The organism is Paenibacillus plantarum, from assembly GCF_013141695.1.
GTDB classification, from domain to species: domain Bacteria; phylum Bacillota; class Bacilli; order Paenibacillales; family NBRC-103111; genus Paenibacillus_E; species Paenibacillus_E plantarum.
Genome location: NZ_WHNY01000015.1, coordinates 1 through 57,671, shown reverse-complemented (window position 1 = coordinate 57,671; position 57,671 = coordinate 1). Strand labels below are relative to the sequence as shown.

Annotated in this window: 39 protein-coding genes (1 of these 39 running past the window's edge); 25 read left to right on the top strand and 14 right to left on the bottom strand. The window is 45.3% G+C overall.

Features of this window, described 5'->3' with window-relative positions:
• Positions 1 to 877 carry the 5' portion of a carbohydrate-binding protein gene (locus GC096_RS04780; RefSeq protein WP_171629147.1) on the bottom strand. Its footprint begins 371 nt before the window's first position, so 877 of the gene's 1,248 nt are visible here — the first part of the coding sequence; the start codon lies at positions 875 to 877; its stop codon lies beyond the left edge, outside the window.
• A gap of 378 nt (positions 878 to 1,255) precedes the next feature.
• Between GC096_RS04780 and GC096_RS04775 the strand changes: the two genes are divergently transcribed.
• Positions 1,256 to 2,482 (top strand): GNAT family N-acetyltransferase, encoded by a 1,227-nt coding sequence (locus GC096_RS04775; RefSeq protein WP_171629146.1) that lies wholly within the window; start codon positions 1,256 to 1,258, stop codon positions 2,480 to 2,482.
• A gap of 802 nt (positions 2,483 to 3,284) precedes the next feature.
• On the opposite strand, the gene GC096_RS04770 is transcribed toward GC096_RS04775, so the two are convergent.
• Genes GC096_RS04770 through GC096_RS04760 form a run of 3 tightly spaced genes read right to left on the bottom strand, consistent with a single transcriptional unit; the run spans position 3,285 to position 6,593 of the window.
• Entirely contained in the window at positions 3,285 to 4,148 is an 864-nt protein-coding gene (locus tag GC096_RS04770; protein ID WP_171629145.1) for a transglutaminase family protein, read from the bottom strand.
• The gene (locus GC096_RS04765) at positions 4,145 to 5,104 is read right to left on the bottom strand and encodes an alpha-E domain-containing protein (RefSeq protein WP_246302579.1); all 960 of its coding nucleotides are present in this window, start codon (positions 5,102 to 5,104) and stop codon (positions 4,145 to 4,147) included. Before GC096_RS04765 ends, GC096_RS04770 begins: the two co-directional genes overlap by 4 nt.
• Before the next feature lie 34 nt (positions 5,105 to 5,138).
• Complete coding sequence (locus GC096_RS04760; protein WP_171629144.1) at positions 5,139 to 6,593, bottom strand: circularly permuted type 2 ATP-grasp protein; 1,455 nt, start codon at positions 6,591 to 6,593, stop codon at positions 5,139 to 5,141.
• A 355-nt stretch (positions 6,594 to 6,948) separates the two neighbouring features.
• On the opposite strand from GC096_RS04760, the gene GC096_RS04755 reads away from it, so the two are divergent.
• Positions 6,949 to 9,156 carry a methyl-accepting chemotaxis protein gene (locus tag GC096_RS04755; RefSeq protein ID WP_171629143.1) on the top strand — a complete coding sequence of 736 codons (2,208 nt, stop codon included), beginning with the start codon at positions 6,949 to 6,951 and terminating at the stop codon, positions 9,154 to 9,156.
• Positions 9,157 to 9,368: 212 nt separating this feature from the next.
• Positions 9,369 to 9,911 (top strand): hemerythrin domain-containing protein, encoded by a 543-nt coding sequence (locus GC096_RS04750; RefSeq protein WP_171629142.1) that lies wholly within the window; start codon positions 9,369 to 9,371, stop codon positions 9,909 to 9,911.
• Positions 9,912 to 10,561: 650 nt separating this feature from the next.
• Here GC096_RS04750 and trhO read toward each other — a convergent pair.
• Together trhO and GC096_RS04740 are read right to left on the bottom strand one after the other, a co-directional pair.
• Positions 10,562 to 11,467, bottom strand: coding sequence for an oxygen-dependent tRNA uridine(34) hydroxylase TrhO (gene trhO / locus GC096_RS04745; protein ID WP_056624425.1), 906 nt, complete (start codon positions 11,465 to 11,467; stop codon positions 10,562 to 10,564).
• Between the two features lie 83 nt (positions 11,468 to 11,550).
• Positions 11,551 to 15,345: a response regulator gene (locus GC096_RS04740; protein WP_171629141.1), complete on the bottom strand. Its 3,795-nt coding sequence runs from the start codon at positions 15,343 to 15,345 to the stop codon at positions 11,551 to 11,553.
• 160 nt (positions 15,346 to 15,505) lie between these two features.
• On the opposite strand from GC096_RS04740, the gene GC096_RS04735 reads away from it, so the two are divergent.
• From GC096_RS04735 to GC096_RS04710, 6 genes are all read left to right on the top strand, one after another.
• Positions 15,506 to 17,212 (top strand): methyl-accepting chemotaxis protein, encoded by a 1,707-nt coding sequence (locus GC096_RS04735; protein WP_171629140.1) that lies wholly within the window; start codon positions 15,506 to 15,508, stop codon positions 17,210 to 17,212.
• A 118-nt stretch (positions 17,213 to 17,330) separates the two neighbouring features.
• The gene (locus tag GC096_RS04730) at positions 17,331 to 18,446 is read left to right on the top strand and encodes a stalk domain-containing protein (RefSeq protein WP_171629139.1); all 1,116 of its coding nucleotides are present in this window, start codon (positions 17,331 to 17,333) and stop codon (positions 18,444 to 18,446) included.
• A gap of 127 nt (positions 18,447 to 18,573) precedes the next feature.
• On the top strand, positions 18,574 to 18,894 hold the full coding sequence (locus GC096_RS04725; RefSeq protein ID WP_057315292.1) for an SPW repeat domain-containing protein: 321 nt from the start codon (positions 18,574 to 18,576) through the stop codon (positions 18,892 to 18,894).
• Between the two features lie 183 nt (positions 18,895 to 19,077).
• Entirely contained in the window at positions 19,078 to 19,626 is a 549-nt protein-coding gene (locus GC096_RS04720; RefSeq protein ID WP_171629138.1) for a cysteine hydrolase family protein, read from the top strand.
• Positions 19,627 to 19,670: 44 nt separating this feature from the next.
• The gene (locus tag GC096_RS04715; RefSeq protein WP_376769473.1) at positions 19,671 to 21,140 is read left to right on the top strand and encodes a nicotinate phosphoribosyltransferase; all 1,470 of its coding nucleotides are present in this window, start codon (positions 19,671 to 19,673) and stop codon (positions 21,138 to 21,140) included.
• Positions 21,141 to 21,270: 130 nt separating this feature from the next.
• Positions 21,271 to 22,110 (top strand): aldo/keto reductase, encoded by an 840-nt coding sequence (locus GC096_RS04710; protein ID WP_171629137.1) that lies wholly within the window; start codon positions 21,271 to 21,273, stop codon positions 22,108 to 22,110.
• A gap of 455 nt (positions 22,111 to 22,565) precedes the next feature.
• Here GC096_RS04710 and GC096_RS04705 read toward each other — a convergent pair whose 3' ends face one another.
• Entirely contained in the window at positions 22,566 to 23,357 is a 792-nt protein-coding gene (locus tag GC096_RS04705) for a hypothetical protein (RefSeq protein WP_171629136.1), read from the bottom strand.
• A 155-nt stretch (positions 23,358 to 23,512) separates the two neighbouring features.
• Complete coding sequence (locus GC096_RS04700; RefSeq protein WP_157257133.1) at positions 23,513 to 23,725, bottom strand: hypothetical protein; 213 nt, start codon at positions 23,723 to 23,725, stop codon at positions 23,513 to 23,515.
• 201 nt (positions 23,726 to 23,926) lie between these two features.
• On the opposite strand from GC096_RS04700, the gene GC096_RS04695 reads away from it, so the two are divergent.
• From GC096_RS04695 to GC096_RS04675, 5 genes are all read left to right on the top strand, one after another.
• A complete protein-coding gene (locus tag GC096_RS04695) occupies positions 23,927 to 24,874 on the top strand; it encodes an ABC transporter ATP-binding protein (RefSeq protein ID WP_171629135.1) in 948 nt (315 codons plus the stop codon).
• On the top strand, positions 24,871 to 25,974 hold the full coding sequence (locus GC096_RS04690) for an ABC transporter permease (RefSeq protein WP_171629134.1): 1,104 nt from the start codon (positions 24,871 to 24,873) through the stop codon (positions 25,972 to 25,974). Before GC096_RS04695 ends, GC096_RS04690 begins: the two co-directional genes overlap by 4 nt.
• 448 nt (positions 25,975 to 26,422) lie before the next feature.
• Positions 26,423 to 27,013, top strand: a complete 591-nt coding sequence (locus tag GC096_RS04685; protein ID WP_171629133.1) for a DUF1989 domain-containing protein — start codon at positions 26,423 to 26,425, stop codon at positions 27,011 to 27,013.
• A 70-nt stretch (positions 27,014 to 27,083) separates the two neighbouring features.
• Positions 27,084 to 27,713 carry a LysE family translocator gene (locus GC096_RS04680; protein ID WP_171629132.1) on the top strand — a complete coding sequence of 210 codons (630 nt, stop codon included), beginning with the start codon at positions 27,084 to 27,086 and terminating at the stop codon, positions 27,711 to 27,713.
• A 106-nt stretch (positions 27,714 to 27,819) separates the two neighbouring features.
• Positions 27,820 to 28,593 (top strand): YqcI/YcgG family protein, encoded by a 774-nt coding sequence (locus GC096_RS04675; protein WP_171629131.1) that lies wholly within the window; start codon positions 27,820 to 27,822, stop codon positions 28,591 to 28,593.
• Between the two features lie 7 nt (positions 28,594 to 28,600).
• Here GC096_RS04675 and GC096_RS04670 read toward each other — a convergent pair whose 3' ends face one another.
• The 5 genes from GC096_RS04670 to yhbH all read right to left on the bottom strand — a co-directional run bounded on the left by GC096_RS04670 (position 28,601) and on the right by yhbH (position 34,049).
• A complete protein-coding gene (locus GC096_RS04670) occupies positions 28,601 to 29,935 on the bottom strand; it encodes an amino acid permease (protein WP_171629130.1) in 1,335 nt (444 codons plus the stop codon).
• Positions 29,936 to 30,023: 88 nt separating this feature from the next.
• Positions 30,024 to 30,662 carry a spore coat protein gene (locus tag GC096_RS04665; RefSeq protein WP_171629129.1) on the bottom strand — a complete coding sequence of 213 codons (639 nt, stop codon included), beginning with the start codon at positions 30,660 to 30,662 and terminating at the stop codon, positions 30,024 to 30,026.
• A 505-nt stretch (positions 30,663 to 31,167) separates the two neighbouring features.
• Positions 31,168 to 31,344 (bottom strand): YjfB family protein, encoded by a 177-nt coding sequence (locus GC096_RS04660; RefSeq protein ID WP_171629128.1) that lies wholly within the window; start codon positions 31,342 to 31,344, stop codon positions 31,168 to 31,170.
• Between the two features lie 117 nt (positions 31,345 to 31,461).
• Positions 31,462 to 32,895: a SpoVR family protein gene (locus GC096_RS04655; RefSeq protein ID WP_171629127.1), complete on the bottom strand. Its 1,434-nt coding sequence runs from the start codon at positions 32,893 to 32,895 to the stop codon at positions 31,462 to 31,464.
• The gene (yhbH, locus tag GC096_RS04650; protein ID WP_171629126.1) at positions 32,892 to 34,049 is read right to left on the bottom strand and encodes a sporulation protein YhbH; all 1,158 of its coding nucleotides are present in this window, start codon (positions 34,047 to 34,049) and stop codon (positions 32,892 to 32,894) included. The genes GC096_RS04655 and yhbH overlap by 4 nt, the downstream gene beginning before the upstream one ends.
• 187 nt (positions 34,050 to 34,236) lie before the next feature.
• Here yhbH and GC096_RS04645 point away from each other — a divergent pair, with 187 nt between their 5' ends.
• Together GC096_RS04645 and GC096_RS04640 are read left to right on the top strand one after the other, a co-directional pair.
• Positions 34,237 to 34,812, top strand: coding sequence for a Uma2 family endonuclease (locus GC096_RS04645; protein WP_171629125.1), 576 nt, complete (start codon positions 34,237 to 34,239; stop codon positions 34,810 to 34,812).
• A gap of 80 nt (positions 34,813 to 34,892) precedes the next feature.
• Positions 34,893 to 35,942, top strand: coding sequence for a DUF7309 domain-containing protein (locus GC096_RS04640; RefSeq protein ID WP_171629124.1), 1,050 nt, complete (start codon positions 34,893 to 34,895; stop codon positions 35,940 to 35,942).
• A gap of 113 nt (positions 35,943 to 36,055) precedes the next feature.
• On the opposite strand, the gene GC096_RS04635 is transcribed toward GC096_RS04640, so the two are convergent.
• The gene (locus GC096_RS04635) at positions 36,056 to 37,324 is read right to left on the bottom strand and encodes a HupE/UreJ family protein (protein WP_246302578.1); all 1,269 of its coding nucleotides are present in this window, start codon (positions 37,322 to 37,324) and stop codon (positions 36,056 to 36,058) included.
• Positions 37,325 to 37,643: 319 nt separating this feature from the next.
• Here GC096_RS04635 and GC096_RS04630 point away from each other — a divergent pair, with 319 nt between their 5' ends.
• The 9 genes from GC096_RS04630 (at position 37,644) to GC096_RS04590 (ending at position 57,304) form a co-directional block, all read left to right on the top strand.
• Positions 37,644 to 44,468, top strand: coding sequence for an S-layer homology domain-containing protein (locus tag GC096_RS04630; RefSeq protein ID WP_171629123.1), 6,825 nt, complete (start codon positions 37,644 to 37,646; stop codon positions 44,466 to 44,468).
• Between the two features lie 220 nt (positions 44,469 to 44,688).
• Positions 44,689 to 46,215, top strand: coding sequence for a replicative DNA helicase (locus GC096_RS04625; protein ID WP_171629122.1), 1,527 nt, complete (start codon positions 44,689 to 44,691; stop codon positions 46,213 to 46,215).
• The gene (locus GC096_RS04620) at positions 46,199 to 46,960 is read left to right on the top strand and encodes a DUF6063 family protein (RefSeq protein WP_246302577.1); all 762 of its coding nucleotides are present in this window, start codon (positions 46,199 to 46,201) and stop codon (positions 46,958 to 46,960) included. Before GC096_RS04625 ends, GC096_RS04620 begins: the two co-directional genes overlap by 17 nt.
• The gene (locus tag GC096_RS04615; protein WP_171629121.1) at positions 46,944 to 51,374 is read left to right on the top strand and encodes a coiled-coil domain-containing protein; all 4,431 of its coding nucleotides are present in this window, start codon (positions 46,944 to 46,946) and stop codon (positions 51,372 to 51,374) included. Before GC096_RS04620 ends, GC096_RS04615 begins: the two co-directional genes overlap by 17 nt.
• A gap of 477 nt (positions 51,375 to 51,851) precedes the next feature.
• Positions 51,852 to 52,685, top strand: coding sequence for a (2Fe-2S)-binding protein (locus tag GC096_RS04610; protein WP_171629120.1), 834 nt, complete (start codon positions 51,852 to 51,854; stop codon positions 52,683 to 52,685).
• 276 nt (positions 52,686 to 52,961) lie between these two features.
• Positions 52,962 to 54,824, top strand: coding sequence for an FAD-dependent oxidoreductase (locus GC096_RS04605; protein WP_171629119.1), 1,863 nt, complete (start codon positions 52,962 to 52,964; stop codon positions 54,822 to 54,824).
• Between the two features lie 87 nt (positions 54,825 to 54,911).
• Entirely contained in the window at positions 54,912 to 55,637 is a 726-nt protein-coding gene (locus tag GC096_RS04600) for a Fic family protein (RefSeq protein WP_171629118.1), read from the top strand.
• Positions 55,638 to 55,764: 127 nt separating this feature from the next.
• A complete protein-coding gene (locus GC096_RS04595) occupies positions 55,765 to 56,208 on the top strand; it encodes a hypothetical protein (protein ID WP_171629117.1) in 444 nt (147 codons plus the stop codon).
• 139 nt (positions 56,209 to 56,347) lie between these two features.
• Positions 56,348 to 57,304: a 3'-5' exoribonuclease YhaM family protein gene (locus GC096_RS04590; RefSeq protein WP_171629116.1), complete on the top strand. Its 957-nt coding sequence runs from the start codon at positions 56,348 to 56,350 to the stop codon at positions 57,302 to 57,304.
• Positions 57,305 to 57,671 lie beyond the last annotated feature (367 nt).

Sequence of the window (57,671 nt, the reverse complement as noted above, 5' to 3'; positions counted from 1 at the left end):
GGAACGTGCGGTTATAACAGCCGCCAACGGCGAGTTCGCAGATTTCTGCTTTATTGGTGGAAACCTTAAGGTCGTCGTACCAGATATAGGAGTCATTCTGAGGTGCGAATGCGGAGGTAGCTCCGCCGAAGAACGAAGAGAAGTACGCTTTATCCACCTTATCAGTGTTGCGAACGAAGCGTAATCCTGTAATGTTGGCTGCCGAAGTGCCGTTATACCAAATTTGAATCTCACCATCTGGATTGGCATTTCCGTTCGTGACCGTGTTGACCTTGAGGCGCTGAACGATGTTCACCCATGATCCTTTCGGATAATAGATATCGGCACCGTTGTTTTTCAAAACAGCATAGTCCCCATATTGCCCAGCATTGCCCATATGATAGTAATAAATAGCGGCTTGCCCGCCTGAACGCCATATCATCCGAGAGCTAAAACCATTGTAGCCCGTACATTCCTGCCCGCCTGAACAAGCGGCACCGCCGGCTAATCCAAGCCCTAGTTTGCCTGCATTTTCGGTCGATCCCCAACTGAAATCGCTGCTGAATCGAACCCAATACGATAAATAGTATTCTTGCCCAGGTGTAACGGTGAAGGGTGCTTGAGCACCAGAGTTTTGCGGGTCAATTTGGCCTTGTGGATAGAACACGCGAAGTGACTGACCGCCAGAGTGGTTAAAATTGTAGCCATCGATCCATGTGCGTGTGCTCATGCCAAGGTCCCAAGGAGCACTCCAACCGTCGACACCCCATTGGGCTAAACTGTAAGCGCTTCCTCGAACGGGCCGCTCAAACGTATTCACTTTAGGTGCGGCGTATGCTACAACTGATCCCATCATCATGAAGAAAACAAGCACGAGCAGTAACACTTTCTTTTTCATAAAAAACCTCCTGTTAAAATAATAAACGCCTTGTTTCGGAATGAATGATAAGCTGCTGTGAAATTCATGCTGATCGTTGGCCGTTCGTACCTTGCTACGTTAAACCATCACCTTCTTCCTTCGTCTGGGGCATTCTCTCGACTACGCAGAATTACGAACTCTTGCTGACTCTAAGACTCGATATTTGCCTGCGCTTCTTTATTGTAGTAGCGAAAGGCTAGGTGAACTATCGTCTGATTTTCGGAAAATAGCCCTAAATACGTCTTTGAGGGTGCAACGGGTTATCACTTTTTAAGAAAATTGACCAAAATGGGTGTGTGTGGATTATGTTGAATTCTACATGTTAGAATAGAGGTAAATGGACAACTAGGAGGCACTATGGATCAGATCAGATTGTTGAAAAAGGATGATTTTCAAGACAGTCTTGCCTTGTCGGAGTTTGCTTTTCAATACAAGGTTTTGCCTGAAGAGCGGGACGAAAAACTAGCTGCAATGGCGTCCCAACAGGCCATAGGGTATTTTGTTGAAGATCAGTTAGCAGCCAAATTAACGATTCTGGAGCTGGAAACATGGGTAAACGGCAAAACATTTGAGATGGGCGGCATTGCTAGCGTAGCGACTTGGCCAGAATATCGTCGGCAAGGAATGGTCGGTCAATTGTTATCACGCGCACTGCAATCGATGAAAGAATCTGGGCAGACCCTGTCTTTCCTGGCGCCATTCGCTTTTGCTTTTTATCGCAAATACGGTTGGGAGGCATACATCGAATACATGCGATATGAAATTGCAACCCATCAGCTGCCAAAGCCGGAAGTTGCAGCAGGCAGCACGCTTCGGCGGATCGAAGCGGACTCGGCGGTGCTGAATCCGATCTACGAGGCGTACGCCAAACGTTTTAATGGCATGCTCGTTCGGACGGGGGATTGGTGGCGCAAGAGTGTGTTCAATAGGAAGAAAGGGATCGTAACCCTGTATTTGAATCCTGCTGGAGAGCCGGAAGGGTACATCATTTATCAAGTGAAGGAAAAAGTACTCACTGTGCATGAGTTGATTGCCCTAACGGAGGATGCGAATCGTGGGCTATGGCGATTGATCTCCAATCATGACTCGATGATTGAGAGAGTGGTATGCCAGGCGCCGTTTGGCGACCCGTTGCCATTTGTATTGGCGGATCCTCGGATCAAGCAAGAGGTTGTTCCCTATTTTATGGCACGCATCGTCGATGCAGAGGCGTTTCTTAAAGCATATCCTTTCAACGCGGTTGTGGAAGGCGCGAGCGAGGACAAGCCATTCTACCTACAACTTCGAGACGGACATGCCGAGTGGAATAACGGGATATTCCGAATTCAGCCAGGACATGGTGAAGAGAATGACGTCGTTAAACTGAGTGAGGAACGTTCGTTCGATGGTGATGTTGGAGCTGAAAAAGTGGCAGGACAGCATGTCATCTCGTGTGACATCCAGACCTTGTCCGCGCTGTTGATGGGTTACAAACGAGCGTCGTTGTTGCATCGCATTGGCCGTCTGCACGGTGACGCAGGTGAGATCTCCAGATTGGAACGATTCATTCCGGAACGTACAACGTATCTGACAGATTTCTTTTAAATGAGGAGGGCACGGATCTCGGATCCGTGCCTTTTCTCGAAATAATAGAAAGTATAAAATTCAAAGAGCAGGATTCCCTTCTAAGTGTGGTGATCTTGCAGACTGTGCGCCAATCGCACGCTAGCGCACAAATATTGTGCGTAAGTAGATCCAGCCCGGCTGCCGCCGCACGCTAGCGCACAAAAAATGTGCGCAAGAAGATGCAGCCCGGCAACCACGGCACGCTAGCGCACAAAAAATGTGCGTAAGAAGGTGAAGCCCGGCAGCCACGGCACGCTAGCGCACAAAAAATGTGCGCAAGAAGGTGAAGCCCGGCAGCCACGGCACGAAGCGCACAAAAAATGTGCGCAATTGTAATTGTAGAAGTAAAAGTAGAAGTAGAAGCAGGTTTAGAAACAGGTTTGAAGTGCTGAGTCAGAATGGTGTGTTGGTCGGATGGAATTCTCTTAATTCTCCTGTGCGTCAGGCGAATAAATGGATTTTATACAGTTAAATTCTTGGAAATTCCGATCAAACACAGAATAGATGGAGAACCTACAGTTAAATTTAACCATTTTTACCCGTTTGAACAAAAGAAGAAGTTTTAACTACATAATTTACATTAAAATCGAGTTTAAGAGGAAAATTCGCATAATTAGCTGTACTTTTTACAGTTAGTGCAAATAGGAAGAGCATAAACACTTCCAGATCTATAAACTCCACCAATTTCGTCCGAGGACTTAGACACACCAGCAAAAAACCAGTTAGCATCCGCACCATCGGATGCTAACTGGTTTATTAATGCCACTTGTAGCAGGCAAGTCTATTCCACTAACTTAACATCCACAATTACTTCCAAGTCCTGTGTGCCTGAGCCGCGATAGACGCCTTTGACGGGTACGATATCATTATAGTCTCGTCCATGCCCCAGCTTGATATAGCGCCAGTTCACTTCGCAATTGTTCGTTGGGTCATACCCGAACCAGCCAGAGCCGGGGATGAGACATTCCACCCACGCGTGGGAGGCTTGCGTGAAATCCGCACTGCCTCCTTGCAAATCACCGACGAAGTGGTAGCCGCTCACGTATCGGGTTGGAATGCCTTTTTCGCGGCAAATGGTAATCATGAAATGAGAGTAGTCCTGACAAACACCACGCCGCAGCTTCAACATCTCGCCTACTGTGGTTTGCACGGAGGTTGCCGAAACATCATAAGTGAAATCGCGGTTGATGGTGGTGTAGATGGTTTGGAGTAGATCATATAAAGGTACCCCATCATCGATAATCGCGTCAGAGTAGGCTTGCAACTCAGGCGTCAGTCCGGTATAGCTGGTTGGTAATAAATACTCAGCATATTCATTCTGAAAGTCATCTCCGAATCTCGAAGATTTAGCTTCATAGAGCGAAGGGACAGATACAGGATTGTTATCATTTTCGTGCGTAACGACGGTGGAGACCATCTTAATCGTGAGCTCGCGATGGAGCTTGTTGACTGTAAAGGCGTGTACCCGGTTGTGGAAATAGTCCGAATAGGTGAAGAAAGCCGATACAGGCTCGGTTGTGATCGCATGGTGATAACAGGATTGACGATTGTCCGTTAACGGAGTTAGCCGAATTTCATTGACACTGTCCTGCGCGGAATCGGTGTAGGAATAACGAGTAATGTGTGTGATCTCCAGCTTCTTCATGCGATAACCTCCTCCCGAGAGGGGAAAAAGACTTTGGACATCCGTACCCCCATCCCATTACAGGAGTCGAGCAGTGTTTGCAATGTCGCTTCTAATTTGCCTGATCTCAAATCCTCTTCGTCGATGCAAGCCAAATTCGCTTTCACTTTCCCTGCTAGTTTAGCCAGTTTATGCACAGCGTTGGTGAGTTCAGGATCATCCAATTGAATGCCCTTGAACGAGCGCTCCAAAGACTGCATGGAGAAGGCAACGGATCGAGGGAACGTTTCATTTAAAAGCAGGAATTTGATGATGCTATTCAAATTGACCGTATCTGCATACTCTTTGCGATACGATTCGTATCCGCTGACGGATTTCAAAACCGCAAGCATGAGCGGATAGGAAGAAAAGTCTTCTTTGGCATATTCCGAACAAAGCGATTGAATTAAACGCAGCACATTCTCAGCTCGTTCTAGATAGCGCCCAGCTTCAACGAAATGCCATTCGTTCTGACGAGGCATGACGGAAGTCGCCGCACCTTGAAACATAGATAGCGTATCCCGGATAAAGCGATAGAACAAATGAGGCGAATCATTCGTGATATCGCGGACTTCTTTTTCTTTGAGCCATAAATAGAGTCCATTCAAAATATCCCATAGCTCGGAAGGCATCTTCTCCCGAATATTTCGCAGGTTAGCACGTGCGTGGTTCGTACAGGCGAGTAGGGAGTTCGCATTATTTTTATCAAGCGTAATGTATTGAAGGACATGTTGTTCGGTGAAGCTGCCGTACTGCTCAGTGAAAGCAGCACGGTCCCCAATTGTATCGATGAGCCGGCTCCAGGATTGCTTACTGCTGCCTTCCATATCCTCACGGATATGATAATACACATCGATCAGTCTAGCGTGATTCTCAGTTCTTTCCGAATATCTACCGATCCAGAATAAAGCTTCCGCTGTTCGTCCCATCATCACCATATCCCTTGGCCTCCAATCGAATTGTAGATCGCGATTAGCGAACAACCCACGTATCTTTACATCCCCCGCCTTGCGAGGAATTCACAACGAGGGAGCCTTCTTTCAAAGCAACACGCGTAAGTCCGCCAGGAATCACTTGAATGTCTTCACCCGCAATGACAAAAGCTCGCAAATCTATGTGCCTTGCTGCCATTTGACCATCGATCATGACAGGTGCTCTGGATAGTTGAATCGTAGGTTGCGCGATATAGCGATCGGGGTTGGCTAGGATTTTGAGCCGGAAATCAGCAATTTCACTCTCAGAAGCCGTTGGCCCAATTAGCATGCCGTAGCCGCCAGAGAGAGAAGTTTCCTTCACAACCATTTCGTGCAAATGCTCCAGGACATGCGCTCGCTCATCAGGCCGCGAAAGAATATATGTCGGTACGTTGTTTAAAATAGGTTCTTCATTCAAGTAATATCGAATCATATCGGGCACGTAGGCATAAATGGCTTTGTCATCGGCTACACCTGTACCTGGTGCGTTCACAATGTTGATATTGCCCGCGCGATAGGCGTTCATTATGCCAGCAACACCAAGCATCGAGTTCGGATCGAAAGCGAGTGGATCTAAGAAATCGTCATCTATCCTGCGGTAGAGAACATCGATTTGGCGAAGCCCTTTGATGCCGCGAATGTACACTTTGTGATCAATGACGACGAGATCGTGTCCTTCTACTAACTCTAATCCCATTTGCTGAGCGAGGAATGTGTGCTCGAAATACGCGGAGTTATAGCAGCCTGGTGTTAAAAGTCCAATGACAGGATCTGATTTGCCGGAAGGACTCAGCTTACGTAGTGCGGTTAGAAATACATTTAAGCTATGCTCAATATCTTGAATGGAATGACTGAACACGAGTTCAGGGAATAAGTGCGTCATAATCGATCTGCTTTTATATAAGTAAGAGAAGCCAGAAGGGGAACGGAGATTATCCTCGAGAACGAAATATTCACCCTGCTCATCTCGAATTAAATCAATCCCAGAGGCCGTCACATACACATCGTTTGGAATCGAAAGCCGCATCATCTCAGGTCGGAAGTAACAATTGGACAGCACCATTTTTCTAGGAATAATCCCATCCTTCAGAATGGACTGCTCATGATAAATATCTTTGAGAAACATATTGAGGGCCTTAACACGCTGTTTGAGTCCTCGTTCGAGCTTAATCCACTCTTCTTGCGGAATAATCCTAGGGATAGGATCGAAGGGGAGTGTGCGCTCTAGCGCCTCCGTCTGATCGGGACTATAGAGGGTGAAGGTAATCCCTTCTTCCATCATCCGTTTCATCGTAGCGGTCTGGCGCTTGTTTAAGTTACCAGTCTTCATCGACATGAATTGAAGAAAGGTACTTTGATAATGAGGGCGAACCGAGTAGGCGTTCATAAACATCTCATCAAAAAAAGGACGAGGATCATAAGGGGTAGTGACCAGATTCTCAGGTTTAGACATCGCAGCTCCCTGGTTTCATCATTATGCGTTCGGAAGCTGTAAGAAGCAAACGGCCCGAAGCAGAAACCAGGCCTCCTTTCTGATCTAAGTTCTTTATTTGTTAGATATAGTAACATGATTTATGCAGCTGGTACGATGTGGTTTTTCTTATATTGTAAATTTTTCAGAAAATTATGTCAATATAACTAACATAGAAAAATACCGACATTCCTCATGTTTTTTTTGTTAATGTTCGGATTATTCATGAAAAATTCAGTTATTTGTCTTGCTTTGCGATGAAAATCACTATAAAATTGTCGAATATAAGGAATGTTAAACAAAGTCACATTAAATGTGATAAAAGGGGTGTTGTGGTATGTTTGATTGGCTGGGGTTTAGAAAAGGTCTGCCTTTGTGGTGGTCTTACCGCCTGAATCGTCATATCAAGGAAGATGTTGAGCATATTTTCGAAGGAATTGCGCATACAAGAACGGAAATTTTACGTAGTTGGGCCCTCGCCTACTGGTCCAATTTGGATCGATTGCTTGAACAGTTAACGGAGACTGAAGTGTTGAGGGAGTCTGCATCGAAGGATGCATCAGTACTTGGAAGGTTCTTGACAGCAACAATGAAGAGTGGAGCTGATTTTTCCGAAGTATTTATTTTGGATGAAAAGGCTACTGTCGTATACTCCACACACAATACTCATGTGGGAAGATCCTATGCCGCTGGAGGCGTGCTGGGGAAAGGGTTGGAAGAAACACGCAAAGGCGTGAAATGCTTATTCGGACCCTTCTCGGACCCGCTTACGCTCCAAATCGGTCCAAGTACTTCGCCATTTCATGATGCGATGACGATCGCTTTCATTTCACCTATTATGGTAGGTGGTCAATGGAAAGGAGCCGTTTGTGGACGCGTGCCGAACGATGTGCTCGGAGATCTGATTCAGCGCGAGTCGGGACATGTGTATCCCGATTCTGGTGATAACTATTTATTTATGGCAAAGCCTGGGTTAAATAAACAAATCGTTCCTGGAACAGCGTTATCGCGAAGCCGATTCGAAGATTTGACCTTTACCCATGGCGATAATTTGAAAGACGGCGTTCGCACCGATTATGGGATCGTTGGCGTCAAGGAGCATACGGAGTTGGAGCTTGTTTTCACGGATCCTGCGACGGGGCAGCTGCATCCAGGCGTAGCGGGAACCATTGCTAAGGGAAATAATGTATTCGTTGAATACCCAGGATATTCCGATTATCGGCATATTTCAGTAATAGGCAAAGGTGTGACCTTCCAGTTGCCACATTGTCCGGACGTGTGGGGAATGATGTGTGAAGGGGATTTGGAAGAGGTCTATCGTACTCGTTCGATTGATTGGAAGATGTTCAGTCTGCAAATGCGGTTTATTGCGCTCATGCTGCTTGTTACCGCGGGTAGCTTTTGGCTGCTAAATGGACATGTTTCGAATGGTGTCGGTGCGGCAATCATGGTAGGTGTCAATCTGCTCTTCGGTGGAATTGGTGCCAATTTAATTAGACGCCAAGGAAGTAAACCGATTGCTAGACAGCTTGCTCAAATTAATAAATTTATCCGGATTAATGCAGAAGGTAAAGGGGATTTGACGCAGCGCCTGAAGGTTGATGAGTTCGCTGGCGATGAGACGCGGGATTTGGCCAAATGGATCAATAATATGATCGATTCCTTGGAAGGTATCATGCTGCAAGTGAAACAAGCGGCTGCTGAGGTGCAAGTGAGCCAAGAACGGATGAATGACTCAACAGGGTCGACAGAGCAATCTACAGGTCGGATGAGTACCAAAATCCATGACATGATTCGCTCGCTGCGTGGACAGCTGAAGGATATTGATGTCGCGAAGGATGTTACGCAAAATATGAGCGGAACTTTGCGCGAACTGGAACAGAAAGCTTCAGGACAGATTGCTGTTGCGCAGGATGAGGTTGAACGCATTGGTCAGAAGATGACGGATATTTCGGCGAAAGTAGAGGAAACGAACCAAACCATCCAAACCTTCCTGCATACGACGCAAGAAATTCCGAAGCTGCTTAAAGTAATTGAAGAAATCTCGGCGCAGACGAATCTATTGTCGTTGAATGCCTCTATTGAGGCGGCGCGAGTAGGTGAGCATGGCAAAGGATTTGCCGTCGTTGCTGGGGAGATCCGCAAGTTGGCGGATTTGACCAAGAAATCAACCATGGAAATCAATGAAACGATCGAGCACATTGAACGACATGCGAATGAAGCCTTCATCTCCATGGAAGAAGGGACGAAGGTCGTTCTGGAAGGGACGCAGATTGTTGCTGCGGCGTCTGAGATTCTTAGCACGGCGAATGCTCACGATACCATGAAAACACAGGTGGTAGAGGAAGTCGTTGCTCTTATGGAGAAGATTGCAGCGGTGAGCAAAGAGAACCGTCAGATCTCCGCGGAGGTTGAGCTTACTGTGAAAGAGCTCCTGCAAGACATGCATCATGTGCGTCAAACGACGGGAGATGTAGGAGCAATAACACACTCTATGTTGCTGCTTGTGAATCAGTTTCATTTGACGGAGAGCCGTATTCGATAAAAGGTTATTATTAGACATTCTTTCGCATGTTAACAACCCCATGCCGCATACAATGATAATGCGGTATGGGGTTTTTCTGTTTCCACATAAGCAAGGATAAGTTTTCGGTTCACGAAAACAATGTGAATACTTACGTGGCAAGTTTCTAAAGAAACTTTAAGCTGATGCTTACGAAGAAATGTTTCTTACGAAAACTCGGAGGAGGATGTCGAATGAGTGACCGTTTGAGCATTCAAACGAATCGGGCAAATAATGTGAATCCTAGTGAATTTAGAATGCTAGCCCAGCGTTTGAAGGAGGAGCATGTGCAAATGCGTGAGCAGCTCTCCGATATTCGAACGCTAGCTGCAGCTTTGTACACCCTTGATGATTGCTCAATTGGGATGTGTCGTCTGATCGAACTTCAGGACGGCATTCTATCCTTGGTGGAGGAGTTGGAGCAGCATTCGGAATGGGAAGAACAAGTGTTATTCCCGAGTCTGCAAACTTATTTACATCCGACGATGGCCATCTCAGTTTCGCGGTCCATGCATGTGTTGGAGCAGGATCATGATCTGGCCAAAAGAGTCGTACAGTCATACGTCAACGGTGTCAATGCCATGAGCGTGCCAGTCGACATGGACTTCGTCCATGTGATGGCCTCCGAACTATTGACGGCCTGCCTCATTCTGCTCAAGCACTTCACGTTGGAGGAGGAGCTAGTCTACCCATTAATTGATCGGATTATGGACCAGATCGAGGATCAGATTAGTTAGGTAAAGTGGTGAAAGAAGCAGGGATCGTTGGAGTGGCAGGATTTGCTAGAGTGACTGGAGAGAGTGAAAAAGAGTAGCTAGTGTGGAAGAGTGGTAGAGTAGCTAGTATGGAAGTAGTGTGGTGAAAGAAACAGGAGTAGCAAAGTAGCAGGAGTTTAAAGTAGCTAAAATGTGCCTGTAGCAAAGAGGCCCCTCCCAAGTCAATCGACTTGAGAGGGGTCTCTTCTAGTGAGAGTGTTAAGTTACATGGTGGGAAGCGATGCTCCCGACAGTCTATCTTCTTTTAGGCTCTACAGGCCATTACAAACGCCGCGCCGCAGCAATAACTGGAAAACCTACATCTAAATCAGGCTAATTGGCCTGATTTCAGAGAATAACTGTAAAAACTCCAGCTATTTTCAACCCTTTGCTCGCTATTCGCGAAAATGGTGAAATTTAACTGGAGTTTTTACATCTAAATGGAAGAATCAGCCGAATCGAGCGAAATTAGATGTAGTTTTTCCATCTAATCGCGGTAGGGGCTGCGATAGGAGGGGGAATCGATCTGCAGAGAGTGGCGAGGCGCCGACATCTCTGCGAAAGAGGTAAAATCGATCCCCAAAAGAGTTGACAGTTCGAATTTTCCGCGAAAGAAGGGGCAAGCCCCCCTCCTATGCCTCCAACGCGCTCAACGTTTTCTCTTCGCATTCCTTGGAACAGAAGCTGTCATGCTCCTCTTCACAAGCCTCACAGCAAATGTGCTTCAAGTGGCACAGATCGTTCGCACAGTTAATATAGCGATCCTCTGCGGTTCCGCAGTGGTAGCATTTGCCTACAACGATATCTTCATCAGTGCGGTTAATCGGTACGGAGATGCGCTCATCGAATACATAGCATTTTCCATCGAATAAACGACCTTGCACCTCTTCGTCTTTGCCGTAGGTGACGATTCCACCGTCCAGCTGATACACGTCGGTAAAGCCTTCGTTGATCAAGAAACCGGATAATTTCTCACAACGAATGCCACCCGTGCAGTAAGTGAGAATTGGTTTGTTTTTAAACTCTTGCAGATTATTGCGAATCCACTCGGGGAATTCCTTGGTCGTCTCGACCTCAGGACGAATGGCGCCTCGGAAATGCCCGATATCATACTCATAATGATTACGGCCATCGAGCACGATGACATCTTCATTTTTGAGCTTCTCATAAAATTCTTTCGGCTTCAAATGCGTTCCCGTAAGCTCATTCGGATTCACGTCTTCTTCAAGACGGAAGGTGACGAGCTCTTTTTTCGGACGGACAAACAGTTTCTTGAAGGCATGTCCTTCATGTTCATCAATCTTGTAAACCATATCTTTAAACAATGGCATGAGATTCATCATCGCCATGTAGGCTTCCGTTTGCTCTACGGTCCCAGAAAGGGTGCCGTTAATGCCCTCAGGAGCAATCAGGATGCGTCCTTTTACACCGAGCTTTTTGCAATAAGCCAAATGTTCTCGCGCTAATGCTTCGTGATCAGCAACAGCGACGAATTTATAATACAACAAGATGCGGTATGGAGCGCCATGTTCAGTCATAACAATAACCACCTATACGTATAAAATGACACACTCCATCAAGATGGAGTATACGCATATAGTGACATAAATTCGTGTATTTTTCAATCAAGCAGCAATTTTTGGATGGTTTGATAAACGAACTGCAATTCAAACTCTACATGTTGAAGCAAATGGAACACGTCAGAGAGATCGCGATCTGCTGTTTGCAGCTTCTTTTGCTCCTTCACGGAATCCTCCAACTCGCTTGCCGCGGCAAACACACGATTAGCCGAAAGGTTGCTGGAAGAACCGCGTATGCCATGAAGCAAACGAAGAGCCTCCTCAAAGTTACCTGCGTCGAGGTTACCTTTCAATAGCGCCATCAGAGGGTCGGTTTGGTCTTGGAATTTACGGAGCATCTCACGATAAATGTCCGTTTTTCCGCCCATGCGTTGGAGTGCCTCCGCAATATCCAGTCCAGCAATTCGATGATTCTCCACTTGCAGATGAAGTGTGGATGCAATAGCAGCGCTTAGCCGTTCGGGAATGATGGGCTTGGAGATCATGTCACTCATCCCCGCCTCTATACAGGCCAGCCGATTGTCGAGCGTTGAGTCCGCAGTTAAGGCAATAATCGGAATGTGTGCCCATTTCGGCTCATGACGAATGCGCTTGGTCGTTTCGATCCCATCGAGCTCAGGCAAATGGATATCCATGAGGATCAAATCATACGTGTGATTCGCCAAATCATGCAGGGCCTGAAATCCGTTACCAGCCACTTGAATGCGACAGTTCATCATACTTTCCAGAAGAGAGCGAGCCACCGTTTGGTTAATTTCATTGTCTTCCACAATTAGAATGCGCAGTGGAGCCTTGCTCAAGCTGTGTAAAGGGAAGAGCGCAAAGTCCTTCTCCCTATCGTTCGCCAAGTTATCTCTCAAATGGGTATGAACGATCTCGCTTTCAGCCTGCAGCGAAGCCAGCGTCCTGTACAAGAGACTTCGAGAGATCGGTTTGACCAGGACGGCATCGGGCGAGGCTTCGGTCGGAAGCTGTTCGAGTGCATCTCTTCCTGATAACGACGTGTAAATAATCGTTCTAATCCCCTGCTGTTGGCAAGCAGCAAGCATGCTCAGCCACACATCTTCTCCATACATATCATCAGCCTCCATATCGAGCAGAAGGAAGTCGAGCGGGATGTGATCTATGACCTGGAGGGCTTCCTTCCACGAATACACACCCGCAGCATCGTTGCAGATGGACTGCAGGCTTTGGACGAGCACCCTATTAAGCGTAGGATGATCTTCCACGACGAGCATAGCGAGCGGCAAGGGAGGGAATACCTTGTTGCTAGGGATGTAGAGCGTGAAGGTGAGAAGGACCAGAAATTCACTCCCTGTCCCTTGCGTGCTGGAGACCGAGATCGAGCCGCCCATATTTTCGATAATATTTTTGGAAATAACAAGCCCCAGTCCTGTCCCTCCATATTTGCGGCTCGTTACCTCGTCACCTTGGATAAAGGGTTGGAATAAATTGGCCAACTGTTTCTCATCCATGCCAATTCCCGTATCCGTGACGCTGAACCGGAGAGTAACCTCATTCTCATGCATCTGATCGACGCCAACACGAAGTGTGACGGTTCCTTGCTCCGTGAATTTAATCGCATTACTGGAGAGATTCAGAAGTACCTGATAGAGTCGCAATGAATCGCCAATCAATCCACCAGGCACTTGGTCAGGTATATCGCAAATGAAATCCACAGGCTTATGACCGAGCAGCACACTCAGTGTTTCACACACGCGATCGATGGTTTCATCTAGCTGAAAAGGGTGATGTTCAATCACGAGCTTATCTACTTCCAGTTTAGAGAAGTCCAGAATATCGTTGATGATATGTGAAAGAGACTGGGAAGAGCGAGAGATTTTACGTATATAATCCATTTGTAGTTCGGTCATGGCTGTTCTCTCAAGCAGGTGGGAAAGTCCAACAATCCCATTCAGAGGCGTACGTATTTCATGGCTCATGCGAGCAAGGAAAACACCTTTGGCTAAATTAGCATCATCCGCCTCCTGTTTAGCTAGGATAAGCTGCTCCTTGGCATGGACTTGATCTGTGATATCTCTTGTAATCGCCGAGAAATACAGCTCACCATTATCAAGAGGGAAGTGTGGGACGATGACAAGCGATACGATGATGCGTTGTTGATTCTTGGTCATGACTTCCGCTTCAAATTCCCAGAAGCCATCTCGGATCGCAGTTTGGAGTCCTTCCTCAAAATTAATATCATTCAAGATTTCAACAAACTCGTGAAAATGTGTTCGTTCATAAACGGTTCCAGCTAATCCAATCCTCTGGATGCCCGCTGGATTAATATAGAAGATATATCCGTCTTGATCAAAGGTGAGAATAGCATCCCGCGCGCTCTCAACAATCGTGAACAACCGTTCTTTTGTTTCATTACTTGCTTTAATATCACTGATATCGCGTGCAATTAAGACGTATCCTTTGAACTCACCATTCGGATGCGTGATGCAGCTAACACTTGCTTGCACATAGATTCGGGTGCCGTCTTTGTGATACCAAGTCCACTCTAAATCCTCTTTCAGATGACGTAAGGAACGAATAACAAGAGTTGTACAGTCTGCAGGGATCGTCTCGCCTAGTTCAGCAGAATACTGTGCAGCTCTTTCATTCAGCTGTTTTTGATCTAACCAGATTAAGGGTGTAGCAATTTTATGTACATCTGCAAAAGAATACCCTAGCATCTGCGTAGCTCTGCCGTTGAGATGGTTAATCATAAAGTTCGGATCCATTACGATCATGGCGTATTGATTATGACGAATAAAAGCTTCGAACGGCTCGAAAAGTTCGCGGATATTTTCCATCATGCCATTGACAGATAACGCGAGGGCACCTAATTCATCTTTACTTTTGAACACGATGGGCTTCGTGTGGAAATCACCAGCAGCAACCGCCTCGGTTACTTGGAGGATTTGTTTAATTCTTTTGATAATCAGATGGTTCGTTGTGAGGTAGATTAGGATGAAAATGATTAACGCTGCCATGACAATTAATCCTACGGTCGACCATAGGAGTGGACTTGTTGGGGCTTCAATGGCAGTGATTGGCATGGAATAAGCGAGATACCAATTTAATTGAGGGATGCGTGCATAGAACCAACGTGTCTTCGTTCCAGAGATAAAGGACTCGTCGATATAACCTTTTCCAGTTCGTAACGCTTGTTGAAAAGCGGGTCTGAGTTCAGGATATTCCGTGAAAATGTTTACCTTAAGAATGGTAGAGGGATCTGAATCATATAAGGTGAGACCCTCCCGATTCACAATTAATTGGTCTCCATTATTGGGAGGAGCTAGTAAATGTTCTTGAAAAACAGGTGCAGCCTCCATAGAAACATCGATGATACTTACGACCTTATGTTGATCATCAAAGATGGGCGCCGTAATCGAGATGACATAAATGCCCTTCATTTTGCTTAGATGAGGGTCCGAAATAAAGGTTTTCCCTTGCAGGGCTTGCTGGAAGCGAAGCTCATCCGAGATGGAGAAAGTCAAACCGGAGGTAAATTGCAGGTTTCCTGCCAAATCAGCAATAGCCATGGCGTGATAGCGATTTCCATCCGTTTGCAATTCATGAGTCAGAAATTTTAGACGATCATCTTGCGTACCATTTTTCATAATGCTGACCCGGCTTATAAGCTCAACTTCTGCCAAACGAATCGACAAGAAATCATATAAGTTTCGAGCGGAATTCGATACAGAGGTTATGGATTGCTCGTTCATTTGCTGCAGTAACTTATTTCTCGAAAGTTTATAATTGGTAATTCCAACGACGGTAAGGGAGATGGATGTAATCAGAACAAGCCAGGAGACGAGTTTAAAACGCAAGGACGATGACATTTTTTTCCTCCAAAAGCCGTGTAATTGTTAGGAAATCTCATAGTTTCATCATGATTAGAACAGAACAAATTTAATGATTTCAATTTATGATATATCCAACAGATCAATCACGTATACATACTTGTTCAAAATTGGGTCAATTAAATAGGGGGATTTACGTATGCAGATGACAGTACGGACGAAATTTATTGCGGTATTTGCGATCATCTTTTTGATGGTTGTTGGAATGAGCTATACAGCTATGAGTCGTATGGGCGCGTTAAAGGACATGAATACGAACCTGGCAAACAACTGGATGATGGGGATTCAAGATATTGAGGAAGTTCATTATTTCTCTGAGCATTTACTAACACTGTACTATCAGAAGAAATTAGAGCCAGATGTGAAAAAACATGAACCTATAGACAAAGGTATCCAAGCAACGATTACAGAAATCGACAATTTGTTAGGAAAATATAAGGATTCTGTGTCAAGTGAAGAAGAAGGGGCACGTTTGCAAGAGCTTACCCAGAACTGGGAGGGATTTAAAACATCCTACGTGGCTAACAAACAGCTATCAAGTGATCCAAGTAAAGTGAAGGAAGCGGCAGAGAGCCTTACAGTGATGTCAGCAGCCTTCAGTAAAGCACAGAAATCGATGGCGGACATGGTTGCCTACAACCAAGATGGCGGTCAGCAAGGGGTAGTAGCAAGCACGGAGGAATACAAGAAAAGCGTCCAAATTTCTTTTATTGCATTGGCTGTTATGCTTGTCTTTATGATTGCGACTTGTTATTTCCTTGTAAGTAACATTTCAAATCCTGTTCGAAAAGCATCGCAAGCTCTGAATCGTATCTCCAAAGGTGACCTAACCGTTGAACCAATTGTTGTGAAAAATAAAGATGAAATTGGCCAGCTCATCGGGGCCGTTAACCAAATGGTGAACCATCTACGCCATTCCGTAGAGCAAATGCTGCATGCTTCGACAAGTGTGGCGGCTTCCTCTCAGCAGCTGTTTGCCAGCTCGGAGCAGAATAGCTCAGCTTCACAGCATGTTGCAGTGTCGGTGCAGGATTTCGCTAATGGCGCGGATGCGCAAGCTCAAAGCTCTGTAGAGTGTGGGCGAGCCATGGAAGAAATGGCAGCGGGTATTTCCCGTATCGCCGAAACCACAGCTGATGTATCAGAACTATCTATGACGGCTACGAACATTGCGGAGCAAGGCACACATGCCATGGAACGCGTCGTGAATAAAATACAGGCCGTCAGCACCTCTGTTGACGCAGCGAATCAAGTGATTCAGGAGCTTGAGAAGCATTCCCAAAGCATTGGTCAGATTACCACGCTCATCGGGAATATTGCATCGCAAACGAACCTGCTTGCGCTGAATGCAGCCATTGAAGCTGCGCGTGCCGGCGAAAGCGGAAAGGGCTTTGCCGTAGTAGCTGGTGAAGTGCGTAAGCTATCTTCTCAAACAGATGATTCCGTTCGAGAGATCTCGGAACTTATTACGTCCATTCAGCGGGATTCCGCTCGGGCTGTTGGGGTCATGAACAATGGAAGAACAGAAGTGCAGGAAGGTCTATATGAGGTAAGCATTGCCGAGAAAGCATTCGGTCAAATCGTAACAGCTTCGCAAGAAGTAGCTAGCAAAATTCAAGAAACAGCGGCAGCTGCAGAGCAGATGGCAGCGAGCTCGGAAGAAGTAGCAGCAACCGTCGCTCAAGTTGGCTTGGTTGCCCAGCAAACCTCAGGCACTGCGCAATCCGTCGCTGCAGTTACCCAAGAACAGCTGGCATCAGCCGAAGAAATTACGGCATCAGCCAAAAACCTTGCCGGAATTGCCACGGATTTGAATCATGTGGTCGGCACGTTCCGACTTTCATAAATTTATTTTTGAAAAAAATGGTCTAGGATCAGACTTTTCCTTAAGTTGGTGCGTCTAGTTATCGTGAAGGTTAAACAAGCGACAAAAAACACGATAACTCAGAAGGAGTGAATAGGAAATGAAAAAGAATCCTTGGAACATAATGAAAATGGGTGTTGTTAGTTGTGCGGTCCTCGTAGGTGTAAGTGCTTCGGTACTGCCAATTGCAAGCATTGCTTCAGCGGATACCGCAGTTGCCATTTCAGCAACCACATCATCAGTACCAGTTGTCATTAAAGAAGTGGTGCTTACATCCAAAAGTACAAACCTAACGACGAATATCAAAGTACCGCAGTTGAGCGGTATGTTGGATACGAAATACCAAGACGAACTCAATGACATTATTCTCTCACATGCGAACAAAGATCTAGCGAACTGGGAAAAAGATGCTGCGGAGGCTGCTGCAGCAGCCAAAGATAAGGGATATACGTACCGTCCTTACGGGCTTACAATTGTCTACACATTGAAATCGGATGGCACAGGAAATCCTTCAGGTGTTGTTTCCCTTAGCGTTACTACGTACGGAGAAACGGGTGGCACAGGCATGCCGAGAGTGGATACGTATAATGTGCTGAATGCGGCAACAGCTCAGCGTGTAACGCTGCAGGATCTGCTTGGTGCAGGCTACAAGGCCACGATCGATGCAGGTGTTATTGCCAAAATGGACGAGGAACCGCAATACTTCTTTAAAGATCAATTTAAAGGCATTAGCTCGGAGCAAGGATTTTTTGTAGAAAAAGGGGCAGTGGTTGTTGTGTTCCCGAAATATTCGATTGCAGCTGGTGTTGCTGGAAGTCCAGAATTCCGCTTCATCTTGCCTAAGGATGTGACCATTAAACCGAATCCTACTCCGCTGCCTGGTACCGATAAAGTGAAAGTGGAGTTGGCACCCGTTGATGTCGAACAGAATGAGGATGGCGTTACACTTGTTCCTTTCCGTAAAGTAGCAGAAGGTTTGGGCTACACCGTGAAATGGAATCAAGATACTTATGCTGCTGAACTATCGAAAGGTGCGCAGTGGACGAGTGTGAGTGTGGGAAAAGATAGCTATTTCTTTGCCAAAATGGCGCCGGTAGCGCTAGGAGCGGCACCGGTTATTCTGAACGATACTCTTTATGTGCCTGCTAAATTTGTGTCAGACATTCTAAAGGCCGATGTGACAATTGATTCAAAAGGCATTCATATCGCACAATAATGGCTAGAAAAAAATAAAAATAAGCCTTCAGTTGCCGATTCAGGTGATCTGAAGGCTTTTTTCCTAACACTTTGCTGTAAGCGTTTGCATATACTAGAACATCCCGCATGTAGGAGGTGTGATCGGTATGTATCTCAAAAATAGTTTGTCAGCACTCATGGGGCTTTGGTTTCTGATGACTCCTTGGGTGTTTGGATTTGGAGATGTAACCAATGCGCTTTTCACCTGTGCACTGTTCGGAAGTCTTCAATTCGTAAGTTCTATGTTAGCTTTAGGTAAAACGGGGAAGCATATGTGGCAGAACTGGGTTTGTGTCGGCTGTGGCGTCGTTTTTATCGTATTCCCAAATGTATATCACCTATCTTTCATGGCGTTTTTCTCTTTCGTAGCACTTGGGTTTATGACGATTCTGATTAATTACGCCAATTTATACCCGGATTCACAATAAATAACTTCAAGTACCTATTGAAATGCGGATTTAATTATGTCATAATGAATTTATCGAAATGACAATATGGATCATGTAAAGATCAAGTGCCTTTAGCTGTCGTTCTACAGTTAGGCTTCTCTTTTTGCTAATTGATAAAGTCGTTATAATAATATTAAAGTTACAATATAAGGAGTGGTAAATATGAAAGCCTTTATTCTGATTGATTATACAGTTGATTTCGTAGTAGGCAAGCTGCCTTGCGGGGACCCCGCTATTGCGATAGAAGCTCGTTTGTGTGAGCTAACAAAGAGCTTTGTTGCAGAGATGGACTATGTCGTGATGGCTGTTGATTTACATGAAGAAGGGGATCCTTTCCATCCAGAGACGGCCTTGTTTCCACCCCATAATATACGTGATACGGATGGCAGGGAGCTCTACGGTTGCCTAAAAGAAGTGCATGAAGCTCACAGAGCTGCGATCTATTGGATGGACAAAACGAGATACAGCGCATTCTGCGGGACGGATCTTGAACTGCAGCTTAGAGCTAGAGGTATTCAGGAGCTTCATCTGGCTGGTGTGTGTACGGATATTTGTGTCTTACATACAGCGATGGATGCGTATAATAAAGGTTTCTCCCTCGTCATTCATGAGGATGCGGTTGCCAGCTTTGATGCGGATGGCCATGCGTGGGCATTGCGGCATTTTGAAAATACGTTAGGGGCTAAAGTTGTTCGTGGTTGGAAAAATTAAGTAAAATGATAGTGTGTAAGATAAGAGAATGAGGGATGGGGAGGATGAAAGCGATGAATTGGAAAACCATGGATGCGATGAATAACTTAACGCTGCATACCGATAAATATCAAATTAACATGATGTACGCCCATTGGTTACAGGGAACTCATACGGAGAAAGCTGTGTTCGAGGTGTATTTCCGCAAGCTGCCTTTTGATGGGGGTTATGCGGTCTTCGCTGGGCTGGAGCGGGTGATTCATTATGTGCAGAATCTGCATTTCGGCGAGGAAGAAATCGCTTATTTGCGTGAGCAAGAGGAGAACTATAAGGAAGAGTTCCTTGATGCGCTTCGTGCTTTTACGTTTAATGGCGATATACAAGCCGTTCCGGAGGGAACGCTCGTCTTCCCGAATGTGCCGCTTGTTCGTGTCATCGGCAGTATCTTTGAGGCACAGCTTGTTGAGACAGCGATTCTCAACTTCGTGAACTTCCAGACGCTCATCGCGACGAAAGCCTCGCGCATGAAAGGCGTTGCTCCCCACGATGTGCTGCTGGAGTTCGGCACACGCCGCGCCCAGGAGGCTGACGCCGCCATCTGGGGCGCAAGAGCCGCTTATATCGCGGGGTTCCACGCGACATCGAACCTAAGAGCCGGGATGCTCTTCGGCATCCCGACCAAAGGCACGCACGCGCACGCGTGGGTGCAGGCCCACGACACGGAAGCGGACGCCTTCCGTGCGTATGCCGAGGCCCTGCCCGAGCAGGTCACGCTGCTCGTAGACACCTACGACACGCTGCGCAGCGGCGTGCCGAATGCTATTGCGACGGCGCGGCAGCTCGCGAGCCGCGGCAAGCGCTTGAACGCCATTCGCCTCGACAGCGGCGATTTGGCGTATCTGTCCCAGCAGGCGCGGCGCATGCTGGATGAGGCGGGCTTTCCGGAGGTGAAGATTGTGGCATCCAATGACTTGGATGAGCACATCATCGCCGGGCTGAAAGCCCAAGGGGCTAAGATCGACAGCTGGGGCATCGGCACCCAGCTGATTACAGCGGCCGACCAGCCCGCGCTGGGCGGGGTGTATAAGCTTGTTGCCCGTGAGAAGGACGGCACGCTCGTGCCGGTCATTAAGATCTCGGGCAACCCGGAGAAGGTGACGAATCCTGGCTTCAAGGAAGCCTACCGGATTATGAATAAGGCGACGGGCAAAGCGGAAGCCGATTATTTGGCTTTGCAGGATGAGGTGGATATTCGGGAAGGGCAGCGGATTAAGCTATTCGACCCCATCCATCCGTATCTGTTCAAATATATCGACAATTATGAGGCGGTTCCGCTGTTGAAGCCGATCTTCCAGGCGGGTGAGTTAGTCTATGAATTGCCAACCTTGGAAAGCATTCGCGACTACCATGCTGAGCAAATGCAGACCGTTTGGCCGCAATATTTGCGGATGCTGAATCCTGAGGTGTATCGCGTTAATTTGAGTGCTGCCTTATGGCAGCTGAAAATGGATTTGATTCATGCGCATCAAGACTAGCTAGTTTTGATTCGTCTTGATGCCAGCGAACGCAGAATTTTGGAATATCCGACTTCGGTGGTATGATTAATGGGAGCTACACGGTAAAGATGCGCTCATATTAATCTTATTCCGATGGAGGTTATGACGAATGTCTACGAAAGCGAATCAAGCATTTACAGCAGGAGTTACGCTCAACAATGGTGTACATATGCCTTGGCTGGGTCTCGGCGTTTACAAAAGCAAAGAAGGTCAAGAGGTCATCGGAGCGGTGCAAACCGCTTTGCAATTAGGCTATAGAAGCATTGATACGGCTGCGGTTTATCGCAACGAAGAAGGTGTTGGTCAAGGTCTGCGCCAAAGCGGTGTGCCGCGTGAGGAGATTTTCGTAACCACGAAAGTGTGGAATGCGGATCAAGGTTACGAGTCTACGCTGCAAGCTTTTGAAGCAAGCCGCAAACGGCTTGGTTTGGAGACGATTGATCTGTACTTGGTGCACTGGGCCGTCTCCGCAACGTACCGAGAAACGTGGAAAGCGCTGGTCCACCTTTACAAAGAAGGGCATGTTCGTGCGATTGGCGTGAGCAATTTCCAAATCTCTCATTTGGCGCATGTCATCGAAGATACCGGTGTAGTGCCTGCGGTTAATCAAGTGGAATATCATCCGGAACTGTCGCAAAAGGAGCTGCTCACCTATACCCGTGAACACGGTATCCAATTGGAGGCGTGGAGCCCGCTTATGCAGGGAAGGCTGAATCAGCCTGAATTGGCGCAGCTTGCCGCTAAATACGGTAAATCAGCAGCACAAATTGTGCTGCGTTGGGATATCCAGCATGGTGTTGTAACGATTCCGAAGTCTGTGACGGAGCATCGTATTCGTGAGAATGCGGACATTTTCGATTTTGAGCTGAGCGCTGAGGATATGGCTTTGGTGGATGCTTTGAATGTCAACAAGCGTATTGGGCCGGATCCGGATCATGTGACGTTCTAGTTGTTTGTTCATAAAATGAAATGCCAAAAGAGGAAAATACCGTTTATGGCGGGTTTTCCTCTTTTTTATTGCGACTGAGTCTGGGCTAGCTAGCCTACTTCCCAATGCTGACTAATGAGTTTTGGTGGACCAAATAGCGGGAAAACATACAGCTAAATTTGCCCATATGACCTTGAATTTCCTAATAACTGTAAAAAATACAGTTAATTACGAGCTGAAACGCTGAAAACGGTGAATAGCTGCGAAATAGATGTATTTTTTCCATCTAATCAATCAATTTGTTATAAATTCACGAAAATAGATGGATCTTTTCCAGTTAATAGGCGGGGTGACTCGTCTAGGGGTGTCGGCGGTTAGTGGTTAGCAGTTAGCGGTTCGTGGTTGTGGTTTAGTGGTTAATGATAGCGGTCATCTCTGCTGCCCACCAGGCTCCGACTACGCCGACCTCCCTCCGCTCATTTCAACAAAGCTATCATCTGATACACCTCGCGGTGGTCACCGGGCAGTAAGAAATTCGCGACTTTCAGCTGAGAGGAACCATCGCCGTCAAGGAAAAGCCCATCGACCAGCTGTTTCTCCCCTACTTGCTCCTGTACGGCTGTTCGGAACTCTTCGCCTGTACAAGGGGTAGGCGCAACGACCAGATACACGTTGTTCATTCGATCATACACAATACCAGATCGCATGCGCTTCTCGTTAATGACAGGCATTTCTTCCGAGATGGCTTGCTCAGCCCACCCCAATGGATCCGTAAGCCCCATGCTTACGCCTCCCTGCGCCCAATATCGGGTGCGATCCAGCACCTGTAACTCACTTGCATTTTCGACAACTTGGACGGTAAAGGTTTGCGCCTTCGCATCCCACACAAGCGTTCCGCGTTTCCGATCTGTATTATACCAGCCCGAACCGTAGTCGCCAGGCTGCCCCTTCACAGGCTGATCATTGGTCACTGCGATGCTTAGCAAATACCCCTGCCAGAAAAATCCGCCATTAATCCCATTGTCCTGTCGATCGGTTACATTTGCTGTAATGGCTTTGAGCCCTATGTTTTCAGGAGTAGTTTGAATGACGTGCAGAAGGACACCGTTCGTCGCAGGCTTAATGCTATACTCGGCACTTGCTTGTGGAGGCAGTTGTGAGGTAGTGTGAAGGCCCCAAATTAGAGTCCATACGAAACTGATAATCACGATAAGTAGATAGATTAGTAGGTGAGCAGCATGCGCTTTGAAAAGGCGAATAAGGTGCATAGATTTCTCCATCCCAGCTGTAGTAGCTTCCTTCATTTCTATTAGTCTATGAAAAGAATAGGAGAGTTATGCCTATTTATCTACGAAAAAAACGCTTACGAAGGAATCTACCATTCGTAGGCGTTTTTTCTGAAACATCTATGTAGCGACAAGAATTAGAAAATAGGTATGCGCGCCTTATTCCCATCTGTAGCATATAAAATGGCTTCTGAACTAAATAAATCTACACGCTCTAACGAGTTAACTAAATTCATGGTGGTGAATTTGTTATGGCGAAGTGCGTTGATCAAAGAGGGAATTAACTTATGGTCCGTGCCGACGAAATTAACGGAAATCGGCTTTTTATTAAATAAAATATTCATTCTCACTTCAACACATCTCCTTCTGATTTTGTTTGCTAAGTAGATATTAAGATTATCATAACTTTCTCAATAAGTTCGTCGATTGGCGTTGTCGGAATTCCACTAGTTCTGTCAGTAGATATTTCATAGTGGTGTTGGACGGCGTATCTGTTTATTTTGTATGATAGGGGAAGTTACGTAAAATTTGGAAGCGGAGGGGCTAGCTTTATGGAGTCTTCACACATTGTTATTGAAGCGGATGGCTTAATTAAAAATTATGGGTCCTTCCAAGCTGTGCGAGGCGTTAATTTTCAGGTCTATCAAGGCGAGGTATTTGGTTTGCTTGGTCCTAATGGTGCCGGGAAAACGACAACGATGGAAATGATCGAAGGGCTGCGGAAGCCTGACGGCGGACGTGCTATTGTGGCTGGATTTGATACACAGAAGGATTTGGGTAAGGTCAAGGAAGTCATTGGTGTCCAATTGCAATCAACTTCGTTATTCGAGTTGTTGACGGTAGAGGAAATTATGAGGATGTATGCGAGCTTCTATCCGAAGTCAGTTCCGATTGGCCCGTTATTAGAAGATATGACGTTGGTTGATAAAAGAAACGGCCGTGTCAAGCATCTATCCGGTGGGCAAAAGCAGCGGCTTGCCATTGGTCTTGCGCTTTTGAATGATCCCAAGGTTATCTTCTTGGATGAGCCCACGACAGGGTTAGATCCGACAGCAAGACGAACCTTGTGGGAAATTATTCTCAAGCTGAAGGAGCGAGGCAAAACGATTGTTCTGTCCACGCATTATATGGAGGAAGCGCACGTACTTTGCGATCGTATTTGTTTAATGGATCAAGGGAAAGTCGTCGCATTGGATACGCCGCGAAATCTTGTGAGCAGCTTGCAATCGGATAGCGCGATCGAGTTTAGATTGCAAGATTTGGCGGAAGCGGATATGGAATCAGTTGTACAGGAATTTCGCGATATTCGTGAAGTCAAGGGCATCGACGTACGTAAGGATGTATTCGTCCTTTACACAGATAAGCTGCAGGAGTCGCTCATTGATCTGGTTGAGCAAAGCGCTGGAGGTAGATGGCAATTGGCTGACTTGCAGACACGAACGGCTACGCTGGAAGATGTGTTTATTTCCATGACCGGAAGGAGCTTGAAAGCAGAATGAATGCTTATATCCAGTTGACGTTAAGCCAGCTTCGTTTTTTTGTTCGTAATCGACAAGTGTTGATATTCACCTTGTTCATGCCGCTTTTCTTCATGATTATGCTCGGTTCCTTTCTTGGCAAGGGGAATGATATCATCGTCGATGGCGTCGTCATTGATCAGGATCAAAGTACGGAATCCAGAGTCATGGTGGAGGCGCTGCAAGCGAGTAGCATTTTGAAGCTAAAGCCTGCAGATGACTTGGATAAGTCGCTTGAGCAGCTGAAACATGGGGATCAGAAGTTAGTCGTCGTTATTCAGAAAAATTACGGGCAAGCGGTAGGGCTGAAAGGAGCAGATAGCTCGAAGGCCAGCTTCCTTCAGGTTTACTATGATCAAACGAATCAACAGAGCGCACAGATCGGTTTGCAAACAATAGGTCAAGTGGCGGATGGCGTTTCTAAGCAAATGTCCAACTATATGCCAATTGTTAAAATTGAACCGGTTGGCGTGCAAGCTCTGCAGCTTCGCTACATCGATTTCCTTGTACCGGGTATTCTGGCCATGATGATCATGACCAACAACTTAAATGGCGTTTCGGGACAAATTGCTTCATGGCGTGAGCGAGGTGTGCTGCGACGCATGCAAAGTACACCGCTGAAGGCGTCAACGTTCATCGCCGCGCAGATTACTGCACGCCTTGTGATGAACACGGCGCAGGCCCTGATTGTACTGCTTGTCGGTGCTTTGATTTTCGGCACGCAGGTGAATGGCTCGTGGTGGCTGCTTCTGCTGTTCGTTGTCATGGGAACCTTGACATTCATGTCGATCGGTTTCATTATTGCTGGTTTGGCCAAAACCCCAGAAAGCGTAGGGCCGATTTCCGGACTGATTTCGTTCCCGCTGATGTTCTTGGGCGGCGTGTTCTTCTCCGTGTCCAGCATGCCAGAGTTCTTGCAGCCGATCGTGAAGTCGATCCCGATTACCCAACTCAGCACTGCCCTTCGGCAGATTATGAATGTGGGCGCAGGCATCGGGGATCTGTGGCAGGAAGGGCTGATGCTGGCCATCTGGCTGGTCGTGTCGTTCATTGTGGCGACGTTTACGTTTAAGTGGGAGTAGGCGGAAGGTCTTGTCGGACTTGAAGCCTGGCGATTGACCGGCATTGAGAAGGCTTAATAAGGGATCTATGTTGCCGAAAGGGAACGTGGATCCCTTATTTGCTTCAAAAAGGGGGTTTTTGATGAGTTGCGGAACGACAGTTCGCTATTTCTCGCAAGAGAGGCGTTTTTAAGCCGAATCTGCCTAAAAAGCGTACATACGTTCCGTTTCATCACGAGAATGCCTGGTTTTTTGCAAATAGCGCACTGACGTTCCTTAAAATGGTGGTTGCCACCCTTGTTAAGGTATTTGAGAGCTAACTGAAAGCCAATCTCTTCGAGGTTGGGCTTTTTCTTTTTGTAAAATGCCGTTATGGCATTCCGCGGGCGCTTTGCTCGCAGTTTATCATAAATCTACAAACGATAAGCCATACTGTAAGGGGAACTTACCCATGAGTAGGAGGATATGAATGAGTAAACAGCATTGGCAAATCCCGGCTACAGAGGGTCTCGGTCTCCAGCTCAAGAAGGGCCAAGTGATTCGGGTTACCGATGTAGAGGGAGAACAAGTTGCCGACTTTGTGGCCTATCGTGAGAATGATATCAGCGAACGGCTTGACCCTAGTGTTACGATGGACGCATTACATGCGATGAAAGTGAAGCCCGGGGATACCATCTACTCCAATAAATATACCCCTATGCTCACTATTATGAAGGATACGGTGGGACAGCACGATTTTATCAACTCGGCCTGTCGGCCTGAAATGTATGAGCTACTGTACGATAAGCAAGACCATACCAGCTGTTATACGAACTTAAATGAGGCATTGGCATTATTTGAGATCCCCGCTCCAGATCAGCATTATCCCTTTAATTTATTCATGAACACCATCATTCAGCCATCTGGACAAATTCGTGTTGAGAAGCCTCTATCTAAAGCTGGAGATTATATCGAGCTTCGTGCAGAAATGGATTTAGTTGTGGCTATATCTGCTTGTCCCTGCGCAGAAAGTCTCTGCAATGGATACAAATGCACACCTATTCGCGTTGACATCATTTGATCTTCTAATGGACTAGCGCCTCTCATACAATAACTTGTACAAGTTATTTGCTATTCAGGGGGCGAAGTTTATGGATGCTTTTATCACTTATGTGTTTCTTGGCATTTCGCTATCGGCACCAATCGGTCCAATAAACGCTGCTCAACTCGACAAGGGAGCCAGATTTGGCTTTACTCAGGCGTGGTTGATCGGACTGGGCGCGATGTGTGCCGATTTGTTATATATGCTGCTGATTTATTTTGGTTTAGCCCATTTCTTGACTACCCCGTTTATGAAAACATTTCTATGGTTGTTTGGCTGTTTTGTACTTATCTACACGGGTGTTGATACACTAAGAAACGTGAAGGTAACTCAAGAAGCTAACCCTCGTGATGCCCAATCCAGTGGCGTAAGCTCCTTCCGTTCTGGATTTATTATGGCACTTACCAATCCGCTAAATATCTTATTTTGGCTAGGGATTTATGGCTCCATTTTAGCCGAAAGTGTGCAGAATTATGGTCTTACCCAGGTGCTTTGGCATACCTCAGGTATCTTTGCAGGCATCCTTCTGTGGGATGTTGCTATGGCCACGATCGCCAGCTCGTTTCACAAGTTCGGGAATCGCACGACCCTGCAAATGATTTCTGTCATAGCAGGACTTTCTCTCATTGGCTTCGGTATTTACTTCGGCTATCAAGCTTATAAGCAGCTAATAGGTTAGACAGACAGAGGTTTACACGTACAGTTGTACCTCCTAACCGAGATACTCACCCATCTATTCTCCTTCGCATAGTATGCTTCGTACTCGCGAAGGAGGCTATTACGACATGGCTGATCTATATGCCAAAGACTGGCTTGATACACATATGAACACCCTTACCCCATGGCAGGAGGACGCTTACCGTCAATTCGGCAATATGATTGCAGATTCAGGAAATACGTACCCTTGCATACCCGGCCGTCAAGGCTTCCTAACTAACAACCTGCGCTTTGGCTTTGCTGCAGATCCTAGATCAGAGCAAGCTGCCATTGACGCAGTGGAGCTCTTGCAGGCATATGGTCGCTGCTCACGGGAAACAGGGAAATTCGCCTCGCTCGTTATATTTTTCCATACACCTGCAGATATACTGAATAGCTTCTCAGTAGAAGACTACGAGGGGCTATTTTGGTCTGTTTTAAGTGGGGTCAGCGCTAAAGATGAGGCGCCATGGCCTGAACATATTTCAAAGGATCCTTCGCACCATTCGTGGGAATTTTGTTGTGACGGGCATCCGTATTTCTCCTTTTGCGGAACACCTGCCCATGTGGTTAGGAAGAGTCGAATGTTTCCGCATTTCCTCATTGCCTTCCAACCGCGATGGGTGTTTGAAGAAATCAACGATTCTACCCCTTTTGGGCGCAATATGAAAAAGCGCATTCGCCAAAAATTAGAGGCGTACGACAGTATCCCCGCACATCCTTCTCTGAAATGGTACGGGCAAGAGGATAACCAAGAATGGAAACAATATTTCTTACGTGATGACGAAAGTGTCCCTTCTAAATGTCCGTACACGTTTATGAAAAATAAATTAAAAGCTGTGGGCATGCTATTTCATAAATAGGATATCGTTACGAGGGCTCTCTTCGTTCCGATTTATGCTTCATCCACAACGTAATTAGAATAATCACCATGACGATAAGAAGGCTGGTCCATAACCCAGCTCGATCGGTTTTCTCCAAGAGAGGACCCGTAACTGCCGCCAAGATAAGAAGGATAGCGATCCAAGATTTAAGTTGCCCGCTAAGGTTTGGCCGAATTTGTTTCAGATACGATGCGACGATAAGCAACCACGTATATAGGAGCACCAAGCCCCCAGCCGTGGTTATTTGTTCAAAGATTTGGCTTGGCATAACTAGCGCAAGGACGATAGAAACACATAACCCGATTGTATTCACACCTAGTGCATACAGAGGTAACTGCTTTTTGCCTTTCCTATTGGCTAGCCATGACGGGGCATCACCGCCTTCCGCTAAAGCAACCAGCATCGTGGATACGCCGTATAGCGAGGCAACGAGGATAGAAAATCCAGCAATAATCAGAACGCCATTCATCAAGTGCACGAGAATAGGCAATCCCATGATGCTCAGAGAGAGAAGCAGGGGACTTTTATCAGGTGTTAACTGGTCTTTGGTAATAAAAAGGAGCGCTAAACTAAGAGATAACACATAGAGCACCGTGATCGTAAGCAGCATAAGTCTTCCAGCCTTAGAGGCTTCTTTGGGATTTTGCAAATGGATAGCCATAAAACCCATGACCTCTATACCACTAAACGCATAAAACGCATACAAAAGTCCTTTCCATGCGCCGGTCCAACCTGAACTAAACCAATGGGTCGTGCTGCCTTGAATGGTGTTTATGCCATGGCTACCTTTGAAGAAAACGATGCCTGCAATGGCGATGAATAGGAATACGGCCCCCATTTTAACGATAGCGCATATATTCTCAGTTTTGTTAATGCCTTTCGAACCAAGAATAACAACAAGAAGGGCAAGGAACGAGTAGATCGCAGTCAACAACCAGAGTGGCAGATTAGGAAACCAGAATTGCGTGAAAATCCCAATTGCCGTTAAGGAACTGCCTAAAATGAGCATCTCCGAGGACCAATACAACCATCCCACGCCAAAGCCTGCCCAGCGGCCATATGCTTCCCTAACATAATTTCGAAAAGATCCTTTTTCAGGGTTGGCAGCCGTCATCTGTGCTAAGGCTTCATAGACAAATAAGGTTGCTAGCGCTGCCAATAAAAATATAACGACAACAAGATACCCGCTCTTCTGGATGGCGATGCTAGAACCAAGGAAGAAACCAGTTCCTATAGTGCAACCAATACCGAATAAAGCTAACTGCCACCAGGATAGTTTGTTTGTGTTGTTGTTACTGTTGTTATGCCGCAAAGTTGCCATCCGTGATTGACCTCCATATCCCTGGCTACAATATGAGAAAGCCCAAACATCGGCCCTAGGGCCGATGCTGGGCTTCACAATCTGCTAGCTAGTGCACAGATGCTGCTGCTCTGTTATTAGGCGGCATTTGTGGCGCCCCGGTTGCTGGGACAAATGAGGTCAGCATGCTTTGCATATCAGAAGCTTCTAATTGTGGCACCTGGTAGTAGGCAAGTCTATTTTGATAAAGGAAGATTTCATAAGCCATTTCTATGAAATTTTGTACCTGAGAGGCTAATACGCGCCGAACAACGGGATTCGTCACTTCCACGGCGGTCATGGTTAGCAACGACGCATGCGTTTTGATCAGACCTAGCATATGCCCGCTTATTCCCGCATCCTTCACATCAGCGAGCGACTGGTTTGGCTTTTTCGGCTCAGTTGGCTTAATGCCGTAGATCGGCTCGGATAGTTGCCTAATCATATACGTGGACGTTTCTTGGCTTGGTTTTTGCCCTGTTGTGAAACACTCAGCAGTTAAATTGTACTGAGCAAGTGTGAACTGGTATTGACGATCCAGAATGTCCAGCAGTTCGCTATCTTGTACAAACTGTCTAAACATCATGAATTGGTCTAGTACATTGATGGTACAGGCCAACACCTCGTGTAAATCGAAAAGCTCATGACCACCGTGGTTGGTATTGGGCTTAGTTTGCGTTTGATAATTTGGTTGTATTTCCTGTTGCATAACGAAGTCTCCTTTGGTGTTGAGGTAATGTAACTTCGTTAATGTTGGTCTCAGTTCGTTGGTTTATGCATGGCTATAACATCTATTGGCAATTGCTCACTTATAAGGGAGCCGCGGGTGTAATAGTTGGAAAGGACTAACTTGAACATGCTACAATTAATGGCAAAGCCTATAATATGTCACCTGCTCCGACACCATTGCATCAAAGTGGTTGTCAGGGTGCTCCAACAATACTCTTGCAGTTCAGTCTAATCGCTCCAGGTGGCTGGGGAAAATAAGGGATCTACGTTGCCGAAGAGGAACGTAGATCCCTTATTTGCTTATAAATAGTGATTTTTGATGAGTTGCGGAACGACAGTACGCTATTTTCAAATAATTGGTGCTTTTTAGCCAAATTCGCGCAAATAGCGTACCTACGTTCCGTCTCCTCGCGAGAATGACAGTTTTCATTCGAATAGCGCACTGACGTTCCGTAAAAAGGTGATTCCGTCATTCTTAGGTGGGTCTAAACACTTATATCAAGATTTCCGCCTAGATTCGGCTGCACACTGCGTTCAATTAATTGGACCACTTGTTGGCCTTGCTCGGCCATTTGCTCTTTCGCCATTTTCAAAACGCTTATTCCAACCGCTTGGGATAAATTGTTTTGTGCTAATGACATTGACATAGCTGGAATGTCCATGAGGTTCCTCCTTTAGTTCTGAGTAACTAACCATTTCTATATCGGTATATTGGTCTGCAATTTTTAGCGAGATACATGCACACCCAAAAGCCCAACCCCTCGGGGTTGGGCTTTCTATTACAGAAATCTCCGATGATGCTTCTTCCCATCAAAGCTAAACAACACCGGCTTATCCTCCACCAACGTGTGCATATGAATGGTTTTACCCCACAACTTATAAATATATGGCAGCGTCCGCTCGACATATTTCAAATCCAGCTCCACGCCTTCAAAAGCATGCTTCAAGTACAGCTCCCCGTTGCGCTGATAGTCCCCATCTTCGACCACAATGTAAGGGAAACCACCATTCACTCTGGAGTAAATAAGCTGATCCCGCGTATTTTCCCACGTTTTGTCTGTGATTTTCCACTCAGGGCCTTTCTTCTCAAACACGTACAGATCTAACTCTTCAACCAGTGGTTTATTCAAATAGTTACGGATAAACGAGGTATCCGATTCATATTCGCGAACCTCGAAGATTTTCTTCCTGCCTTGCCCAGGTACCCGCCCGAATCTGCGGATTTCTTCATCCGTCGGAGCATCCCAATGCTTTTCGATATCCTCAAATATTTTGACACCCAGATAATAAGGATTTAAGGAATGGCGAGAGGGAACGACGACGGAGGAGTTTAGCTTGGAGTACTCGATCGTTTCTTCCTCGGTCAAATCCAGCTCACGCAGGATGTGTTGATGCCAGTAGGAAGCCCAGCCTTCGTTCATGATTTTGGTTTCGAGCTGCGGCCAGAAGTAGAGCATTTCATCACGCAGCATGGTCAGGATATCCCGTTGCCATTCCTCCATATAAGGGGCATTTTCCTCTATGAAAAGAAGGAGATCCTTCTCCGGCTTCGGTGGAAAACGCTTCGTATCTTCTTTATCCAAGGAGACAATAGGCTTGTTTCGACTATCTAAGTCCCATAAATCCTCATATCCGTATGTGGCTTCGCCTCGCACTGATGGCGTAGCAGCTTTGTTATTTTCTTGTCGTTTGCGAGTTTGGCCATAGGTTAGTGTTAATACAGGGTCAATGTGCTCTTGGATGGCGAGAACGGCATCTATGAATTGTTCAACCTCATCGATACCATGTTCAATTTCATATTGGCGGATGCGTTCAGCCGTAGCGGACATGCTCTCGACCATGTTGCGATTCGTTTTGGAGAAGCGTGCATTATTTTTGAAAAAGTCGCAGTGAGCAAGCACGTGCGCGACGATGAGTTTATTTTGAATCAGCGAATTTCCGTCTAAAAGGAAGGCGTAGCAGGGGTCCGAATTGATGACCAATTCGTAAATTTTACTAAGTCCAAAGTCGTACTGCGTTTTCATGCGATGAAAATTTTTACCAAAGCTCCAGTGACTGTAGCGTGTCGGCATCCCGTAGGCACCGAAGGTGTAGATAATTTCTGCCGGACAGATTTCGTATCGCATGGGAAAGAAGTCGAGCCCAAAGCCTTTCGCGATCTCCGTGATTTCATCAATGGCATATTCCAGCTTCTGGATTTCGGATTTACTCACTGTGCAGGCACTCCTTCCTTTTTGGTAAAAAAGGTTTTCAACGCTTTATACACTTCACCTTTTTCACGGATGACGTAATGCAAAAATTTCGGATTGTTGATATGGCGGAAAGCGGACATCAGCGTAGAGCTACGGTTATATTGATTCACTTCCCCGTAGCCAAACATATTCGAACGCTCCATTAATTGCGTAATCAACTTCACACAGCGCTCGTTATCTGATGTTAAATTATCGCCGTCCGAGAAATGGAAGGGATAGATATTGAACTGAGAAGGGGGGTACCTTTTATCAATAATATCAATAGCTGTTTGATAGGCCGAGGAACAGATCGTGCCCCCGCTCTCACCTTTCGTGAAAAACTCTTCCTCTGTCACCTCTTTAGCCTCGGTATGATGCGCGATGAACACAATCTCAACGTTCTCATATTTCGTGCGCAAGAAGCGGGTCATCCAGAAAAAGAAGCTGCGGGCTATGTACTTCTCGAAGGAGCCCATGGACCCAGAGGTATCCATCATGGCAATAATAAGCGCATTGGAGTGCGGTTTTTCGATTTCTTCCCACGTTTTGAAACGCAAATCATCTGGTGAAATATGATGGATACCCGGCGAGCTGCCTCGCGAATTGCGGCGCATATTTTCGAGGATCGTCCGCTTCTTATCAATGTTGGACATGATCCCTTTTTTACGGATATCGTTGAAAATAACTTCGGTGGACGTCATGTTCCGCTTCTCTTTTTGCTGCAAATTCGGCAGCTCGAGCTCGGAGAACAGCATCGCTTGCAGCTCTTCCATGCTCACTTCGGCTTCGTAATAATCTTCGCCAGCTTGATCGCCAGCACCTTCGCCTTTGCCTGGACCTTGGGCAGGCTGCGGGTCTGTTCCAAGTACATCGCCAACCTGTGAATCACCGTCGCCTTGACCGACATGCTTGCCTTTGTTGAAGTTATAGCGGAAGCGGTATTCGTCCAAACTTTTTATCGGTACCTTCACGACTTGTTTTCCATTGGACATGACAATGCTTTCGTCTGTAACCAGATCAGGAAGGTTCTGTTTAATCGCATCTTTGACCTTCTCTTGATGTCTGGTTTGATCTTGGTATCCTTTGCGGTGGAGTGACCAATCCTCTTTGGAAACGATAAATAAGGGTTCTGTCATGGGGACACCTCCTTGGCGTTTATGATAAGCAGAATGCTAATCAGACATGGGGAAATAAAGCTTGTTATTAAATATATTCAAGTGTACGGGGGATATGTGGTGGTGGGCGGATTTTCTCTTCAGCTTCGACTTTTCATCTGACTGTGTTAAAATAAGGGGAATATTTGTAGAGAGCGAGGAACTTTTCATGAAAATGCCGGAACAGGATCATCGCTATAGATTTCAAGATCTACTTGAATGGGAAGGCAGATGGGAGTTAATTAATGGAGTTCCTTTTAACATGACACCTGCTCCTTCTACGACACATCAACGGATTCTAAGAAGTATATTTCTTGAACTTCATACATTTCTCCAAGGTTCATTATGTGAGGTTTTTATCGCTCCGTTTGATGTGAGATTAAGTGAGACTGAAGAATACGACAATCCGGATACGGTCTGTCAGCCAGATCTATCTGTCATTTGTAATCCATCCCAAATCGATGATAAGGGAGGCAAAGGCGCCCCTAAGCTCATTGTTGAAATATTATCTCCATCTACTGCGATTAAAGATAGAAACCAAAAATTTAAAACATATGAGAAGTTTGGAGTTTTGGAATATTGGATTGTTGATCCTGCACATCAAACTGTTGAGGTGTATGGATTAGAAGTGGGTTCGTTTCAAAAGCGAGAAGTTTTTGGAAGAGAAGATAAGTTGCGTTCATTTGCTTTTTCTGAGTGTGCTATTGAATTGGAAAGGATATTCCAAACGGATTTCTCAAAATAAAGGCCGTAATCGTGAACGTGTTTTGGAATGGTTGCACGATCTGGGATTCAAAGTGGAAATTAGTTTCTAAAAGGTAATCGATGGGAGCAGAAAAATTGATAAATCAGTTGAATACGAAATTAGAGCAATGGCAAACTCTGTATGATGCGGCAGCAACATTTAAAAAAGCCGAGTGTTGGAGCTATTTTGCAAATGCTCATATTTTTGGTGTGGAGAATCCGGTGAATGGGGAAATTGGTTATTGCTGCATAATGGGCAACGGAGGTGAGCTTTACGGTCTGGCTGTATATTTAGGAACAGAAGGCCTTGAGACTCTATTAAATATGATGAATGAGGAATCGGAGATAGATCCGATGTACTCGCAGTATTGCTTGATGCTTTCTTTCGACAGTAGGGCTGAGTTGTATCCTGACGAGCTCAAACAAATAAAAGAGCTGGGTCTGAAGTTTCGTGGAACAAATGCCTGGCCAACGTTCCGATTATATGAGCCAGGATTTGTTCCATGGCCAATTCAAAATGAAGACGAAGTGGAATTTCTAATTCTGGCATTGCAACAAGCGATTGAAGTCGTCCAAGTCTACAAATCCAACCCTGATGCCATTTTTCAAGAAGAGGACGATACTTTCCTAACAAGAGTTTCTAATCGAGATCGGCAGAATCTAGTTTGGTCGGATCAGTGGATCAAACCAAAGCCTTTGGATAAAGCAAATGATTACTTGGTAACGCCGCTAGATGAACTTCGTCTAGCCAAAGCAAAAAGATCGCTTAAAGGAATTGCAGGGATATGGGAAATCGATTGTTTTTTTGCACCTATGCCTATTGCTGAAGGGGATAGGCCCTTCTACCCGATGATGGGTCTGATCGTTGATCAAGAATCCGAACAAATCTTGCAATACGGCTTAACTGAAAAATTTGGAATACCCGATAAAATAGCAGGGCTATTGCTAGAGTTGATTGAAAAAGCTCAAGTCATTCCCAAAGAAATAGGGGTATGTAACGAAGAGACTTTTCATTACATAAGGCAAATTCTAAAGGCATTTGAAATTAAAGCGTACTTAACAAATGTACTTCCGGCATTGGAGGAAGCGAAAGAAGGAATGTTAGATTACTTTAGTAGTGGAAGAAGATAAATATTGTACGTAATAAGAAGTATGAATAAAAAGTCTGTCTAATCTCCCGCGGCCACGCATGGGAGATCAGGCAGACTTTTTCATTTGTTCCCACCAGTAAAGCGATCCTTATATTAGAAAAACAGTCGTTCAATCAACCAAAACCCGCCTAGCGCTGTGATCGCATAGGAGCCGAAATGAATCGTAGGCCGGAAGAATGATTTTTTCTGTATGAAGAACAAAATAGGAAGCAGAACAAGGACAAGGCATAGTTGGATGAATTCAATCCCTAGATTAAAGCTAATCAGATCTACAGCTAAATGGCTTTTAGGCAGGCCCATTTCACGCAATATGTCGGAGAAGCCTATTCCATGAATAAGCCCGAATAAGAAAGTTACGATCCAGCGGTTACGCATTTCTTTTCGGAAAATATTTTCCAATGCAACATAACAAATACTTAAGGCAATCACAGACTCCACGATGCGTGATGGAAGACTGATATAACCAAGCACAGCGAGCGTCAGCGTAATACTGTGTGCGAGGGTGAAAGCCGTAATAATCGAAGCATATTGCTTAAAGCTTTGTTTACGAAGCAGTAGTGCAAACAGAAATAACAAATGATCGTAACCCGTTAATATATGATGGATACCCAACTTGAAGAAGGAGAACCAACTTGAGGAAGCCGAAGTTACTGACTTCTCATGCGTTGTATTCGTCGGTTGGGCACTAGATGGCGCGGAACTCCCGTTGGTTTCTTTTGGCTGGTTTTGCTGATTTTGTAGAAGTGATTGATCCATCTGTGTAGGGTTAACTTGTGTTGAATTAGAGAGTTGCTGTTGCTGTTGTTGTTCAGTCAGGAGTAAGGTCCATGTGCGATTCTTACCTTGTAGGACAGTTTCGCTGACTTGATCTCCATGTCGTGAAGTGATCAGATTTACATAGGCTGATGCAGTAGGAGTTGCATACAGTCCGTCGAGAATTGTAATCGATTGTCCTGCTGAAAATGCAGGATAGATTAAATCCCAAGTAAGGACTTCCTTGTCCCCTTTCTTGCCAAGCTTTAACGCGGTTAGTTCCGCTGCTTGTTCTCTTCCATTCATTTCGAGAACAAGACTATCGTCAATCCATTCCTCTAATCGATGTTTATTCTTCTCCAGTTCATCTGCATCCAAAATACCATTTTTATTGGCATCTACATCCATACTCTCAATAACCGAAATTACATCAAGTGAAAAGGAAAAGTCTGTTTTATCTTGTTCAAAAGAAATCGTCGTATAGCTCGCACTCAGTGCATGAGCCGAGGCTTTAAGACTATACGTATATAACAAGAATGTAACTAAACATGTAACGACTGCTGTAATTCGGATAGCACGCATGAATCTGAAATTATTTTTTTGAGCCAACAAAGAAGTTCCCCCTCGAAGTTATACATGTGAAGCATGACCAATTAACCTACGTTTAAATAATAAACGACAATCTTCTTCGCAGTATTAAGCTTGTGTAAGCTTTAAGTAAATACATTTACAAATAAATAACCTCCGGTTAATAAAACCCGAATGAAAAACATGTAGGCTTATCAAAGTGCGCCCAATTCAACGAGAAAGGAACAACATGCGAGGGATCTGATGAAATCAAAGGGTAATCTGAAGGGGAAAGAAGCTTGTAAGAGTAATTTGAAAGTGCGTGTACGCTATGTATAGAGTAACGAGGAGGAAACTATTAATGATTGCTTTGTTTAATACGTATAAGAAATGGACAAGCACTGGGTTAGCTATTCTTTTGCTTATGGGTTCATTGCTTCCTGTGACTGGGTTGCAACTTCCGAAGGCGAGTGCTGCTGCCGATCATGTTGTGATAAGCCAGATAAGTGGTGGTGGCGGTAATACGGGTGCCCCAGCCGCAATATACAAGAATGATTTTATTGAGCTGTATAATCCGACAGATACGGATGTAGATTTGACTGGTTGGTCAGTGCAATATGCTTCGTCAACGTCAAGCTTAAGTGCATTATGGACGAATATCACGCCACTTACAGGTACAATAAAAGCACATAGTTTTTATTTGATTCAGGAAGCTGCAGGGACGGGGACAACGATGGCAAGTCTTCCAACACCGGATGCTAGTGGAACTATAGCAATGGCTGGACCTTCAGGGAAAGTTGCGCTTGTTAATAAAACGGAAGCTATAACAGGGAGAACGAATCCATCCGTTATAGATTTTGTGGGCTACGGTGCTGCAAATGATTCAGAAGGATTGTCTACTGCCGCATTAACAAACCCAACAAGTGCGCAACGTAAAGCCGAAGATGGCAGCAATTCAGCTGCTGATAAGGGTGCTGGTTGGGATACCGATAATAACAATACGGATTTCGTGGTGGGTCCGATAATTACGCCTAGAAATTCTGCCACTCCAGCAGTTGTCGTTACGAAAAGTTCGCAACCCATTCCACAAAACATTCAATTTACAAATCTAGGTACGCTGGGGACTGTAGTGGGTTATACAGCTGCAGTTACGGCTTCTACTTATGTATCCTTATATGTAAGCAATCCGGATACCGCAAGCGTAGCAGTCACAAATGCAGTGTATGCAGATGGTAATGGTGAATTTAATTTAACCTTTGATAATACAGCAAACAAGACGCAAGTCTATATGACGACCAAAGAAACAGGTAAAACAGAAAGCAGCGCAGTTATGATTAATTTGGCTGCGGAAAGCGCTGGATTAAACGCTAGCAAACTGAGTTATTTTGTTGATCCAACCACGCATGTGGGTAAAGTTACTGGTTCTGGGGGCACACCTGGTGCAGCGGCAGCGAACTCAAAGGTTTATGTGTATAACCTTGCTGCAGCAGGCAATCGCTTTACAACAACTACGGATGGCAAAGATTATGTTGTTTCAGCTGCGGACGGCTCGTTCACATTTACATTTAATGCTGGAACCGATGACGTCTATGTATCACAGTTAACATCTGGTGCCTATGGTATTAGCTTGGAAGGTTCTGTCACGAAGATTACGAAAGCTGATACTACGGTAGTTACGCCGATTAGCAGTTTGCGGACGAATGACAACAATGGAAAGTCTGATAAAATTAATCAGATTTTTACCATACAAGGTGTTGTTATTGGCAATAATGAGGTAACAGCAGCTAACACCTTTTATATGCAAGACGACACGGGAGGCATAGCTGTATTTGGAGCTCTTCCTAGTGGTGTGACTGTTGCTCAAGGCGATGTAGTCATGGTTACAGGCGCTGTTCAATTCTATAACGGTTTGACAGAAATTACGCCTACTTCAGTAGTTAAGAAGGGAACGGGTTCCCTGCCGCTTCCTAAAGATGCTACAATTGTTGATTTAATTGATAATACGAAAGCTGAGCCGCTTGAAGGATCTCTAGTTAAATTTACAGGTAAAGTTACTGACATTCCTGCTATCTCAGGTAATGGATATAACATAACTGTAGCAGATGCAGCAGGCAAAACCATTACCCTAAGGGTAACGACTGCAAGTGGCATCAATACGACAACAAACATACAAAAGGATTCTACGTATACATTTACGGGAATCTTCAGTCAGTATGACTCCAGTTCCCCCTACAATAGTGGATACCAGGTATTCCCAAGATCGGTAGCGGATGTGACGGAGATTAAAGAACTTACGCTTTCTCACCAGCCAGCGACCCAAGCCTATATCAATACGGATATCAAACTCATTGCAACGGCCAAAAATGCAAATTCCGTTGTAATCTATTACCGAGCAACTGGTGGTACTACGTATTCAGCTTTACCTATGACTTCAACAGATCAAAGTTCCTATAGCGTAACTTTACCGGCAGCATTGGTGCCTGCGGGAAGTACTTTTGACTACTACATTGAAGCTAAAGACGCAACAACTACGAAACAGTCTGGCTCACCGACGACGCCTAATGTGGTTTCGGTAGTAGCGGATACGTTTGCGCCGCAATTTATGGATGAAACACCGATTCAAGGTACGAAGACGGAGGATAGACAGCCATTAATCTCTGTTCAATATGTTGAACCAAGCGGTCTTGATTTAACTACGCTAGCTGTAACTCTGGATGGGCAATCCGTGCAAGCTACAACTACAGACGAGCAAATTCAGTTGCAAATCAGTTCAGATTTGGCTATTGCTGATCATACCGTAATCGTAAATGTGAAGGATATGAAAGGAAATGCTGGCACGTATACATGGTCTTTCTCCGTAGTTCCCGTGTTTACCGGAGGAAATCATTATCGTGGCACAACACATAATCATACCGATATCTCTCACGATGCTTCAGGTACACCAGAACAAGCTTTACTAGCAGCTAAAGCGCATAATTATGATTACTTCGCTTTTTCCGATCATTCACATGACATTGATGCAGCATTAGTAGGTCAAGACACCGTAGACCACAAAGGCTCACCTGAACGTACGGGTGGAGCGGATTGGAAGTTAACGAAGAATTTGGCGACACAGTATACGCAAAATAATAATTTTGTTGTATTCCCTGCTTTTGAAATGACCTCAACGACTTGGGGACATTCGAATGTTTTTGGAACAGAGAACTTCATTGATCGGAAGATGAATGCAGGTCAATACCAAGATTTAAGTAAATATTATGCATGGGTGCTGACTTACGATGATGTGGTTGCACAATTCAATCACCCGGATATGTCGGCTAATGCTTTTAACAATTTCATGCCTTACGATCGCAATGTGGATAAATTGTTTACCATGTTGGAAGTAGGCAATGGTTCAGGTCACTATGCTTACGCGAATGCGGAAGGGAAGTTCTTTAGCGCATTGGATCTCGGATGGCATGTCGCACCGACCTATGGCGAGGATAATCATGACGGTACTTGGGGTCAAACGAACGCTAGAACCGTAATCGTAGCTAACGATCTATCTCAAGAGTCTTTGCTGCAATCCATGCGTAACATGCGCGTATACATGAGTGAAGATCCGAATTTTAGCTTGGATTTCCTTGCTAATGGCAGTTACATGGGTGCAACAGTCAAGGGAAGCACCTTAAACTTCTCCGTTTCCGGTAAGGATCCTGTTAAAGAAGTGAAGACGATGCCAGAATATAATTACCTTAGCAGTTCCTATAAGTCGGATGATCGTGTTGCCAAAGTAGAGTTGATTACGAATGGTAACAAAGTGGTACAATCCATTTCACCGATGTCAGCTGATTTTACTTGGAATCCAACTGTAGATATCACTGGCGGCCAACAATGGTTTGTGGTAAAAGTAACGCAAATGGACGGCGAACGTATTTACTCAGCTCCAATCTGGTCTCAAGTTGTCACAACGGATGTGAAGATTAGCGGGATCAATGTGGTAGGCGACAGTATAGTTGGTGGAAGCCCGGCTACATTGGAAGCAGGTCTCACTAACTTAGGATCGCAAGATTTAACCAACTTGAATGTCCATTTTTACTATGACGCGGTAGATGATGCGCACTTGATAGGTAATACTTCAGTTGCTTTGATATCATCTAAAGGAACGGCAACGGCTAGGGTGACATGGGCTGCACCTATGGAGGGTGATCATACATTAATTGCTGTTCTTGATGCGCCTCCAGGTGATTCACCGGCCGATAATCAATTCGTCCAAGCTGTGAAGATTAAGCCTTCGCTAGGTATTAAAGTAATGATTGATGCTTCTCACAAAAATGAGAATACAACACTCGATGCTGGTACTTACAAGGATAATTTGAAAAGCTTCACAAAACAGCTGCAACAAGAAGGTTATACGGTCGTTGAGAATACGACTGCAATTACTTCTTCATCACTAAGTGATGTGAAAGTGCTGATGTTTACTCATCCAAGCGTTGCGTTAACTGCGGATGAAAGTGCAGCGATAGCTGCATTTGTGCAAGCAGGTGGATCTCTCTTACTAACAGAGAAAAGCAATAACAGTGCCAATCCTGCCATTAGCAACAACTTGCTGCAACAGATTGGATCGACCATCCAAGTAAGTAATGATGGCATTTTTGATACTAGTCTAGATGGGAACTTCTGGACACCACCTATTGGCACTAATACATTTACAGTGCGTCTACATCCTGGAATCGTTAAAAATTATATAACGGATCGGGCACTGACTGTAGAGTATTACAGTGGGGCAAGTCTTGAGAAAGTCGGTCATATCGCGCTCATAGACACCGATAAAGTGACTGTGTTAGTTAAAGGGAATGAAACAACGTTCCAGAATAACATCGGCAGTGGTGGTTATTCCTACGATACAACGGATGATGGCAGCGGCGGTTCAGCTATTCCGGCTATTGCTTCTGAACAGGTTGGAAACGGCAGAATTATCGTCTCTGGGATGAATACTTTTAATGACAAGCAAATGGACGAATCCTATAATCCTAAAGGCAATAATGAACTGGGCTTAAATGCGATTAATTGGTTAGCTCATCGAGATACACAAGTAGATACCATTGCGAATGCTCGTACGAAAGCGGATGGAACCTCATTAATTATTGAAGGTACTGTAGTTACAGGCTCGAACGTATTCTTCGATGCCTTCTATGTTCAGGATGCGACTGGCGGGATAATGGCCTTTAAGGAACTGCCGGAGAACACTTTGGTTGAAGGTGATACCGTAAGAATTTACGGGCAAATGAAAACTTTTGAAAATAATAAAGAATTGGACTTCGGTGCATTCAACCTAGATGTTATTAAAACAGGGCACACGAATCCGATTACGCCTCAGATGTTAACAACAGGTCAGGCTACCTTAGAACAAAATCAAGGACTGCTAGTGAAGGTTAGAGGAAGAGTAGTCTCCAAATTTGATGATAATTCTTATGTAATTAATGATGGAACTGGACCTGTTCTTGTGTTTACGGACGGCTATATTGTGAATCAAAGCGGGTCAGTTCCGAGTCTTGTTGTCGGCGATGCACTTGAAGCTGTAGGATTAGCAAGTAAAAATACAGAAGGCACTCGAATTCGCGTTCGGAATACGCAGGAGTTATCGAAGATAAGAACCGAAACCGCTGTTTCTAGTTCAACAATCGCTGTTACTAATGAACCTTTGACCATTAACGTTGGTTCAGGTATAACAGACGTCAAAATTTCAGTTCCCACTACGACGGATGGAACGACTAGAACGGCTACGCTCCCATTCTTAGAAGTTAATACAGTAAGTACATCATTGGGTGGGAATGTAAGTGTTGCTATTCCTGATAGCACTATAATTACAGCTCCGGATAACTGGGATGGGAAAATTAGACTTCCAGAAGTCCAAAGCAATAGCAGTGTATCTGTTAGCCATGCAAATGTGAACTCTGTTATTGAAGTCGGAGCACCAGGTGTAATGCTAACCTTTAATAAAGCAGTACGCCTTGTTGTTCCAGGTCAAGCAGGTAAATCAGCTGGTTATGTAAGAGATGGTGTGTTTCATGAAATAACCACTACACTTACTGCCGATAATCAGACAACTGCTAATTTACTGCCAGATGGTGGCGAAGCTAAAATGAATGTTGGCAGCGACCTTGTTATTTGGACTAAACATTTCACCCAATTTGTTAGTTACACTTCGGTAGATACAACGACTCCTACTGGGGGTGGCGGTGGAGCAGAACTTTCACCGAATACAGCTATCATTTATGCAACGAATGGTGGTACAGTAACCCTTAACGGGGCTAAAATTGCTGTTCCGGCTGGTTCTGTTAATGGCAACGTTAGTAACTTCAAAGTAACTGTGAATAAAGTAGTGGATACGTCCAGCTTAGCAATGGATTCATCATTGAAGCTGATTAGTGATGTCTTCGATATTACGAAAGATTTCGCTGGTGAGTTCAGTAAATCGGTACAAATTACGTTGCCTTTTGATAAAAACAAAGTTGACACGAGTCAATCCTTAGTTAGTATTTATTGGTTAAATGAAGAAACAAAAAAATGGATTCAGTTAGAGAATCCGCAGTTAGATAGCAGTGGCGCTACGGTAACTGGTTCTGTGAATCATTTTACGAAGTTCGCGGTCCTAGCTTCTGCTAAACCAAGTACCCCTATTGCACTTTCTGACACGAAGGGTCACTGGGCGGAAAAAAGCATTCTAGAGTTGGTTCAGAAGGGATCTATTCATGGATACCCAGATGGAACGTTTAAACCGGATACTAACATTACTAGAGCTGAATTCGTTTCGATCATTGTAAAAGCTTTTAATCTCAAAGAACAAATGGGCAAGATATTTGCGGATACAAGTAATCATTGGGCGAAAAACGCAATAGCTACTGCCGCATCACAGGGTATTATTAATGGTTATAGCGATACGGCTTTTGGTCCTGATGATACGATTAGCCGTGAGCAGATGGCCGCAATCATCGTTCGTGCCGCTCAAATTAGTTTGGTGGCAGAAGTATCTACCTTTACGGATCGTTCAGAGATTTCTGATTGGGCAATAGAAGCGATTTCTGCTGCTAATTCGAAGGGATTAATGAATGGTTACGAGGATGGTACAGTAAAACCAAAAGGGAAAGCAACTCGAGCGGAGGCAGCAACTGTCATCTTGAGGGCGTTAGCTTTAAAGAAGTGATGTAATACTCAACGTATCATCTAAAATAAAAGTCTGTCTAATCTCCTGCGACTGCGCATGGAAGATCAGGCAGACTTTTTTAGTATCTTCTGGAATGCGGCGAAGACTAATGGTTTGAACGATCACAATAGGTTATGATGTAAGGTGGAGCAATGGGCGGCTATTTTCCCCAAGAAATATTACCTACATACGAGCTTTGCAAGATTTGGAGGCACACAGCATGGACTACGTAGAAATTGGTCAGGTGATTTCCGGATTTCGGGAACGGATGACCAAGTTGGCACTTTTTGATCCGCTCTATGAGCTTCAGAGAAAGCGGCAAACAGATCGACAAAACAAACCAATCGATTTTATGGAACTTGGGCTGCTCTCGCTGCTTTACTTCTTCGAGCAGAAGTTGATGCGAAATAATAAGGCGGGCGTCAGAGACTTAGCCGAGTTTCTTTTGAAAGTGACGGGGATCTTCATTGATCTAGACGATGTCGGATTTGAGGATCTGGCTAGGCAGATCACGCAAGTGTTTCGTCCAACGACAGGGAAGAAACGGGATTTTACGTTTATGAACTGGGAATCGGGTCAGACGGAGCATATCTATGTTTCAATTCTGAAAGCGAATGCCTTCGACTTAAAAACGAATACGCAGTACTACACGCTCGACGAAGATGGGTTGGAGCTTATTTTTGCGACCAAGGAATTTTATACGGAATTTCAATTATCGATTCATCAGCTGGTACTTCGTAAGCAACTTGAGAAGGGTGAATTCGAAGGAGCTCTGCGACAAATCAATGAAATGCGGATCGACGTGGAAGCTCTGCAGGAGCGGATGGTCAAGCTGGAGCATGAGCTGAAAAGAAATATTGTATCGGAGGAAACATTCGGACGATATAAAGGTCTGCTGGAAGATATTTATTTGCGCTTGCAAATGGAGAATGAGGAGTTTGAAGAATTACGACAATTCGTGAAAGAGACGAAGGATCGTGTTCAGGCTCAGACCGTTAGACAGGCTGATCAACGGCCTTATGAGTTAATTTTACGGATATCCAATGAGCTTGAGAAGGTGCATGGCGAGCATTCTGTTCTTTTTCACCAGAGTATGGTGCTCAAATCACATGCTCTGGGCGCAGCGCAAGAATCTTTATATTATACAGGACTAGATTCCTTTAATTTTGATCAGGATATTGCTTCGCTTATTTTTAGTACGCCGCTGCCATTGGAGACAATGAAGGGTGTGATAGCGCCGTTCTTACCGATTCAAGAGACGAAGATGTGGTCGCTTCTGACGGTGTGGTCTGAGCAAAATTTGCTGGAAGACAGCAGCGGGCAGGAGCGGGATGACACGTTTCTAGTAATTGGTGGAGACAGCGACGAATATCGATACCAGACTATGCAGAGAAAGTTATATAAGATTCTGATGGAACAGCTTTTGCAAATGATGGAGGAGCAGGGACACGTCGAATTGAACTCTTTTATCCAACAATTCGAAGTGCCTGAACATGCGAAATTGCTTGGCGAGAGAGCTTTTTACGATTTTTGGATTTATTTGCATCAAAGAAGCCCCCTTCGGGCGGTGGATGAGGATCAGCAGCAGAATGAGGAGCAGGCGACGTTGCTGGAAGATATGTATGCGCTTCTGGGAAGCCGCTGTTTGGTCGTGATTGAACAACAGGACATCATCAAAGTGAATGATAGGTTTAGCATACAGAATATGTTGATTTCATGGGGAGAACAGGATGACAATCGGACTTGAGAATGGAACAGTAATGAAAGCATTTCGAATTTATACCTTGCTCGCTCGTGATAACGAGGTGGGGAAAGAGTGGCTCCAAGCCTATATGGCGGACGATGTGGTTCGCGGACTTGTGGATCAATTTGCGCGAGAAGTTGATTGCGTAACGATCATTGCCGGCGAGCAGCTGTATATGATTCCGGAGACAAGGCTATCACCTTTTCATATGAATAACGAAGTGATTAAACGCAACTTTCTGCGGGCGAACGCTGTGAATGCGGATCTTTATTTGATGTATGTAAGCATTATTGTGCTTATCGGTGCTTTCTATGATAGCTATCAAACGATGGAGCCCACGAGAAGTTTTATCGGGATTGAAGAGTGGACAGCGCTTGTGAATGAGCGAATAGCGATATTGAAAACACATCCGGAAGCGGAATTAAAAGAGATGGAGAAAGAATTCTCCTATAACTGGACATCTTTGATTGAAAAATGGAGTGCCATGGACGATATCAAGGAGACGGCGGCGAGGCAAAGCGGGAATACGATCAGCCGGGTTAGCTTCATGGATTCGGTCCGCAAGTTTCTCATCGCGCAAGAACTGGTGACCGACATTGGCAATCAGGAAATTGCCTTGACCGAAAAGGCCAAAGTGGTTGTGCAGCGTTATTTTATGGAACTAGAGTATAACCGCGGTATTTTGGAGTTTTTATATCAAAGCGATACGTTTGAGGGGGAGGGAAGCGAACATGCCAGCGATCTCTAAAATTCGGTTTACGAATGTCGTCTACGAGGACGGAAATAAGCGCTATAACGACGAATTGTTTCATTTTGATGGGCATAACGGCGCGATTTTATTGGAAAATGGCGGGGGCAAGACGGTTTTCATCCAGTCTGCTATTCAAGCTATTCTACCGCATGAGGAACTAGCTGGACGTAAAATCAAGGATACGTTAAGTCTGGAAAATGGCCCTGCTCACATTGCAATCGAGTGGATTCTAAGTGAACGTCCTCGGCGATATGTCGTGACAAGTATAAGTTTGTTTTTGACAGCAACAGGCATTGATTCGTATCGGTATGTGTATGACTATCCAGTGCTTGATCCGGATGCCATTGATCGGATTCCTTTTGTTAAGGAAAGTGCTGGTCATCTTCGAGCAGCCGATAGAGGCGAAATTCATGATTATTACCACGGGATGACAGTAAAAAGAATGAATGCGAAGCTGCCGGCCACGATGAAAGAATATAAGAAAATATTGGAGAATGATTACCATATTATCGCCTCAGAATGGGAACGCATTGCGAAGATCAATAGCTCAGAGGGCGGCGTGGAGAGTTTTTTTGATGAATGCAAAACGACGAGCCAGCTGTTTGATCGCTTGTTGATCCCAACGGTAGAAGATGCGATGGCCGGATATGAACAAGGCGAGTTTGCGAATAATTTTGAAATGCATAGGGATAGCTTCAAGAAGTATAAAGAATTAAAAGAAAAAATCGAAGAGAATAAAAAAATTCTCATCGAATTGGACCAGTATGTGCTCCGCTATGGCACGATGGATACGAAACAAGTGGCGTATGCAGCTGCACAAGCTGAAACAAAGGCCTATTGGCTGCTCGTCAATGAACAGAAGAATGAGGAAACCGCTAAGCTTTCGCAGTGGCATCAGATGATGGCAGCATGCGATGAGCAAATGCAGGGATTGGCGCGGAAGAAGGAATCGCTGCATATTGCAAAGCAAAAGCAAGAGCAATCTGTTTTGGAAACGAAGCTCAAATTGGTCGAGGACGACGTTGAGTTTAAAGAAAAGCTTGTACGGAGCGCGAAAGAGAGCTATTATTCGTTGCGTTTGGCCGATTACAGGCAGCAATGGACCTCTGCGGAGGAGCGCATGAACTATGTGCAGCGCGAACTTAAACAATTCGGTCATACCCAGGAAGAGGATGTATTGCGGGAAGCTTGGATCCAGAATGGCGGGCAAATTCGCAGTATTTACAGCAAGATGGAGCAGGAGTGGCAGGTTGAAGAAGAGACGCTTATCCAGGAAGTTACTGCTCATCAGAATCGATTGAATCTAGAGGAAACGATTCTGAATGAGCTTTCAAGTGAACTAGAGCTATTAAACAAGCAACTCATTGAACATAGATCCCTCGTGCAAGCCCGCGAGAAAGATAGGGAAGAGCTGAGTGCAACTGTTCTAGCCAATCCGGCTGTGCAGAGCATTGAAGGCAGCATGGCAGACTGGATTCAGCGTTATCAGAAGTTGGATGAGGGCAATGTTCAGCTGGTGCAGAAGAACAAAGATTTGGCATTCGGTAAAGTGGAAAGCGAGAGACAGTTGCTGGGGGTGAGTGAAAGCCTCAAGATCGCTTATGTGGAACGTGCCAATTCTGAGCAGAGTCTCGATGCATTTAAAAAAGTGCATGAATCTATCCTTGACGAAATCGCTTCGTATAGGTCTTCATGGGGAAGACTCTCGACTGTTTATGAGAAGCAGAGTTCGATAGAAGAACGGCTTAAAGAAGATATGGAAAAGCAGCTGCTCGAGAAAGAAGCTTACTTGTTGAAAGAGCGCCTTGCTTTCCGTTATATCGATGATTATAGCTCCCAGCCTACTTTTTTTGCGGACGTGTATGTGGCGGGTTTGGTGGATAAGTGGAGAAATCAGTTCGATTTATTGGAGACAGGCATTCAATATTTGCAGAGTTTGAAGTTAACCGAGCGAGCGATGACTCACCCTCTCTGGTCAGTGACGTTAATTACGACCGAAGGCGAGGTTGCGTTAGTCACAAACAAGCTGCGGCAATATGCGGAAGATATGCAGTTCCCGATTCAAGTGATTTCTTCACAGGAAGCGGCACGTCTGGTGGGTAGTGATACACCGGTAGCCACGGAAGATAGTGCGTGGGTGGAGCCACAGCATTGGCGTGATAATGTGGAGGATACGGAATTCGTCAACTGGAAACAAATCATCTCCTTGAGAGGAGAAGAGGTTCGGACAGCGCGCAAAGAAAAGGAAAGCGATCTGCAGCGTACTTCTGAACTTCAAGCCTCTTTTAGCCGATTCCTGTTGGCATACCCGCTTGAGGTCGTACAAGACATGGAACGGCTAGTAGGGCTTACACGCGAAGCTGTGCGTGAACTAGAGGGTCAAGAGGATGCCATCAGGCAATCCATACGCTTGGTAGAGCAGACAATCCTACAACATAATGCCGTCTTGGACGAACAAAAAGTGGAAATGGTTCAGCTCGGGCAGCGAATTGAAAAAGGGAGTAAATACGTCGAGCTGGGCAAAGAAATCGTGACGTTGAACGGAGCCATCGACCAGCTTATCGAGCAGTCTGATGATCAGCAACAAAAGCTGGAGGGCAGGCGGCGCTCGATGGAGCAAGCGAAGATACAGAGTGAATCCGTGAAGGGCAGAATGAACGTTGTGAAAACGGAGAAAGCGAGTCTTCAACGTCAAGATCTGTATATCGAATTGGTGGATGTGCAGCCCATTGCAGCGAATCATAGCTTAGAATGGTTGAAAACAGAAAGAAAAGATTTACATCTCAAGCTTAATCATATCTCCCAAGGGCGCCAGCAGCTTGAAACGGAGTTGAAGCATGCCCAAGCGAGCAGAACAACGTTGGAACGGGAGATGAGCAAGCTTCGCTTGGAACAAGCGGACTTGCGTTTGAATGAGGAGCTTGCCTTCTCTGTGACGGGTGAAGATCAGATGTCGCAGTTAATGGCAGAGCTCAAGGATCACGAATCACGGTTGGCTCGCGATAAGGAAGAATTGGGGCGAGTCGATAAACATTATAATGAACTAGCAACGAGGATTACATTGCTGATTGAGCAGTATAGGGATATGCATGCGGGTGAGCAGCCTATGACTTTTACAGAGTCGCTGAGTGTAGTGGATGCACACGTCCAAAGTGAGGATACACGTTTACAACAGCAGAAATCAGGCTTACAGCAGCAATATACGCAAATTCAGTCGCAATTAAGTAAAATCGGAGACGTGATTGATTTCTTAAATCAATACAAAATCTTGCACGGTTTTGAAAATCCACTCATTCAGGCAGCTATTATCACGCAGGAGCAGAAATCAGAGTTCCCGTATGACAGAATGAAAGGGGTGCGGCAATCTGTAACGTCGCTAACGGCCTTGATGAAAGAACTAGAAGCTGAAGAGACGTCTGTGAAGAAGGCCAGACTCCATTTTATTGATTTTTGCCGGAAACAAATTAAGGATGTCAAAATGAGAGAAATGGCTGAGCAAGGCGTCGAGAAAAAAGACAACTATCAGGAGCTGACGCAATTTCAGCACAAAATGCACAGCCGAATTGAACGTGTCAACCACGTTGCTGAAGAGACGATGCGCACACACAATCAGCAACTTGAACAGTATATCATTCATGTGCACAGCCATTTGAAGCTGATCGCGTCTGAACTACGTGATATTCCGAATAAAACGAGAGTTAAAGTCGAGGATCAGTGGAAGCATATTTTCTCCTTTCTCATTCCTGAATGGGATGAACTTGAGGCGAAGGATCATCTGCGTAAACATCTGGAATGGGTGTTGACCGAACTAGAAAAAGGTCATTACCGTGATGATAACGATCAAGAAGTGAAATCAACGGTTCGCAAAGAACTTGAAAAATGGCTGGATACCAAGCAGCTTCTGCAGATTGTTCTGCAAGAAAAAGTCATGAAAGTATCGTGCCGTAAAGTAACCAATGAGAATAACGTAACGAAGGCTTCCTTCTCATGGGAACAGTCTAATAATTGGTCTGGCGGGGAAAAATGGAGCAAAAATATGACGTTATTCTTAGGTCTGCTCAACTATGTCGCAGAGAAGCGTCAGCATATTCAAGCGAACATGAAGCGGCACCGCACCGTGATTCTCGACAATCCCTTTGGGAAGGCATCGAGTGACCATGTGTTAAGTCCTGTATTTTTTATCGCTGAGCAGCTTGGTTTCCAGATCATCGCACTGACTGCGCATGCGGAAGGCAAATTCCTCAAGGACTATTTCCCAGTTGTCTTTAGTTGTAGGCTCAGACACGCAGCCAATGGCAGCAAGCTGGTTATGACCAAGGAAAAGGAAATTAATCAAGCTTATTTCCGCGATCATGCGCCGATTTCGTTAGAAAGATTAGGGGACGTTAAGCAGATGGAGTTATTTATTTAGGGTGGGCTTTACTTCGTGAACCAAGCGCGAGTATATGCTGTATTACGTACCTAACAATAATAGTATGTTCCCCGTTTAATGGACACGAGCGACGCTATTTTTAATAAAGCAGACAGTTTCCTCGTGTAACGGACACCAACGACGTTATTTACTGTTTTGGAGGCAAAATTGTGCCCTAAGCAGGGGAGTAACGGTCATGTTGTCCGTTAGAATTTGTAATGGCTACTTTGTCGCTTACTAACGTTCCCTGCGTCCGTTAAACACTGAGTTGGCTTTACTTCCTGGCGACAAATAAATGACCCATTAACCCACAAAAGTCTGTCTAATCTCCTGCAACCATGCATCGGAGAACAGGCAGACTTTTTTTTACTGCGATTTTGAGAACATCGGAGTCTTCAAAATTGGAAGGAAATGATATACTAGTTCCTAAGAGAATTCTAGCTGGGTGAAATACGCTAACGACAAGGAGAGAGAATTATGAGCACATCGGTTCAGGCTTATATAGCGGATAATTACGGAGTTAGGATGGAGTCCCATCCAGACCCGCTTTTTACGATGGCAGGACAGCTACTTTTAACGGAAAAAGGGATGCAAGAGCTCTTAGCTGCATACTCGCCATTGATGAAAGCGCTGGAACCCGCCGCTGCTGGAACTTATTTGATCAACCGTCTCGGAGGTCTGAATGCGGCGATGCAGTATATGGTTACGCATGATGAATTATTTGATCTGTCTCCAGAGTTATGGGCGCTGCAATTGTATCGAAGTGAGAAGGGGGTCATTGAGTTCCGTATTGTGCTTCAAGAATTAAAAAAGCTTAGCGGTCCACAGTGCGGACTTAGAAACGAATGGCGTGAAGAACACTTATCCCATTGGTATGCTGGGACTATTCGGCCAATTGTCGAAGCAATCGCTGTTGCCGCAGAGATGGATATTCATCATTTGTGGAAAATCATACCGATGCGCCTTCGTTTTATTTTCGAACAATGGAAACAAGTGAATACATCAGAAGAGTGGCATGCTCGTTATGCTGAGGACCATATATTTGTAACGAAGGGGTTGAAAGGTGAAGTATTCGGCCGACTTCGGAATCCTTTGTATGCCAAGGTTGTGACTGTGGATTACCCTGGTTATCCCGGCGAGCCCGACACGAAAATTAAGCTGAAGACGGCCTGCTGTATGTACTACCGAACGGAAGGCGGGCAATATTGCTATACGTGTCCCCGTATGAAGCCGCAAGAGCGCGAAGAGCGCAAAGATCAATTGCGAGTTCAATTCGCCGAAGAAGCAGCCGCTAAAATGGCTGTGAAGTAACGCGCTTTTACTGGATGATTAGGCTATCCCAGATACACGTTCAGTCGTAAACAACCTCCAATTCCTCTTGGCCAGATACGTGTTCAAAGTCAACTCAATGAACTCAACCTCTGAATTAAGGTTTCGGAACAGGAAATAGTGACATTAATAATGGATCATCTCAATTTCGTTGCGAATTCGGATGGTCCTTTTTGCTCATTTTCCTGTTGGTTTTTTTCAGTATTATGCATACAATAAGGGAAAGTACTTATTCGATGCAGCAGGGTGATGAACTTCTTGAAAAATTGGCTAGTTACTAATATGAAATCGACATTGATTTTCGGTATTCTCGTACTTATTACGATAGCTGGCGGAGTGTTAGGCTACTTCGGACTGCTTCGAGACAGTGATGGGGGATTTACCCTACATACGCATTCGACCTTTCAGCCAGATGTGGTTGTCATGGGAACAGAACTAGAAGGCATGTATCTTGCTCAAAAAGCAAAGAAGGAAGGTCTCGACGTATTAATCCTCGAAACGAAAGGCCGATTAGGCGGGCAACTCATTCAAGGTGAGATGCTCTATCTCGATGGAACCTACGATGATGAAGGCACTCCTCTCATGCAAGGCGGCATGAAGGAGCTTTTCCAACAGTACACACAAGGAAGTATCCGTACGAAAACGGATTTTGCCCATTATTTTCACAAACTTATTGAAGGCATCCCCGTTGAGAAAAATATCGTACTTGAAGACTTGAAAGTGACAGGCAATAAAGTCATTTCACTCGCTTATCAAGACGGTGATGGGAAAAAGCGAATGGTAAAGCCTTCTTATCTTGTTGATAATTCGGATGACGCTGAGTTGGTTCGAAAGCTCGATGTGCAACCGCTTCCAGGTTTGGAAGCGCTATATGGGAGCAAGGAACGCGAATATATGAGTGGCACGTACATGATGAAGTTTAAGGGAGTCGATTGGGACAAGTTTCAAACTCAGTTTTGGAAAATGACGAAGATCGAGCGTGCTCATACATTCGGACCCGAAAGCTATGTGAACTCGCACATCGCTTATGGGTTTCCGCCAATCGTGTCAGCCTATGAACTACACAACAAGAACGAGCTTAATCTCCGAGGGTTGAATATTCTTAATCAAGGTAATGGGGAGATTATGATTAACGCGCTTCAGGTATACGGCATTGATCCAAGCCGGGAGGAAACAATTGAACGAGGGATGAAGCTCGCGAAAGAAGAAATGCCTTTCATACGCGATCATCTTCGTGAACATATGGCTGGCTTCGAGAAGTTGGAACTAGGTGGAGAGCCGAACGAACTCTACGTCCGTGAGTTTAACCATTATCCAACAGAATATGTGCTTCAGGCATCGGATTTAATGAGCGGAAGGATGTTCTGGGATAATGTCAGTGTAGGCGGGTATTTCATGGATATTCAAGGCTCACGCTCCAATCGGGAGGGACTAGCTATTGGGCGTCCAGATAAATATGGCATGCCTCTGCGAAGCTATTTGCTCCATAATTACGACAATGTCGTGACTGCGGGGAAGCTGGTTGGTGCAACCGCTGTGGCTTACGGAAGTGCAAGAATTCAGCCGAACGGGGCAATGGCTGGAGAGAGCATAGGCGTATTGATGGCGCAGATGCAAGGGAGAAGCCTGAAGTCGACGACACCCGAGGAAATCGCTCGCCTACATAAGCGGATGGAGCAGACTTATCAAATCAAGCTGTATGACCAAGTAGCGAAGGACAAAATTACTCATCTCTCAGAGGCGGAGCGAGCAGAGTTGGACAATGGAAGAATTACATTGCTGAAAGGCAATAAAATCGCGCATCATTTGCCTTTTATCCGAATCAGACTTGAAGGTCAAGCTATCACTTACAACGGGATCAAGCCCATTGTCATTGGAGGTATCCCCTGGGTGCCACTGAGTCAAACGTTCGAGAAGCTAGGCCAAGGTGATGCTACGTATGATGAAGAAAATAAACACATTCAGTACACGTTTATGGGAAGGAATGGAACGATTCCCTCGGCAGAGGTGCAAGTGCTGAACAATTTCGTGCTTGTAAGCTGGGCGAAACTTGCGGAAGAACTAGGCTATCAGTGGGATTGGAATGAGTCTCGTGACGAGGTAATTGTGAGGCGTTTATGAGTAGGGGAAATGGTTGGAAAGGTCCCGATCGGTTATAATGATAGTATTATATATCTAGTAACGTGTACCGACTGAGGAGGGAACCCCTTGTTTGAACGAATTGATGAAAAAAAGAAACTTTTAGATCAGAAAAGGCCCTTTCCTCCCCATACCTTAAAAAGTATTAGAGAGCATCTTATTGTAAACTGGACGTATCATTCCAATGCAATAGAAGGGAATACACTTACTTTATCAGAAACGAAAGTAGCTCTCGAAGGAATTACAATTGGCGGAAAAACAATTCATGAGCATTTGGAGGTTATTAATCATAAGGAAGCTATTGTCTATGTCGAAGAGATTGTTGGGAGGCAAGAACCTTTATCGGAGTGGCAAATAAAAAGCATTCACCGATTAATACTGAAAGGGATTCATGATGAGGATGCAGGCATTTACAGAAAGGAAAATGTGCTTATCAGTGGTGCTAGGCATATTCCTCCTGATGCCTTACAAGTTCCATCCCAGATGGAGCAGTTTATTACTTGGTATCAGGATGAGGGGCAACAACTACATCCCATTTCGAAAGCAGCTATGGTTCATGCAGATTTTGTGAAAATCCACCCGTTTATCGATGGTAATGGCAGGACGGCCAGATTATTGTTGAATTTTGAATTGATGAAACATGGCTATCCTCCTATCGTGATAGAAAAAGAAGGAAGAGCAGACTACTACGCGGCGCTTGATGAGGCACATACCACTGGGAATAATGAGCCATTTATTCAGCTTGTTTCTAATATTTTGAATCAAACTTTTGATTTTTACTTAAAGTTAATTTAATGTTTGAAAGTCTGCCTGAGCCTAAGCTCTAGCAGACTTTTTTGTATCGGCATAAGCCCGCACCATCCCCCGCCATGAGAAATAGTCTACTCTAAAGGGTACGTACTCCATCCAATGGGCGAAGGCTGTGCGGGAGACTGATATTGCACGCATGAATAAGCTGCTTCGCTCCGTCATCGGATCAGAGCCACTATCGGCATTGGCGTCGAATGGCGTGGGGTGGTTCGTCGATTTGCCGTTGCCGAAACCGCTTCTTGTGATCACGAATGGGACGACGATTCGTCCAGGTCAAGTGCAGTTCACATTCAGTTCCACGATTAATCGTGCGATTGCGAAGGCAGTCATTCCCCTATATCGGGAAATAATTTGCAATCCGAGTTACGCGGCGTTGATCGTGAAGGCAATCAATACGCAGAATGAGACCCTATTGAATCATGTGATACGAAGCACAGTGACGAGTCGAAGACTTGTTTCTGTTCAGATTGATTTCTCTGGCTTTTTCCTAGGATTCAAATATCCAACGAGCAAGTATGTGTATCTGAATGAGGTTTTTCGTGAGTATGTCATGTGAAAGGTTAAATATAGGCGCCTTAAGCCTTGTGTTTCGCAGTAGATGATGAAACAGATAAAACATAAATTTCTAGGTTACCACTAATCAACTAGGAGCATTTCGTAGTATAATGTTCCTATTGATTATTGGAGGCACACACATGACATTAATTAAACATTTACAAGCGCCAGATGAATTTACAGGTTTCTACTTAATAAAAGAGCTGGAAGTCAAACAAACCAATACAACACCTGCCAAAGATTTCATGGATATTGTACTCTGTGATGCGAGCGGACAAGTATCCGCCAAAATGTGGGACGTCAGCGCTGCGGATAAAGAGACCTTTTTCCCAATGACCTTAGTGAAGGTGCAGGGACTTGTTCAATTGTACCGCGAACGTTTGCAAGTGAAGATTGGGAAAATTCGCAAAGCATTGCCGGAAGATGGCGTGCAAATCACTGATTTTATCCGCTCAGCACCGATTAGTCCAGCCGATTTGATTCATACGATTAATGGCGTGTTGGCGAGTATTGCGAATCCAACGATACGGTCTATCGTTTCGTTTTGCGTGGCGAAGGTTGGGGACAAGTTGGACCATTATCCAGCCGCGAAGACGCATCATCATGCTTATTTCGCAGGGCTAGCGTATCATATCGTACGTATGCTGGAGCTTGGTGAGTTTGTTTGCAAACAGCGTCCATTTCTTAATGCAGACTTGATCAAAGCGGGCATCATCCTTCATGATATTGCAAAGCCAGAAGAAATGATCGCGCAGCTCGGTATCGTTTCCGACTATAGCGTGCAAGGGAAGCTGCTGGGTCACATCTCCATGGCGTCCAACTGGATTACGGAGGCTGCTCTGCACCTTGGATTAGATCTTCAATCCGACCTCGTTATAGGATTGCAACATATTGTCCTTTCCCACCACAACTTGCCGGAGTGGGGAAGTCCAGTCCTGCCGCAGTTACCGGAGGCAGTCGCTCTACATTACATCGATTCGATGGATGCGAAGCTGCAAATGGTCGAGGACACGCTGCTTGTCACACCGGAGTCCGATTCTTGGACGCCGATGATCCGCGGGTTGGAAAACAAAGCGATGTATCGCTTGAAGCTGTAATAGGGGAAAGCTGTTTCCAAGTTGAGAAATCTACTTGGAAACAGCTTTTTGTGTTTGGTGGATGTGTTAATTCACCGCAACGCCGCCTATAGTACACCCGCCCCCGAACCCAGCCCCGAGACTAAGCCTGAACTCGAGCCTAAGCCCGAGCCCGAGCCCGAGCCCGAGCCTAAGCCCAACCCCAACCCCAAGCCCAAGCCCAAGCCCAAGCCCAACCCAGCCTAGGCGGTCCACTAAAGGTAAATAGATGGAAAATATGTAGCTAATTTCATAGTATTCTTCACTTTATTTGAAATAACTGTAAAAAGTACAGCTATTTTCAGTCAAAAACACCGAAATCCACAGAATCGAGAGAATTAGATGTACT

What these genes read in the sequence shown, in the direction of transcription:
- GC096_RS04755 (WP_171629143.1), top strand. Translation starts at nt 6,949, where the DNA reads ATGTTTGATTGGCTGGGGTTTAGAAAAGGTCTGCCTTTGTGGTGGTCT.
- GC096_RS04660 (WP_171629128.1), bottom strand. Translation starts at nt 31,344, where the DNA reads ATGGACATTCCAGCTATGTCAATGTCATTAGCACAAAACAATTTATCC.
- GC096_RS04705 (WP_171629136.1), bottom strand. Translation starts at nt 23,357, where the DNA reads ATGCACCTTATTCGCCTTTTCAAAGCGCATGCTGCTCACCTACTAATC.
- GC096_RS04720 (WP_171629138.1), top strand. Translation starts at nt 19,078, where the DNA reads ATGAAAGCCTTTATTCTGATTGATTATACAGTTGATTTCGTAGTAGGC.
- yhbH (WP_171629126.1), bottom strand. Translation starts at nt 34,049, where the DNA reads ATGACAGAACCCTTATTTATCGTTTCCAAAGAGGATTGGTCACTCCAC.
- GC096_RS04615 (WP_171629121.1), top strand. Translation starts at nt 46,944, where the DNA reads ATGCCAGCGATCTCTAAAATTCGGTTTACGAATGTCGTCTACGAGGAC.
- trhO (WP_056624425.1), bottom strand. Translation starts at nt 11,467, where the DNA reads ATGACTGAACATGGCGCTCCATACCGCATCTTGTTGTATTATAAATTC.
- GC096_RS04715 (WP_376769473.1), top strand. Translation starts at nt 19,671, where the DNA reads ATGAAAGCGATGAATTGGAAAACCATGGATGCGATGAATAACTTAACG.
- GC096_RS04695 (WP_171629135.1), top strand. Translation starts at nt 23,927, where the DNA reads ATGGAGTCTTCACACATTGTTATTGAAGCGGATGGCTTAATTAAAAAT.
- GC096_RS04730 (WP_171629139.1), top strand. Translation starts at nt 17,331, where the DNA reads ATGAAAAAGAATCCTTGGAACATAATGAAAATGGGTGTTGTTAGTTGT.
- GC096_RS04690 (WP_171629134.1), top strand. Translation starts at nt 24,871, where the DNA reads ATGAATGCTTATATCCAGTTGACGTTAAGCCAGCTTCGTTTTTTTGTT.
- GC096_RS04750 (WP_171629142.1), top strand. Translation starts at nt 9,369, where the DNA reads ATGAGTGACCGTTTGAGCATTCAAACGAATCGGGCAAATAATGTGAAT.
- GC096_RS04770 (WP_171629145.1), bottom strand. Translation starts at nt 4,148, where the DNA reads ATGAAGAAGCTGGAGATCACACACATTACTCGTTATTCCTACACCGAT.
- GC096_RS04645 (WP_171629125.1), top strand. Translation starts at nt 34,237, where the DNA reads ATGAAAATGCCGGAACAGGATCATCGCTATAGATTTCAAGATCTACTT.
- GC096_RS04630 (WP_171629123.1), top strand. Translation starts at nt 37,644, where the DNA reads ATGATTGCTTTGTTTAATACGTATAAGAAATGGACAAGCACTGGGTTA.
- GC096_RS04760 (WP_171629144.1), bottom strand. Translation starts at nt 6,593, where the DNA reads ATGTCTAAACCTGAGAATCTGGTCACTACCCCTTATGATCCTCGTCCT.
- GC096_RS04620 (WP_246302577.1), top strand. Translation starts at nt 46,199, where the DNA reads ATGACAATCGGACTTGAGAATGGAACAGTAATGAAAGCATTTCGAATT.
- GC096_RS04685 (WP_171629133.1), top strand. Translation starts at nt 26,423, where the DNA reads ATGAGTAAACAGCATTGGCAAATCCCGGCTACAGAGGGTCTCGGTCTC.
- GC096_RS04665 (WP_171629129.1), bottom strand. Translation starts at nt 30,662, where the DNA reads ATGCAACAGGAAATACAACCAAATTATCAAACGCAAACTAAGCCCAAT.
- GC096_RS04610 (WP_171629120.1), top strand. Translation starts at nt 51,852, where the DNA reads ATGAGCACATCGGTTCAGGCTTATATAGCGGATAATTACGGAGTTAGG.
- GC096_RS04735 (WP_171629140.1), top strand. Translation starts at nt 15,506, where the DNA reads ATGCAGATGACAGTACGGACGAAATTTATTGCGGTATTTGCGATCATC.
- GC096_RS04775 (WP_171629146.1), top strand. Translation starts at nt 1,256, where the DNA reads ATGGATCAGATCAGATTGTTGAAAAAGGATGATTTTCAAGACAGTCTT.
- GC096_RS04725 (WP_057315292.1), top strand. Translation starts at nt 18,574, where the DNA reads ATGTATCTCAAAAATAGTTTGTCAGCACTCATGGGGCTTTGGTTTCTG.
- GC096_RS04640 (WP_171629124.1), top strand. Translation starts at nt 34,893, where the DNA reads ATGGGAGCAGAAAAATTGATAAATCAGTTGAATACGAAATTAGAGCAA.
- GC096_RS04670 (WP_171629130.1), bottom strand. Translation starts at nt 29,935, where the DNA reads ATGGCAACTTTGCGGCATAACAACAGTAACAACAACACAAACAAACTA.
- GC096_RS04710 (WP_171629137.1), top strand. Translation starts at nt 21,271, where the DNA reads ATGTCTACGAAAGCGAATCAAGCATTTACAGCAGGAGTTACGCTCAAC.
- GC096_RS04765 (WP_246302579.1), bottom strand. Translation starts at nt 5,104, where the DNA reads ATGGTGATGATGGGACGAACAGCGGAAGCTTTATTCTGGATCGGTAGA.
- GC096_RS04740 (WP_171629141.1), bottom strand. Translation starts at nt 15,345, where the DNA reads ATGTCATCGTCCTTGCGTTTTAAACTCGTCTCCTGGCTTGTTCTGATT.
- GC096_RS04675 (WP_171629131.1), top strand. Translation starts at nt 27,820, where the DNA reads ATGGCTGATCTATATGCCAAAGACTGGCTTGATACACATATGAACACC.
- GC096_RS04625 (WP_171629122.1), top strand. Translation starts at nt 44,689, where the DNA reads ATGGACTACGTAGAAATTGGTCAGGTGATTTCCGGATTTCGGGAACGG.
- GC096_RS04680 (WP_171629132.1), top strand. Translation starts at nt 27,084, where the DNA reads ATGGATGCTTTTATCACTTATGTGTTTCTTGGCATTTCGCTATCGGCA.
- GC096_RS04590 (WP_171629116.1), top strand. Translation starts at nt 56,348, where the DNA reads ATGACATTAATTAAACATTTACAAGCGCCAGATGAATTTACAGGTTTC.